Origin of the sequence: Rhodococcus globerulus (assembly GCF_019334125.1) — a bacterium.
GTDB lineage: Bacteria > Actinomycetota > Actinomycetes > Mycobacteriales > Mycobacteriaceae > Rhodococcus_F > Rhodococcus_F globerula.
Genome location: NZ_CP079698.1, coordinates 5,804,122 through 5,861,792 on the forward strand (window position 1 = coordinate 5,804,122; position 57,671 = coordinate 5,861,792).

General features: G+C 62.5%; 45 protein-coding genes, 1 tRNA gene and 3 rRNA genes (2 of these 49 only partly in view). 14 read left to right on the top strand and 35 right to left on the bottom strand.

The features are described 5' to 3' along the window. Nucleotides 1-8,598: the 5' portion of a type I polyketide synthase gene (locus tag KYT97_RS26540; protein ID WP_219111094.1), read on the bottom strand. 708 nt of this gene lie to the left of the window's left edge; the window shows 8,598 of its 9,306 coding nt (coding positions 1-8,598); its start codon is at nucleotides 8,596-8,598; its stop codon lies beyond the left edge, outside the window. Nucleotides 8,599-9,016: 418 nt separating this feature from the next. Here KYT97_RS26540 and KYT97_RS26545 point away from each other — a divergent pair, with 418 nt between their 5' ends. The 4 genes from KYT97_RS26545 (at nucleotide 9,017) to KYT97_RS26560 (ending at nucleotide 10,795) form a co-directional block, all read left to right on the top strand. After that, entirely contained in the window at nucleotides 9,017-9,706 is a 690-nt protein-coding gene (locus KYT97_RS26545) for a hypothetical protein (protein WP_045066895.1), read from the top strand. A gap of 71 nt (nucleotides 9,707-9,777) precedes the next feature. Then, nucleotides 9,778-9,859, top strand: a tRNA-Leu gene (locus KYT97_RS26550). A 136-nt stretch (nucleotides 9,860-9,995) separates the two neighbouring features. After that, the gene (locus KYT97_RS26555) at nucleotides 9,996-10,403 is read left to right on the top strand and encodes a glucitol operon activator (protein WP_033233158.1); all 408 of its coding nucleotides are present in this window, start codon (nucleotides 9,996-9,998) and stop codon (nucleotides 10,401-10,403) included. Beyond that, nucleotides 10,400-10,795 carry a DUF3817 domain-containing protein gene (locus tag KYT97_RS26560; RefSeq protein ID WP_033232737.1) on the top strand — a complete coding sequence of 132 codons (396 nt, stop codon included), beginning with the start codon at nucleotides 10,400-10,402 and terminating at the stop codon, nucleotides 10,793-10,795. The genes KYT97_RS26555 and KYT97_RS26560 overlap by 4 nt, the downstream gene beginning before the upstream one ends. A 62-nt stretch (nucleotides 10,796-10,857) precedes the next feature. Here the strand turns inward: KYT97_RS26560 and rdgB are convergent, their stop codons facing one another. The 7 genes from rdgB to clpS form a co-directional block, all read right to left on the bottom strand. Further along, nucleotides 10,858-11,475 carry an RdgB/HAM1 family non-canonical purine NTP pyrophosphatase gene (rdgB, locus tag KYT97_RS26565; protein WP_141486167.1) on the bottom strand — a complete coding sequence of 206 codons (618 nt, stop codon included), beginning with the start codon at nucleotides 11,473-11,475 and terminating at the stop codon, nucleotides 10,858-10,860. Between the two features lie 3 nt (nucleotides 11,476-11,478). Beyond that, a complete protein-coding gene (gene rph / locus KYT97_RS26570; RefSeq protein WP_033232735.1) occupies nucleotides 11,479-12,264 on the bottom strand; it encodes a ribonuclease PH in 786 nt (261 codons plus the stop codon). Nucleotides 12,265-12,299: 35 nt separating this feature from the next. Continuing rightward, nucleotides 12,300-13,058 (bottom strand): cyclic nucleotide-degrading phosphodiesterase, encoded by a 759-nt coding sequence (locus KYT97_RS26575; RefSeq protein WP_045066892.1) that lies wholly within the window; start codon nucleotides 13,056-13,058, stop codon nucleotides 12,300-12,302. Nucleotides 13,059-13,154: 96 nt separating this feature from the next. Further along, a complete protein-coding gene (locus KYT97_RS26580) occupies nucleotides 13,155-13,814 on the bottom strand; it encodes a rhomboid family intramembrane serine protease (protein ID WP_033232731.1) in 660 nt (219 codons plus the stop codon). Between the two features lie 55 nt (nucleotides 13,815-13,869). Then, nucleotides 13,870-14,937, bottom strand: coding sequence for a P1 family peptidase (locus tag KYT97_RS26585; RefSeq protein ID WP_219113142.1), 1,068 nt, complete (start codon nucleotides 14,935-14,937; stop codon nucleotides 13,870-13,872). Next, entirely contained in the window at nucleotides 14,934-15,524 is a 591-nt protein-coding gene (aosR, locus tag KYT97_RS26590; RefSeq protein WP_033232729.1) for an oxidative stress transcriptional regulator AosR, read from the bottom strand. The genes KYT97_RS26585 and aosR overlap by 4 nt, the downstream gene beginning before the upstream one ends. Before the next feature lie 53 nt (nucleotides 15,525-15,577). Next, nucleotides 15,578-15,907: an ATP-dependent Clp protease adapter ClpS gene (clpS, locus tag KYT97_RS26595; RefSeq protein WP_033232727.1), complete on the bottom strand. Its 330-nt coding sequence runs from the start codon at nucleotides 15,905-15,907 to the stop codon at nucleotides 15,578-15,580. A 64-nt stretch (nucleotides 15,908-15,971) separates the two neighbouring features. Here clpS and KYT97_RS26600 point away from each other — a divergent pair, with 64 nt between their 5' ends. From KYT97_RS26600 to KYT97_RS26610, 3 genes are read left to right on the top strand one after another with little or no spacing between them, the layout of a single operon-like run. Further along, the gene (locus KYT97_RS26600) at nucleotides 15,972-17,315 is read left to right on the top strand and encodes a nicotinate phosphoribosyltransferase (RefSeq protein WP_219111095.1); all 1,344 of its coding nucleotides are present in this window, start codon (nucleotides 15,972-15,974) and stop codon (nucleotides 17,313-17,315) included. Beyond that, nucleotides 17,315-17,929, top strand: coding sequence for an isochorismatase family protein (locus KYT97_RS26605; protein ID WP_045066890.1), 615 nt, complete (start codon nucleotides 17,315-17,317; stop codon nucleotides 17,927-17,929). The genes KYT97_RS26600 and KYT97_RS26605 overlap by 1 nt, the downstream gene beginning before the upstream one ends. A 9-nt stretch (nucleotides 17,930-17,938) precedes the next feature. Further along, nucleotides 17,939-19,987 (top strand): ATP-dependent DNA helicase, encoded by a 2,049-nt coding sequence (locus tag KYT97_RS26610; protein ID WP_033232721.1) that lies wholly within the window; start codon nucleotides 17,939-17,941, stop codon nucleotides 19,985-19,987. A gap of 50 nt (nucleotides 19,988-20,037) precedes the next feature. Here KYT97_RS26610 and glgP read toward each other — a convergent pair whose 3' ends face one another. Then, on the bottom strand, nucleotides 20,038-22,638 hold the full coding sequence (gene glgP, locus KYT97_RS26615) for an alpha-glucan family phosphorylase (RefSeq protein ID WP_033232719.1): 2,601 nt from the start codon (nucleotides 22,636-22,638) through the stop codon (nucleotides 20,038-20,040). 120 nt (nucleotides 22,639-22,758) lie between these two features. Here glgP and KYT97_RS26620 point away from each other — a divergent pair, with 120 nt between their 5' ends. From KYT97_RS26620 to KYT97_RS26630, 3 genes are read left to right on the top strand one after another with little or no spacing between them, the layout of a single operon-like run. Next, on the top strand, nucleotides 22,759-24,759 hold the full coding sequence (locus KYT97_RS26620; RefSeq protein ID WP_095887764.1) for a maltotransferase domain-containing protein: 2,001 nt from the start codon (nucleotides 22,759-22,761) through the stop codon (nucleotides 24,757-24,759). Next, on the top strand, nucleotides 24,759-26,957 hold the full coding sequence (gene glgB / locus KYT97_RS26625) for a 1,4-alpha-glucan branching protein GlgB (protein WP_415395496.1): 2,199 nt from the start codon (nucleotides 24,759-24,761) through the stop codon (nucleotides 26,955-26,957). Before KYT97_RS26620 ends, glgB begins: the two co-directional genes overlap by 1 nt. Continuing rightward, nucleotides 26,957-28,405 carry a neutral zinc metallopeptidase gene (locus KYT97_RS26630; RefSeq protein ID WP_033232715.1) on the top strand — a complete coding sequence of 483 codons (1,449 nt, stop codon included), beginning with the start codon at nucleotides 26,957-26,959 and terminating at the stop codon, nucleotides 28,403-28,405. Before glgB ends, KYT97_RS26630 begins: the two co-directional genes overlap by 1 nt. Before the next feature lie 14 nt (nucleotides 28,406-28,419). Here the strand turns inward: KYT97_RS26630 and KYT97_RS26635 are convergent, their stop codons facing one another. From KYT97_RS26635 to KYT97_RS26645, 3 genes are all read right to left on the bottom strand, one after another. Next, on the bottom strand, nucleotides 28,420-29,313 hold the full coding sequence (locus KYT97_RS26635) for a tetratricopeptide repeat protein (RefSeq protein WP_033232713.1): 894 nt from the start codon (nucleotides 29,311-29,313) through the stop codon (nucleotides 28,420-28,422). Nucleotides 29,314-29,418: 105 nt separating this feature from the next. Continuing rightward, entirely contained in the window at nucleotides 29,419-29,781 is a 363-nt protein-coding gene (locus KYT97_RS26640) for a DUF3817 domain-containing protein (RefSeq protein ID WP_116103150.1), read from the bottom strand. Nucleotides 29,782-29,882: 101 nt separating this feature from the next. Further along, nucleotides 29,883-31,076 (bottom strand): acetyl-CoA C-acetyltransferase, encoded by a 1,194-nt coding sequence (locus tag KYT97_RS26645; RefSeq protein ID WP_219111101.1) that lies wholly within the window; start codon nucleotides 31,074-31,076, stop codon nucleotides 29,883-29,885. A 108-nt stretch (nucleotides 31,077-31,184) separates the two neighbouring features. Between KYT97_RS26645 and mce the strand changes: the two genes are divergently transcribed. Both mce and KYT97_RS26655 read left to right on the top strand, forming a co-directional pair. Further along, nucleotides 31,185-31,658, top strand: coding sequence for a methylmalonyl-CoA epimerase (mce, locus tag KYT97_RS26650; protein WP_033237402.1), 474 nt, complete (start codon nucleotides 31,185-31,187; stop codon nucleotides 31,656-31,658). A gap of 40 nt (nucleotides 31,659-31,698) precedes the next feature. Then, entirely contained in the window at nucleotides 31,699-32,718 is a 1,020-nt protein-coding gene (locus tag KYT97_RS26655) for a hypothetical protein (protein ID WP_033237401.1), read from the top strand. 4 nt (nucleotides 32,719-32,722) lie between these two features. Here KYT97_RS26655 and KYT97_RS31040 read toward each other — a convergent pair whose 3' ends face one another. Together KYT97_RS31040 and nucS are read right to left on the bottom strand one after the other, a co-directional pair. After that, nucleotides 32,723-33,055: an ATP/GTP-binding protein gene (locus KYT97_RS31040; protein ID WP_084702718.1), complete on the bottom strand. Its 333-nt coding sequence runs from the start codon at nucleotides 33,053-33,055 to the stop codon at nucleotides 32,723-32,725. After that, nucleotides 33,055-33,729: an endonuclease NucS gene (gene nucS, locus KYT97_RS26660; protein ID WP_033237400.1), complete on the bottom strand. Its 675-nt coding sequence runs from the start codon at nucleotides 33,727-33,729 to the stop codon at nucleotides 33,055-33,057. The genes KYT97_RS31040 and nucS overlap by 1 nt, the downstream gene beginning before the upstream one ends. Nucleotides 33,730-33,771: 42 nt before the next feature. On the opposite strand from nucS, the gene KYT97_RS26665 reads away from it, so the two are divergent. After that, entirely contained in the window at nucleotides 33,772-35,358 is a 1,587-nt protein-coding gene (locus KYT97_RS26665; RefSeq protein WP_219111103.1) for an adenylate/guanylate cyclase domain-containing protein, read from the top strand. 85 nt (nucleotides 35,359-35,443) lie between these two features. Here the strand turns inward: KYT97_RS26665 and KYT97_RS26670 are convergent, their stop codons facing one another. From KYT97_RS26670 to murA, 5 genes are all read right to left on the bottom strand, one after another. Continuing rightward, nucleotides 35,444-35,989 (bottom strand): DUF3472 domain-containing protein, encoded by a 546-nt coding sequence (locus tag KYT97_RS26670; RefSeq protein WP_219111106.1) that lies wholly within the window; start codon nucleotides 35,987-35,989, stop codon nucleotides 35,444-35,446. Between the two features lie 214 nt (nucleotides 35,990-36,203). After that, nucleotides 36,204-36,320 (bottom strand): 5S ribosomal RNA (gene rrf / locus KYT97_RS26675). Nucleotides 36,321-36,461: 141 nt separating this feature from the next. Beyond that, nucleotides 36,462-39,595: ribosomal RNA gene (locus KYT97_RS26680) — 23S ribosomal RNA — on the bottom strand. Between the two features lie 330 nt (nucleotides 39,596-39,925). Continuing rightward, nucleotides 39,926-41,443 (bottom strand): 16S ribosomal RNA (locus KYT97_RS26685). Together the 16S, 23S and 5S rRNA genes form the textbook arrangement of a ribosomal RNA operon. Before the next feature lie 633 nt (nucleotides 41,444-42,076). Further along, nucleotides 42,077-43,336 (bottom strand): UDP-N-acetylglucosamine 1-carboxyvinyltransferase, encoded by a 1,260-nt coding sequence (gene murA / locus KYT97_RS26690; protein WP_033236110.1) that lies wholly within the window; start codon nucleotides 43,334-43,336, stop codon nucleotides 42,077-42,079. 54 nt (nucleotides 43,337-43,390) lie between these two features. Between murA and KYT97_RS26695 the strand changes: the two genes are divergently transcribed. Continuing rightward, nucleotides 43,391-43,963: a cob(I)yrinic acid a,c-diamide adenosyltransferase gene (locus KYT97_RS26695; protein WP_045071314.1), complete on the top strand. Its 573-nt coding sequence runs from the start codon at nucleotides 43,391-43,393 to the stop codon at nucleotides 43,961-43,963. A 14-nt stretch (nucleotides 43,964-43,977) separates the two neighbouring features. Here KYT97_RS26695 and KYT97_RS26700 read toward each other — a convergent pair whose 3' ends face one another. The 16 genes from KYT97_RS26700 to rho form a co-directional block, all read right to left on the bottom strand. Next, nucleotides 43,978-44,400, bottom strand: a complete 423-nt coding sequence (locus KYT97_RS26700; RefSeq protein WP_033236108.1) for a DUF2550 domain-containing protein — start codon at nucleotides 44,398-44,400, stop codon at nucleotides 43,978-43,980. Nucleotides 44,401-44,449: 49 nt separating this feature from the next. Beyond that, the gene (locus tag KYT97_RS26705; protein WP_033236107.1) at nucleotides 44,450-44,818 is read right to left on the bottom strand and encodes a F0F1 ATP synthase subunit epsilon; all 369 of its coding nucleotides are present in this window, start codon (nucleotides 44,816-44,818) and stop codon (nucleotides 44,450-44,452) included. 6 nt (nucleotides 44,819-44,824) lie between these two features. Beyond that, nucleotides 44,825-46,276 (bottom strand): F0F1 ATP synthase subunit beta, encoded by a 1,452-nt coding sequence (gene atpD, locus KYT97_RS26710; protein WP_003941349.1) that lies wholly within the window; start codon nucleotides 46,274-46,276, stop codon nucleotides 44,825-44,827. 3 nt (nucleotides 46,277-46,279) lie between these two features. Further along, nucleotides 46,280-47,263 carry a F0F1 ATP synthase subunit gamma gene (locus tag KYT97_RS26715; protein ID WP_033236106.1) on the bottom strand — a complete coding sequence of 328 codons (984 nt, stop codon included), beginning with the start codon at nucleotides 47,261-47,263 and terminating at the stop codon, nucleotides 46,280-46,282. Between the two features lie 48 nt (nucleotides 47,264-47,311). After that, nucleotides 47,312-48,955 (bottom strand): F0F1 ATP synthase subunit alpha, encoded by a 1,644-nt coding sequence (gene atpA / locus KYT97_RS26720; protein ID WP_033236105.1) that lies wholly within the window; start codon nucleotides 48,953-48,955, stop codon nucleotides 47,312-47,314. Nucleotides 48,956-49,017: 62 nt separating this feature from the next. After that, the gene (locus tag KYT97_RS26725; protein WP_033236104.1) at nucleotides 49,018-49,842 is read right to left on the bottom strand and encodes a F0F1 ATP synthase subunit delta; all 825 of its coding nucleotides are present in this window, start codon (nucleotides 49,840-49,842) and stop codon (nucleotides 49,018-49,020) included. Nucleotides 49,843-49,847: 5 nt separating this feature from the next. Then, complete coding sequence (locus tag KYT97_RS26730) at nucleotides 49,848-50,408, bottom strand: F0F1 ATP synthase subunit B (RefSeq protein WP_033236103.1); 561 nt, start codon at nucleotides 50,406-50,408, stop codon at nucleotides 49,848-49,850. 9 nt (nucleotides 50,409-50,417) lie between these two features. Continuing rightward, nucleotides 50,418-50,666, bottom strand: a complete 249-nt coding sequence (locus tag KYT97_RS26735; protein ID WP_033236102.1) for an ATP synthase F0 subunit C — start codon at nucleotides 50,664-50,666, stop codon at nucleotides 50,418-50,420. Between the two features lie 80 nt (nucleotides 50,667-50,746). Continuing rightward, a complete protein-coding gene (atpB, locus tag KYT97_RS26740; protein WP_045071318.1) occupies nucleotides 50,747-51,571 on the bottom strand; it encodes a F0F1 ATP synthase subunit A in 825 nt (274 codons plus the stop codon). A 282-nt stretch (nucleotides 51,572-51,853) separates the two neighbouring features. Then, on the bottom strand, nucleotides 51,854-52,333 hold the full coding sequence (locus KYT97_RS26745) for a Cg1360 family ATP-synthase-associated protein (protein WP_033236101.1): 480 nt from the start codon (nucleotides 52,331-52,333) through the stop codon (nucleotides 51,854-51,856). Nucleotides 52,334-52,356: 23 nt separating this feature from the next. Beyond that, nucleotides 52,357-53,541, bottom strand: a complete 1,185-nt coding sequence (locus KYT97_RS26750; RefSeq protein ID WP_033236100.1) for a glycosyltransferase family 4 protein — start codon at nucleotides 53,539-53,541, stop codon at nucleotides 52,357-52,359. Nucleotides 53,542-53,581: 40 nt separating this feature from the next. Then, complete coding sequence (locus tag KYT97_RS26755) at nucleotides 53,582-54,244, bottom strand: L-threonylcarbamoyladenylate synthase (protein ID WP_033236099.1); 663 nt, start codon at nucleotides 54,242-54,244, stop codon at nucleotides 53,582-53,584. Then, complete coding sequence (prmC, locus tag KYT97_RS26760) at nucleotides 54,241-55,173, bottom strand: peptide chain release factor N(5)-glutamine methyltransferase (protein ID WP_033236098.1); 933 nt, start codon at nucleotides 55,171-55,173, stop codon at nucleotides 54,241-54,243. The genes KYT97_RS26755 and prmC overlap by 4 nt, the downstream gene beginning before the upstream one ends. Before the next feature lie 50 nt (nucleotides 55,174-55,223). Then, a complete protein-coding gene (gene prfA, locus KYT97_RS26765) occupies nucleotides 55,224-56,303 on the bottom strand; it encodes a peptide chain release factor 1 (protein WP_033236097.1) in 1,080 nt (359 codons plus the stop codon). 147 nt (nucleotides 56,304-56,450) lie between these two features. Next, nucleotides 56,451-56,684: a 50S ribosomal protein L31 gene (gene rpmE / locus KYT97_RS26770; RefSeq protein ID WP_033236138.1), complete on the bottom strand. Its 234-nt coding sequence runs from the start codon at nucleotides 56,682-56,684 to the stop codon at nucleotides 56,451-56,453. Between the two features lie 235 nt (nucleotides 56,685-56,919). Further along, on the bottom strand, nucleotides 56,920-57,671 hold the 3' portion of the coding sequence (rho, locus tag KYT97_RS26775) for a transcription termination factor Rho (protein WP_219111109.1). The gene runs 1,363 nt beyond the window's last position; the window shows 752 of its 2,115 coding nt (coding positions 1,364-2,115); its start codon lies beyond the right edge, outside the window — the gene reads right to left on this strand; its stop codon occupies nucleotides 56,920-56,922.

Below are 57,671 nucleotides of genomic sequence, written 5' to 3' on the forward strand. Positions count from 1 at the left end.
TCCGGCACCCAGTGCGCCGATTCCCGGAGCCGGGATCGACGTGTGGACACCGTCTGCGAACGATCCGGCCCAGGCGACAACGCCGAGAACGGGCAAGCCCATTTCCAGTGCCAGGTCACCGCGAGCGAGCAGGATCGTGCCACCACCGGCGGACTCGACGAAGCCGCCGCGCCGGCGATCGTTTGCCCGCGAGAAGCGGCGATCCTCGATGCCCTTGGCGTGCATGTCCGACGTCTTGGCCGTGGCCGACATGTCACCGAAGCCGATGATGCCTTCCGCGCTCAGGTCGTCGAATCCACCGGCAACAACCAACTGGGCCTTGCCCAAGCGGATCTTGTCGACGCCCTCTTCGACGGACACGGCTGCCGTTGCGCAGGCCGCGACGGGGTGAACCATCGCGCCGTAGCCACCGACGTACGACTGAACGACGTGCGCCGCAATAACATTCGGCAGAGCTTCCTGCAGGATGTCGTTGGGACGGTTCTCGCCGAGCAGCGTGTCGATGTACAAGCTCCTCATGGACGTCATGCCGCCCATGCCGGTGCCCTGCGTGTTCGCTACCAGGCTCGGGTGAACCCAACGCAGCAGTTCGCTCGGAGTGAAGCCGCCCGTGAGGAATGCGTCCACGGTCGCAACGATGTTCCACAGTCCGACGCGGTCGACCGAATCGGCCATGTCGGCGGGGATGCCCCACTTCGTGACGTCGAAGTTGGTCGGAATCTGGCCGCCGACACTGCGGGTCAGCTTCATCTTGCGCGGAACACGGATCTCGGTGCCGGCGCGGCGCGTGACCGTCCAGTCACCGGACTCGGCCGAAACCGACGCCACTGTGTTCTCGGGATCGGATTCGACGAAGGCCTGAGCCTCTGCCTCGCTGCCGACCACGAAGCTCAGATCCTTGTCCAGGAACACGGAGGTGAGCAGCGGTGCGGTGTTGTCGATCATCTGGCCTTCGTCGACGTAGCGACGGATGCCGCACCGCTCGACAACTGCGTCGTGGTACTTGTCGGCGATTTCCGCCTCTGGCACCAGATCGCCTGATTCGACGTCGTACCAACCCGGCTTGGGGTCGTTCTCCCAGACGATCAGTCCGGTGTTCCACGCCAATTCGAGAACGCCTGCGGCAGAGAGCTGCTCGTCGACCTCCATCTCGAAGCGGGTACGCGAGGAACCGTAGGGGCCGAGCTCTCCGGCGCCCACGATGACCACGAGGTCCGCGGGAGTGACATCGAGTTCGGGCCAGCTCGGAGCCTTGATCGAGGCATCGATGCGTGCCGGTGCGGACAGCGCGAGGATGGTGTTCTCGTCGACTGCTTCGTCGACTGCCTCGGCGATCTCTGCGGTCGCGGCGGCTTCCTTGGCGAGGGCGCCCAGGTCGAGGTTCGCCTCCGCAAGTCCACCGGTCAGGTCGACCTCGAGCGGAGCCTTGGCTGCGCTACGACGCGACTGCGCGGTAGCCGTCTTCAGCAGTTCGGTTGCCATTTCCTGGGTGGACCAGGTACGGACACCGGCAGCTTCGACAGCGTCGACGATCGGATCGTTGTGACCCATCAGGCCGGTTCCGCGGACCCAGCCGATGACGGCGTGTGCCAACGTGACTCGCTCGGCCCAGTTGCGCTCGGCCTTCCAGCGGTTGACCACGGCGATCAGCGAAGCCTTGGCCTCACCGTATGCACCGTCACCACCGAACGTTCCGCGGTTCGGCGAACCGGGCAGGACCACGTGCAGATGCGTGTCGACGTCGCTGTCGTAACCGATCTTCGACAGACCACCGATCAGGCGCTCCACCGACCACAGCAGCACGCGCATTTCCATTTCGGCGCGAGCGCCGGCGTCGGAGAGTTCTCCACCGACGCGAGGAGCCGCGAACGGGAAGAGCATCGTCGGCGTCATAGCCGGCTTGATCAGCTTCTTTGCGCCACCGGCATTTTCGGTGGCCTCGTTGCCGATCCAGTCGATCAGTGCGTCGACGTCGGTGTACGACGCCATGTTGGCAGGAACCACCCAGAGAGCGGCACCGGCACGAGCGTTCTCGCGGTACAGGTCACGGTAGAAGCCGAGACGCGAGCCGTCGAGACGCGACGTGGTGACGAATACCGTTGCGCCACCGGCCAGGAGTTTGCCCGTGACCGCTGCTGCGATCGAACCCTTGCTGGCTCCGGTCACGACTGCGACCTCGCCGGCCCACTCAGGTGCGTCGGATTCTGCAGTCACGGCCGCATCAGCGATGCGGGTGTAGACCTCGGCCAGCGTCGTGCGACCTTCGTCGGTGGCGCGGGTGGCCCACCACTTTGCCTGTGCGGCAACGGTGGAACCGGCACCGATGAAGTTCTCGACCGACAGAGTCTCACTGCCGAGCCAGATGCGAGCGAGATCCTCACGCGCACTTGCCCAACGGTCGTCGAGCAGGACCGCCTTCTGAGCGTCGAATGCCGGAGCAACCAGACGCGGCCAGTCGGAACCGAGTTCAGCCGAGACCAGGTCGACCAGTTCGGTGTCCTCGACCGTTGCGGCCGGAGCCTCTTCGCTGAGTCCGAGCTGCTCGAGCACGAGGCGGGCGGCCGAAGCCAGAACGCCGTTGCGGCCCGTGATGTTCTCGGTGAACTCACCAAGGGCGGCTGCGTCGACGGTTCCACCGCCGCCACCACCGGTTGCCGGCAGCGAAACGCTGGTGCCGCGAGCGGAGGCAACCGAAGCAACGGCGCTGTCGATGACTGCGTCGACTGCTGCTGCGTCGGCCAGAGCGCCGGAGGTCAGGCCGCCGAGGTCGCCGCCGCGGATGCTGGCACCGTCACGGGTACCGAGCGCTACCGCTGCGGTGACGTGGTGCGCCCAACCGTCGCCGAGTTCCCAGACCTTCTTGACACGATCGGCGATGTAGCCGGGACGCTTGCCCGAGGGGCCGAAGACCTTACGCAGGTGATCGTTGATCGAATCGGAAAGTACCGGTCCGAACGGCTTGTACGTACGGGCCAGCTTGTCGACAGTGGCTGCGAGCGAGCCCATGTCGGCATCCGCCGCGCCGTCGATGGCGCCGAGGGACAACTCGGAACCGAGGTCGACCAGAAGCTGGTTACGACGTGAGGACACACCGTCGCACAGTGCCTCGATCGTGTCGGCGGGGCCGACCTGATCGGGACGCAGCTTGGTCCACAGGCTGATCAGAACCTTGGTGGCGTCTGGCGCCTTGAAGGTGATGTCGTCCGGACGCGGTCCGCTGGACGTCGCGACGGGTGCAGCGGCGACCGGTGCGGCAGCGGCAGCCGCCGGAGTGGCAGCGGGTGCTTCCACCTCGTCGTCATCGTCGGCAGCAGCCGGATCGACATCCGTGCCGTAGACGATCGCAGCTTCACGCTCGATGTTCAGAACCTCGACCGGGTAGCCGAAGCGGCCCGGCAGCTTGAGGGTCTGCGATGCGAGGTTCGCGACGGTCGGGGCAGCGCCGAGGCCGACCTCGACAAAGCGCTCGACACCGAGTCCACCTTCGGACTCGTCACTGAACAGCAGATCCTGGGTCTCGATCCAGCGGACCGGGCTGGCGAACTGCCACGCCAACAGCTCGATCAGGATGATCCGGGACAGTTCGTGGCTGCGCGTTGCGTAGCTGTCGAAGTCAGCAAGGACTTCCTGCAGCTGCTCCGACGGCACCAGGTCGGCGATTTCCTGAACGAAGTCGCGGCTCAGCGAGAAGAGCCTCGGAACGAGGTTCGGGATGTAGCGGCCGATAAGGATGTCCGGATCGATGTCGTGCGGGAGCAAGTCCTGCAGGCATACGCGGAAGTCCGCCACGCCGCCACGAAGGACGGTGGAGTGGAACGGCACGTCGATGCCGGGAACCTGGATGTAGGCGCGCTTGCCACCGAATTCCGCACGGAGACGATCGATCTCGACCTCGAGTGCGTCGAGGCCGGCAACGGATCCGGCGATGGCGTACTGGCTGCCGCGCAGGTTCAGGTTGACGATTTCGAGGAACTCACCGGACGCCTCGGCAACACCGGCGACAAAGTCCTGCACGTCGTCGTCGGACACACCGATCTGCGACGGGCGAATGGCAGCCATGCGGTAGTCGGAACGGCCCGCTGCGTCACGGGGAACCAGCTGGTGCATCGCGGATCCGCGCTGGAAGACAACTTCGAGAAGTGCTTCGAGCGGGAAGACCTCGGCAACAGCGGCGAGTGCGTTGTACTCACCCACCGAGTGACCGGCGAGGAACGAGCCTTCGATGAAGGTGCCGGACTCGCGCAGTTCGGCAACCTGGGCTACACCGAGAACAGCCATCGCGACCTGGGTGAACTGCGTCAGGTGCAGAACACCGTCCGGGTGCTTGTGCTCGACGCCGCGGGCCTTGACGGTGACCGGGTTGTCGCGCACCACAGCAAGAATCGAGAATCCGAGCGCCTTGCGGGTGTGCTTGTCCGCACGCTCCCAGACGTCGCGCGCAGCCTTCGAGCGAGCGCGGGCGTCGAGGCCCATGCCCGGACGCTGGATGCCCTGGCCGGGGAAGGCGTAGATCGTCTTCGGTGCAGCAGTGCGTCCCGTCGCGACCATGACCAGGTCACCGTCGATGCGGCAACCGACCTCGACGATCTCGGCACCCTGATCGATACCGATGCGATCGACGCGGACGTCGATCTCGGCGCCGGGGCGGACCATTCCGAGGAAACGAGCGGTCCACGCCGTCAAGCGACGCGGCGGCGTGCGGGTCTCGCTGGGGTCGACTGCGGTGACTACCTGCTGCGCAGCGGCGGAGAGCCACATGCCGTGCACGATCGGGGTTCCGAGGCCGGCCAGCAGAGCGGCGTTGTCGGAGGTGTGAATCGGGTTGTGGTCACCGGAAACCTGAGCGAACGCACCCATGCTGACCGGCGCGAGGATCTTCGCGTCACGGCGACGACGACGCGAGGTGTCGACAGCCGCATCGCTGATCGATCCACCGGCGCGAGCCGGGTCGGCGAGTTCGCCAGCGCCGGTGCGTCCGCGGATCGCGAAACGCTCACTCATGGTGACGACTGCGGGGGCGTCGAGGCCCTCGCCGAGCATGGCACCGACCTCGACCTTGACCTCGACGACGCGACCGAGGTCGGTGTCGAGAACCGAGGCGACCTCGGCATTGACCACGAGAATGCTTGTCTCGGAGGGCAGCTCACCGACAAAGTCGACGGTGTGGTCGAGGTGGACCAGGTCGAGCATGCCTTCGATAACGGAAAGACTATCGAGCTTGGCTGCGCCGAGGACTGCGAACACTGCAGGCCAGCATGCTCCGACGACGACGTCCGGAACAGCCTTGCCGCTGACACTGAGCGTGGCGGGCAGACCCGAACCGGTGACACCGGCGTGATCGGCGATGCGATCGGGAACCCACGCGACGTTGAGGCGGGCCTTGCCGTTCTTGACTGTCGGCAGTTCCTGTCCTGCAGCAACTGCCAACAGTGCGGACATCGCGGCTTCAGCGTCGGCCTCGGTGACGACCGGGGCGCCGCCGTCGACAACGGAGCTGGGAATGGTGATCGTGATGTCGACCGACTTGTCTGCCACCAGCGGAACCGAGAGCAGGACGTGAGTCTCGTCGACAACCGTCAGGCTCGATCCGGTCGAGGCGTGAACAGCCTTGTCAACGGACTCGGCACTCCACTCTTCGAGGTCGCCGAGACGACGGACCGGGTTCTGGGTCAGGCGGCCGGCCCACTGGAGATCCGGTGCCGACAGAACGGCGTCGAGCAGACCGGGAGCGGAATCCTGGTGGCGACGGCTCGCGAGGACAACCGGAGTGGTTCCGGCAGCAACCAATTCGTCGTACGTGGCCTTCTCGAAACGATCGAGCAGGTCACCGACGGGCTCGTCGACACGCGTGATGCCGGCAACGGCAACGGTGCCGGGGATGACGCACACCTGATCTGCGGTGTACCGCGGATCGTGTGCCTGCCACAGGGAGTCACTGCGCCACCAGCGGCGCACGTCACCGTCGACGACGGGAACGAAGTTGACCGGCTTGCCCGGCGTCTTGCACAGCGAGATGAAGAACGAGACGTCTGCGGGATGCAGAACCGTGCTCGTGTAGTCCGGGTACGACGCCTGCAGTGCGCAAATCGCAGCTTCGGGACGCTCGAGGGTCTCGGCATCGCCGAACAGGGTCGGAATGGGGCCGCGGTCGACGGGGTGCAGACGAGCCTCGGTGCGCTGGAGCATCTCGCCGAAGCGAGCACGCCAGGTGATGTCGAGCCACGGGCTCGTCGTTGCCTCGGCAATAGCGTCCTGAAGGTCTGCGCCACAGTCGAATTCCTTGGCCGCGTCGATACCGACGGTCAGCTCGAGGTAACGACGCAGCCACTGCGCGTACGTCATGGTCTCGATGTCACCGAAGTACGGCTTGGCGGTGACGTCGAGTGCTGCGATGATCTCGTCGCGGCGCTCGGCAACGGCGTCGGCATCGCCGGCGACCTCGTCGAGGAGGCGTCCGGTGCGCGATGCGGCGTTGTCGATCTCGTGGATGTCGGCACCGAGCTGGCTACGGCCCGAAGCCATTCCACCTTCGGCGGTGCCGGCGCCTACCCAGTCCGGAGTACCCGGTGTGTCGACGAGGAGCTGCTTGACCTCGGGAGACGTGGTGGCCTCCAGCGTCGCCATCGCTGCCGTGCCGACGAGGATGCCGTCGACGGGCATTGCCGGGAAGCCGGCTCCGACAGACCAGCGGCCGGTCAGGTAATCGGCTGCGCGCTCGGGTGTTCCGATGCCGCCGCCGACGCAGATGATCAGGTTCGAACGCGTACGCAGCTCGGCGTACGTGTCGAGGAGCAGGTCGTCGAGGTCTTCCCACGAGTGGTGTCCGCCGGCGCGGCCACCTTCGATGTGAACGATGACGGGGAAGTTCGGAACCTCGTTGGCAATGCGGATCACGGAACGGATCTGCGCCACGGTGCCCGGCTTGAATGCGATGTTGGTGATGCCGATCTCGGACAGCTCTTCGATAAGCGCAACGGCCTCTTCGAGTTCCGGGATACCGGCGGTGACGATGACGCCGTCGATGGGTGCACCGGCAGTACGAGCGCGCTGCACGAGGCGCTTGCCACCGAGCTGCAGCTTCCACAGGTACGGATCGAGGAACAGCGAGTTGAACTGGACCGCGCGGCCCGGCTCGAGGAGCATCTTCAGTTCTGCGACACGGTCTTCGAAGATCTCTTCGGTGACCTGTCCGCCACCGGCAAGCTCGGCCCAGTGACCGGCATTGGCTGCGGCGGCAACGATCTTGGCGTCGACGGTGGTCGGAGTCATGCCGGCCAACAGGATCGGTGAGCGACCCGTGAGCTTCGTGAAGGCCGTCTCGACGCCGATGCGGCCGCCGGGAAGCGCTACAGGCTTGGGCGCGAATTCGGTCCACGAACGTGAGACCTCAGGCGCAGCACCGGGGGTGAGCAAGTTGCGATGTCCACCGCGGGTGGACGCGGCGATGATGCCAACACCCTGCCCACGCAGCGAGGACGACGTCATACGGGTCAGCTGGTCGCTGGGTCCGAGATCGAGAATCCACTGCGCGCCGGCGTCGATGGCACCATTCACGGCCTGCACCCAGTTGACCGGGTCGACCAGGATGGCCTGCGCAAGTGCGCTGGCGCGATCTGCGTCGAGGCCGCAGCGCGCTGCCCAGCTGCCGACCAGGTCGACTGCGTCGGCGAGCGCCGGGTGGTGGAAACCGATTTCGGTGTCGAGGGCGTCGAAGGTGGGAGCGAAGACCGAACCGCCACGCTTCTTTCCATCGCGCTCGCGGGCTTCGTTCGCCTCGATCTGCTCGCAATGTTCCTGCACGCGGGCCAGCTGAGCGGGCGGTCCGGCGAGGACAACACGGCGGCGTCCGTTGCGAATAGCGAGGACTGCTGCACGATTGTCCGTCGTGGTCTCGGCAAGTTCGGCGACAATCGCGGCGAGGCGCTCGGGATCGACGTTGGACACGGCGACCATCGGCTTGCCCGACGCGCTCGCGATGATGCCGCGACGACGGCCGACCAGGCTGGCTGCGGCGCCGACGAGCTGAGCAACAGCAAGAAGCTCGCCGTCGTCGTTGCCACCAGCTGCAACTGCAGCAGTCGCGAGCACGCCCTGCGAATGTCCGATGACGGACACGGGCGGATGCGCTGCAATATCGAGACCCTGCGCAGTCAGCGCACGCAACGCCGCAAGTTGCGTGAGGAAGACGCCGGGGAGCGAAACGGGTGCTGCGGTGAGTGCTGCAGCAGAGGGACCTGCCGGCTTCTCACCTTCTTCTTCGTCAACGATCTCGGCTTCGAGAATCCACGCGACCGGATCGAATCCGATCGGGCGCACCACCACAAGATCCTGCGCGAGCGGAGCGAGGCGCGCTGCTGCGTCGTTGACCAAGTCGGTGAGAATCGGCTCGAGGCCGTTGTCGCGGCTGAGTTCTTCGAGCGTGCTGAGCCACGGGGCGCCCTGTCCACCGAAGGCAAGGGCGTACGGCAATCCGTTGTTCAGTGAATCGACGAGGGCACCTTTACTGTTCGTGCGGGAGGCTCCCCCGTCGACGCCGACGCGGCGTCCATCCTTCGAGTCGCGTCCGTTTCCTGTAGGTGTCGTGTCATCGATCGTCACGCGTACGTCCTCTCCTGGTCACCTCTGCGGCGAGGTGGGAATTGTGGGTCTGCCCGGGGCGCACATCTTGCAAATCGACCGAAAGAATCGGCATGTCTGCGCCTGCCGTGCACGTTAAGGCTGACACAGGATCATGAGGATTTCCTCACGTTTGCTGACGGCCCGAAATACGGGACTTTCCACGCGGTGATCTTCCTCACGGGATGTCGAGAAAGTGACTCGCGAGTAGGTCGCAAACGCGCTGCCAGGGACTGTTACTCGGATTTCCACAAACCTGAGGAACTCCTCATATTTATCGTTACCAAATCGTTACCCTCTTGACGGTTGGCCCATCGCGTGCCTTTCACCCCAAAACCTGTCGGACTCCCGCGCTAGGTTCAGCGCGTCCGATCGGACAACTTTCTCGGGGGGAGAAATCATGGGTACCGACACCACAAAAATCGTCATCGACTTCATCGCACGCGAGCTGCCACAGTCCGCGTGGCCGCACTGGACCGACGGGTGGGCACACGAGGCCGAAGCAGCCATCCTCGACGCGGCCTTCTCGGCCCGCGCCGCGTACGGAACACCCACGACGGGCGTGCGGGCCGTCATCACGCGGTGGCGTCACCACCGCCAGTCAGACGCACCACTGGACAACCTCTCCGCTCTGGCGGCCTTTGCGGAGCGCGGCGACGAACTGGCCGTCATTCTCGGCAACCGTCAGCGGGTGCCGGGCAACTACTCCACCAAAGCGGAGGCTGCCGCACTGGGCGCCGCATCACTGGTTGCCGTCGGATGCACCGGAAGTGCAGATATCGGCAACACCGACGCGCATCGAGCGGCAATCATGTCGGTTCCAGGGTTCGGAGCGCGCACATTCGACATGCTGCTGTTCCTGTCCGGCACACTCACACCCGATTCGGTGGAACTACTGACTCGTTTTGCCACCGAGGCAGCCGGTAGCGCCGAACCGCTGGGCGGCGTGGAGGCAACGTCACTGCTCGCTGCAGTGGCTGCAGAATTGGATGTCCCCGCAACAACTCTCACGCACGCAGCGTGGCGGTACCAACGCACCGCCGAACAACCACGGCGACCGGCAAAATCGGACCCGGTTCCAGCCATGTGAGGGCCGTGTCCGCTGCATGTGAGGGCCGTGTCCGCCGTCGGGTCGGCAATCGCGTATCCTGTGAATTCCGCGCGCGAGTGGCGGAATTGGCAGACGCGCTGGATTTAGGTTCCAGTGTCTCAGGACGTGGGGGTTCAAGTCCCCCCTCGCGCACAACGCAGAGCCCCATCGAGATCGTTTCGGTGGGGCTCTGTTTTTTGGCATCTACGACACGCCGTGGCACGGCATCTACGACACCGTGTCGGAGATCGCAGGGCGCGGCACTATAGCTCTGCGGTACCGTCGTAGTGTGTCGAAGAAGCCTACAAAAAGCCGACCTGCGCTGATCCTGCTGGTTCTTGTGTCAGCAGCGGTCTGCTTGTCGCTCGGCTGGTGGCAGTGGGAGCGCTTCGAAGCTGTGGGCGGCAGCGGGCAGAACCTCGGCTATGCGTTGCAGTGGCCACTGTTCGCCGCGTTTGTGGTGTACGCATATCGCAAGTTCGTTCAGCTCGAGGATGCCGATCCGGACGAGGTCGAAGCCGAGGAAGCCGCAGCGGAGCCGCGTGAGATTCCGGCCGATCTGCTGCCGCAACGCCCCCGGGCACAGTTCGGCGACGCGGAACTCGATGCCGATGACCCCGAAGCACGCCAAATGCTCGAATACAACGACTACCTTGCGCAGCTCGCCGCTCGCGAGCCCGATAGGAGCACTACGTGAGTACCGGCCCGGAAGCGAGCACCGCTACCCCCTCAGACAAGGCCACCAAGGCGCAGGCCGAGAAGCAGAAGAAGGTTGCTTCTGCGCTTGTTCGCTACCGCGTTCTGGCGTGGATCACCGGCCTGTGGCTGCTGTTCCTGACCGGTGAGATGGTCTACAAGTACCTCATCCTGGAAAACTCCGCGGATGCTCCGTCGTGGCTGTTCTACATCGGCCAGATTCACGGGCTGTTCTACATGCTGTACCTGGTGTTCACAGTCGACCTGGCTATCAAGGCCCGCTGGAAGGCAGGCACGACGGTTGCCACGGCACTGGCCGGCACCATTCCGTTCCTGTCGTTTGTGTTCGAACACAAGCGGACCATCCAGGTCAAGAGCGACTACAACCTCTGATTCTCCGTAAAGCAAAGGCCCTGAACGTCATTCACGTTCAGGGCCTTTTCTCGTGTGTGCGATCAGTCGGCCAGTGCCGCCAGTGCCGCCAGTGCGGGCACCAGCTGCACCAGCGCTCTCCCGCGATGCGAGGCCGCGTCCTTCTCGGCCGGAGTCAGTTCCGCCGCCGAGCGGGTGTCACCGTCTGGGCGGAAGATCGGGTCGTAACCGAATCCGCCGTCGCCTGCCGGTTCCCGGCCGATGACGCCGCGCCATTCACCGCGGACCACGGTCTCGTCGCCGCCGGGGATCACCAGCGCGCAGGCCGAGACAAAGGCCGCGCCGCGCCGTTCGTCGGGCACGTCACCCAACTGAGCGAGCACCAGCGCAGTGTTGGCGCCGTCGTTTCCGTGGGTACCGGACCAGCGGGCAGACAACACGCCGGGCATCCCGTTCAGCGCATCGATCTCGACACCGGAATCGTCTGCGATACAAGGCATTCCGGTAGCAGCGGCTCCGTCACGAGCCTTCGCGAGCGCATTTTCTTCGAATGTCGCACCGGTCTCGGGCGCTTCCGGAAACGGCGGCACCTCATCGAGCCCGACCAGTTCGATTCCGCTCACACCGGCCGCGTCGAGAACGCGATGGAGTTCCTTCAGCTTCTTGGCATTTCTACTTGCTACCAGTACTCGTACGCTCACAGCTCAGGCACCGAACTTCTTCTTGGGTTCCGGGTTCTTGGGTTCGGGCAACACACCCGGATACGGCTCCGCCAATGCCTGACGCTGGATCTCGAACAGCTGCTCACAGCCCGCCAGCGCGGAGTCGAGAAGCTTGTCCAGGGTCGAGCGCGGGAACGTGGCACCTTCGCCGGTGCCCTGGATTTCCACCAAGGTGCCGGTATCGGTGGCGACGACGTTCATGTCGACCTCGGCACGCGAATCCTCTTCGTACGGCAGATCGAGGCGCACTCGTCCGTCGACGACGCCGACGCTGACGGCCGCGATGCCACACGAGATGGGCTGAGGGTCGCTCAGCAGATTGGCAGCGCGAAGATACGTCACCGCGTCGACGAGAGCTACGTACGCCCCCGTCACGGCGGCGGTACGGGTGCCACCATCTGCCTGCAGGACATCGCAGTCCAGAGCAATGGTGTTCTCGCCGATGGCCGCGAGGTCGATGCAGGCCCGAAGGGATCGACCGATGAGCCGGCTGATCTCCTGGGTGCGGCCACCGACCTTGCCCTTGACGGATTCACGTCCACTGCGGGTATGCGTAGCTGCGGGCAGCATCGCATATTCGGCGGTGAGCCAACCGAGCCCGGAACCCTTGCGCCACCGCGGAACACCCTCTTCGACGCTGGCCGTGCACATCACTCGGGTGTTTCCGAACTCGACCAGAACCGAGCCGGCCGGATGGCTGGTGAACCCGCGGGTGATCTTGATCGGGCGAAGTTCGTCGTCCGCCCTGCCGTCTTCTCGTGTAGTCACCTTCGTGAGCCTAGCGTCCCACCCCAGGCAACACGTCAGATGTCGTAGACGCTTCCCGCGGACACAGCGTGAACCGGCCCTGCGAACTCGGATTTCGCTTCGGCGATGACGTCCTCCCTGGACGTCCACGGCGGGATGTGGGTGAGGAGTAGTTCCTTCACTCCGGCCAACGTCGCGATCCGGCCGGCTTCCTTGCCGGACAAGTGAATACCTTCCGGCCGATCAGGACTGTCCGTCCACGACGCCTCGGAAAGGAGGATGTCGGCTCCACGAGCAAGCTCGACGACGTTGTCACACATTCCGGTATCGCCGGTGTACACCAGAATCCGTCCGTCGGCGTCCGTGATCCGGAATCCGTACGCCTCGGGCGGATGATTCATGCGGCTTGCCACGACGGTCAGTTCACCGAAGGTGACGGGTTCGTTCTCCGCCCACAACTTCAGATCGATGGTGTCGGAAATATCGTCCATCTCCCCCGCGCACTCGGCGGACGACGTTCCGATCCTGCACGCCGTGTCTGTCGGGCCGTACACCAACGCTCGCCCCTCGGGGCGGTTCGGATGATAGCGACGCCACACGAGCAGGCTCGGCATGTCGAGGCAGTGATCGGCGTGCAGATGCGAGAGCAGAATCGTCGCGTCCCCTGGGTCCGCGTACCGCTGCAGAGCCCCGAGCACTCCGGGACCGAAATCTATGACGAGCGGCGGGGTACCCGGCGCTGTGAGCAGGTAACCCGAAGCCGGTGAATCCGGCCCCGAGACGCTGCCGGAACACCCCAGGACGGTCATGCGCATAAGGTCATGCTGCCACGTCGACCCATTAACAAAAAAGCTCCCGGTCGTTTTGGCGAGTCGAAGTCACACCGCCGGTGGGGTGTGACCCACGTCCGATCAGAAAGTTGCTGGTCGGGCTGGTGTTGTAGCGCCGGCGCGGTTCGCTCGATCGCCGGAGGAGAGTGCCCACGCCGCTACGACGCCGCCGACCGCACCGAACAAATGCCCCTGCCACGAGACACCCGGCGTGCTGGGCACCACGCCCCACAGGACTCCGCCGTAGATCACGAAGACAACAACGCCGATCAGAATCTGGCCGAAACTCCGGGTGAAAAATCCACGCGTCAACAGGTAGGTCACCCACCCGAAGATCAGCACCGACGCCCCGACGTGATTGGTATTCGCTCCGGCAACGAGCCACGTTCCGACCCCGCCGATCACCCAGATGATTCCGGTCGCAGCCAACCCTCTCGATATGCCAGACACCAGAACGAGATAGCCGAGTATCAGTACGGGGATGGTGTTCGCGATCAAGTGTGCCCAGTCGTCGTGCAACACGGGCGCAAACAGGATGCCCCACAAACCGTCGAGCGTTCGCGGTGAGACTCCGGCGTTCTGGACGTTCTGACCGGAAATGACGTCGATGATCTCGATGACGTACAGCGCTAGTACAAATCCGCCGACCAGCACCGCGGACTGCTTCCACACCGACGGCGGTTTCGGCGCGGGAACCGGTGCCCGTGAACCGAAATCAGGACTGTTGAAATCCATCGTCATCGCGTGCGTCCTCACAGTAGATGTGTCTACTTCGAGGTTACCGGCGCTCGCCGGGCTAGACGAAAGCCGACGGGAACAGGTCTCGGTAACTCGGGATCCCCGCCACCGATGTCGCGTCGAGAATCGCCTTGACGATCGCGCGTTCCACGACCTGGGCGGCGGCCGCACAGACTGCGTCGAGGATCGGCAGATCCGCCGGGAACGCCGCCGGTACGTCGATCGCCGTCTCCGGCGTGTGCGTTCCGGTAGCGAGCGCAAAGATCGTGTCGCCGTCCAACGGCGAATGGGCCGGACGGATTGCCCGGGCCAAACCGTCGTGACCGGCAACTGCAACGCGTCGGCACCCGGCTTTGGTCAGGGCCGCGTCGGTAGCGACGACGCCGATGGTGGTGTTGAGCACTGTCCCTTTGGCGCCGATTGCGTTGGCTGCGTCGAGCTCGCACGGGATCGGCATGCCGATCCCGAAGGACGCCTCCCCCTCGGACCCGACGCCCCACGGCAGACCGGTACGCGGATCGAAGACCGAGCCGACCGGGTTTGCCACGATCAGGGCCGACACAGTTGTCCCCTTGGCCGGTCCGTCTGTGATCACGACGCTGGCAGTTCCGACGCCGCCTTTGATCCCACCGGCGCGGGCACCGACACCGGCGCCCACTGTTCCGGTCGCACATTCACGCGACGCGGATTCTGCTGCCAGATATCCGAAATCGGCGTCAGGTCGAATCTTCCAGTCCCCGACCGGAAGATCGAAGATGACGGCGCCCGGCACGATCGGCACCACCTGGCCAGGCAGGCCCATCGCGATTCCGTGGCCGTGTTCCTCGAGCCAGCGCATGACACCGTCGGCGGCAGCGAGGCCGTACGCACTTCCACCGGTCAGGAGCACGGCATTGACCTGCTGAACCGAATGGCTCGGGTCGAGGAGATCGGTTTCGCGAGTACCCGGCCCGCCGCCCCGAACATCAACTCCCGCAACCACTCCCGCCGGGGCCAGCACAACGGTGCATCCCGTCGCGGCCCCCGCCCCCAGAGCAGCGTCGTCGTCGAGCCGATGATGATGACCGACAGTCAAACCGGCGATGTCGGTCAACGAATCCGTGGGGCCGGGCGCCGTGGTGATCACGGCATGAGCGCCTGAACGAGCGAATCCTGCATCCACGTCAACCAGTGATAGACATCAAGATGCGGTGCTCGCGGATCATCCGGATCCAAACTTTCCGGAGTGTCTGCGTCGATACCGAGATTGGTGCCGAGAGCCAGACGAACGTCGTTGAGCGCGGACAGCCACGCGTCGGCCTGCTCCTGGGTCAGGAGGATCTTGCCGCCGTCCGCGGGAAGCGAGGCCAGCAAAACCCTGCCGGCAGCCTTCTTCGCGTCGATGATCTCGGGTTCGTGCAAACTCCGCAGCGCTCCGTTGACATTGGCGCCGGCGTCGTCGAGATCATCGGAATCCGGGGACGCTTTACTGGGGTCGGTTCGCTGAAAATCTGGGAGCAACCGCGCCAGAACCGGATTGTCGGGCGATTCCGAATTACCGGTTCGAAGACCGGTGAGCGCCGCCAACTCGTCCTGCGGTGCGCCGGACTCACGATCTTCCAGCAGTCCGATCACCGACTCTACGAGCGAACTCAGGACGGTCACCTCATGAGCGTCCATCTCGGATTTGAACTTCACTCCGGAAAGCGAGTTCTTCTTGATCCACGTCCGCACGCGTCGGACTCCCCTCTTGTGATCGGATCGAACTTGTCGAAGGTGAGCGAGCCCTAGGTGTCGTCGCGCTGCATCGTGGCCCACAGTCCCGCCGCGTGCAGACGCCGAACATCGGCTTCCATCTTGTCGCGCGAACCACTGGACACGACGGCCTTGCCCTCCGAATGCACCTTCATCATCAAATCGGTGGCCTTGGCCTTGCTGTACCCGAACAGTTTCTGGAACACGTAGGTCACGTAGTGCATCAGATTGACCGGATCGTCCCAGACGATCGTCACCCAAGGCCTGTCAACAGCTTCGATGATTGCAACAGCCTCCGACTGCTCCGGGACCGCGCGCGGCGCAGAGGCAGTTGTGGAAACAGTCGCAGAGCCGAAAACCATGTCTCCAGGGTACGGCGCGATCCGAGGTGACAACACCCACCCTCGTGGTCTCCCGCCTAGAGTTATGTGCGTGCCTACGCAAATCTCCGACACCCGTGACGCCGCCGCGAGTACCGCTCTGCTCACCGACCAGTACGAGCTCACCATGCTCTCTGCCGCGCTTGCCGACGGATCTGCTTTCCGTACCTGCAGTTTCGAAGTATTCGCGCGCAGACTTCCCGAGGGGAGGCGTTACGGAATCGTCGCCGGCACGGAGCGATTGCTCGACGCTCTCGAGCACTTCCGTTTCGGGGAACCCGAACTGGCGATCGTCTCGAAGTTCCTGGACGACACCACCGTCGAGTGGCTGCGCAATTACCGGTTCTCCGGCGACATCGACGGTTACCGCGAAGGCGACTTCTACTTTCCCGGCTCGCCGATCCTCTCCGTCCGCGGATCGTTTGCCGAATGCGTGTTGCTCGAGACACTGGCCCTCTCGATCCTCAACCACGACAGCGCGATTGCGTCGGCTGCGGCCCGCATGGTCAGTGCCGCAGACGGTCGAAGGCTCATCGAAATGGGCTCACGCCGGACCCATGAGCAAGCCGCAGTCGCGTCGTCCCGCGCCGCGTACCTCGCCGGATTCGACGCCACGTCCAATCTCGAAGCTGTCCGCCGCCACGACGTTCCCGGCGCGGGTACCAGCGCCCACGCCTTCACCCTCCTGCACACCACCGACAACGGAACCGACGAGGCCGCGGCCTTCCGCGCGCAGGTCGACGTACTCGGTGTCTCGACCACATTGCTGGTCGACACCTACGACATCACCGAAGGCGTGAAAACCGCTATCGCCGTAGCCGGAACCGAGCTTGGCGGGGTGCGTATCGACTCCGGAGACCTCGGGGTGGTCACCCGCCAGGTGCGTCGACAACTCGACGACCTCGGCGCCACCAAGACCCGCATCGTGGTCTCCGGCGACCTCGACGAATATGCCATCGCAGCGCTGCGCGCCGAACCCGTCGACACCTACGGCGTCGGCACGTCCCTCGTCATCGGCTCCGGCGCTCCGACGGCCGGCATGGTCTACAAACTTGTCGAGGTGGACGGAATTCCCGTCGAGAAGCGCAGTACCAACAAAGCGTCGCGCGGCGGAGCGAAGAAAGCACTGCGCATCGCTCGCCAGACCGGAACACTGGTCGAGGAAGTGATCTATCCCGCCGACGCGCCCTCGCCGATCGCCGCCGCGGACGGCGCGACCGAGCTGATGATTCCGTTGGTACGCGGCGGCAAGACCGTCGACGGCGTCCCCACATTGGAAGAGAGCCGAGCAGTCGTGAAAGCCGGGCTGCTCAGCCTCCCGTGGGAGGGCCTCAAGCTCTCACGCGGAGATTCCGCGGTACCGGTCCGATTTGTCGGTGGAGGTCACTGATGACTGCACGTGCATTGATCGTGGTGGACGTCCAGAACGACTTCTGTGAGGGCGGCGCCCTAGCCGTCGACGGCGGCGCTGCCGTAGCTGCGGCGATCAACACCTTCGTCGACTCTCACGAGTACGACGCCGTCGCAGCGACCCGCGATTTCCACATCGATCCCGGTGCTCACTTCTCGGAAAACCCCGATTACGTCGACACGTGGCCGGTGCACTGTGTGGTCGGAACTTCAGGCGCCGACTTCCACCCGGCTTTCGATGCATCGATCGCCGGATCTGCCGTGTTCTCCAAGGGTGCGTACAGCGCCGCGTACTCCGGGTTCGAAGGGTTTTCCGAGGACGGCACGACCCTCGAGGAGTGGTTGCGGGCACACGACATCACCGACGTCGACGTCATCGGCATTGCCACCGATCACTGCGTGAGGGCCACGGCACTCGACGCGGTCCGCGCCGGCTTTGCCACCACAGTCCTCCTGCCACTCACTGCAGGTGTGGCAACCGCCACGATCGAAGCGGCTTTGACGCAGATGCGCGAGCACGGAGTGCAGCTCAGCGGCCGTGACGAACATGCGCCTTCGAGTGGCGTCGATATTTCTGACGTAGGTATCCACTAACCTGCTTCAGTGGCCGATGAACTTCCGAATGTCCCCGAACTGCTTCGCACGGCGGTGCAGGCGCTGGGCGGTGCCGAGCGGACCAGCCAGCTCACGATGGCGTCGGCGGTAGCGCATTCGATCGATACCGGTGAGCATCTTGCCGTCCAGGCCGGCACCGGTACGGGTAAGTCGCTGGCCTATCTGGTGCCGAGCCTGCGTCATGCCGTCGAGTCCGGTCGCACCGTCGTCGTGTCGACGGCCACCATCGCCCTGCAGCGGCAGCTGGTCGATCGTGATCTCCCCCGCCTGGCCGATGCACTGAAGAAGCCTCTCGGGCGTCGCGCGGAATTCGCAATCCTCAAGGGCCGCAACAACTACCTGTGCATGAACAAGATCCACACCGGCGCCTCCGAGCAGCCACCGGAGGACGAACTGTTCGATCCGTTCACAGTCTCCCGGCTGGGCCGTGAAGTGGTGCGCTTGACCGAGTGGTCCTCGGACACCGACACGGGCGACCGCGACGAACTGGTGCCAGGCGTGTCCGATCAGGCGTGGCGGCAGGTCAGCGTGACGTCCCGCGAGTGCATCGGAAAGAACCAGTGCCCGGTCGGCGAGGACTGCTTTGCCGAACGCGCCCGCGTCGAGGCGTCGAAAGCGGACGTCGTCGTGACCAACCACGCCCTACTCGCGATCGACGCCATTACAGGCATCCAGATTCTGCCCGAGCACGACGTCGTTGTCATCGACGAAGCCCACGAATTGGTCGACCGCGTGACCGGGGTCGCGACGGACGAGCTCACCGCGGCCGCCATCAGCGCAGCCGCTCGTCGCTGCGGCAAGATCGTCGAAGAACAGGACGCCGATCGTCTCGAGGCCGCCGGCGAAGGCTGGGCCGGACTCCTCGAAGAACTTCGCCCCGGACGCTGGGACGGGCTTCCCGACGGCGCTGCTCCCGCGCTCGCAGCCATCCGCGATGCCGCGTGGGCCCTGCGCACAGCCATCGGCCCGGCCAAGCCCGGCATGATGGCAGCCGATCCCGAAGCCGCGGCCGCCCGCAATGCGGCACTCTCCTCGGTGGAAGACATTCACGACAGCGCCGTACGAGTCCTCACTGCTTTCGACGAACCAGATCCCGCCCAGCGCAAAGATGTGGTCTGGCTCTCGTCCGACGAGTTCCGCGGATCGGTCCGCCGCTCCGTCCGGATGGCCCCACTGTCCGTCGGCGGTTTGCTGCGCTCACGCCTGTTCGCGGAATCCACTGTGGTGTTGACGTCCGCAACACTCACCGTCGGAGGTTCCTTCGACGGTCTTGCGATCAACTGGGGACTACCCGCGCAGTCGTCGGTTCGCCCCGATTCCGGAACTGCGATCGGAAGCGAAGCTCCTTCCGATGCCAACGCATTTCGTTGGAACTCGGTCGACGTCGGATCGCCGTTCGACCATGCGAAAGCCGGAATCATCTACATTGCCCGCCACCTGCCCACACCCGGCCGGGACGGCTTGTCCCCGGTCTACCTCGACGAAATCGCCGAACTCGTCGAGGCTGCGGGTGGGCGCACCCTCGGACTGTTCTCGTCGATGCGCGCCGCCAAAGCCGCATCCGAAGCCATGCGTGATCGCCTCGACACACCGATCCTGTGCCAGGGCGACGACGCCACCGGCACCCTCGTCAAGGCCTTCGCCAAAGATGAACCCACATCACTGTTCGGGACACTGTCCCTATGGCAAGGCGTCGACGTTCCCGGCCCGTCGCTGTCCCTGGTGATCTTGGACCGCATTCCATTTCCGCGGCCGGACGATCCGCTGCTGATGGCTCGTCAACAGGCCATCGAGGCACACGGCGGAAACGGCTTCCTCAGCGTCTCGGCCAACCATGCAGCGCTGCTCCTCGCCCAGGGAGTGGGCAGACTGTTGCGTAGCGTCGACGACAAAGGTGTTGTGGCCGTACTGGATCCGCGTCTTGCAACGGCCCGGTATGCCGGATACCTGCGGGCGTCATTGCCACCGTTCTGGGAGACGACCAAGCCCGAGGTCGTCCGCAAAGCGCTGACCCGGATCCGCGATTCGCGGCCCTGACGCACTTCTGCCCCGGACCTTGTCGACAAGGTCCGGGGCAGAAAGTGGGTTTACACAGCCGGGGTCGTGACCAATCCCAGCTCTGATGCGTTCACCAGCAGACGGTGATGCGGAAGAACCCGAACCGTGTAGCCGACCGATCCCGAAACCGGAAGCGCTACTTCGGCTTCGAAGATCTCGATGCCGTCCTCCGAACCGAAATGTGTCATCGGGAAGGTGACCACATCGGTCAGTTCCTCACCCGGAGTGACGCGTCCGATGACGGCCTGCACCTCGACGTCTGTCACCGACAAATCACCGAGACGAACCTGCGCCTTCAGCGAGAGGGTCGCACCGATTTCCGGGGTATCCGGCAACCCGGAACCGTCAACCTGCACAACGCTCACGGACGGCCACTGCGATTCGATCCGCCGACGGAACTCGGCAACCTCACGCGCTCCGGCGTAGTTGTCCGCCACCACAGCCCGAGCAGATTCTGCCGACGGCGCGTAGTACTGCACTGCGTAGTCACGAACCATGCGTGACGCCAACACCTTCGGGCCCAGATTCTCGAGTGTGTGGCGAACCTTCTCGACCCACCGCGTCGGCAGGTCGGCAGCGTCACGGTCGTAGAACGTGGGCAGCACCGCGTGTTCGAGCAATTCGTAGAGCGCGCTCGCTTCGAGATCGTCACGGCGAACGTCGTCGAGGACGCCGTCGGCGGTCGGGATTGCCCAGCCGTTCTCACCGTCGTACATCTCGTCCCACCATCCGTCACGGATGGAGAGGTTGAGTCCACCGTTCAGTGCAGACTTCATACCGGAAGTTCCACACGCCTCGAGCGGGCGCAGCGGATTGTTCAGCCACACATCGCAACCCCAGTACAGGTAGCGGGCCATCGACATGTCGTAATCCGGCAGGAAGACGATGCGATGACGGACATCCGCCTCGTCGGCGAACCGCACCACCTGCTGAATGAGCGCCTTGCCACCGTCGTCGGCGGGATGCGACTTTCCGGCCACCACCAACTGCACTGGCCGCTTTTCGTCGAGGAGCATCGCGCGCAGTCGATCGGGGTCGCGCAGCATCAGGGTGAGTCGCTTGTACGTCGGCACGCGCCTGGCAAACCCGACAGTCAACACATTCGGGTCGAAAACTCCACTGGTCCAACCCAGTTCGGCTTCGGTGGCGCCGCGCTCGAGCCACGACGCCTTCACACGTCGACGCACTTCGTTGACGAGTTTGCCGCGCAAGTCGTTGCGCGTTTCCCAGAGTTCGGTGGCGGACAGCTCGTGCAAGCGCTCCCAGCCGCGCGATTCCTCGAGCTGCTCCTGTCCGACGATCCGGCGGGCGACGTTCATCCATTCCGGCGCCGCCCAGGTGGGCGCATGGACACCGTTGGTCACCGAGCCGATCGGAACCTCGTCAGCATCGAATCCCGGCCAGAGACCGTTGAACATGTCGCGACTGACGATGCCGTGCAGCTTCGACACACCGTTGGCACGCTGGCCGAGTCGAAGGCCCATGTGCGCCATGTTGAAGATCGACGGATCCGATTCGCGGCCCATCCCGACGATGCGATCGACCGTCAGGCCGGGAAGAAGCGTCGATTCGTTCTCGCCGTTGGAACCGCCGAAGTAGTGGCGAACCAGATCTGCCGGGAAGCGGTCGATTCCGGCGGGCACCGGAGTGTGGGTCGTGAAAACGGTACCGGCGCGTACAGCCGCCAACGCCGAATCGAAATCCAGCCCGCTGGTGGTGACAAGTTCACGAATTCGTTCGATACCGAGGAAACCGGCGTGGCCCTCGTTCATGTGGAACACCTCGGGATCGGGCAATCCGTATGCCGCGGTGTACGCCCGAACTGCACGTACGCCACCGATACCCGCAAGGATTTCCTGCTTGATGCGGTGATCCTGATCGCCGCCGTACAGACGGTCGGTCACGCCCCGGAGATCGGGATCGTTCTCAGCGATGTCCGAATCGAGGAGAAGCAGGGGCACCCGGCCGACCTGCGCGATCCACACCCGCGACCGGAGAACTCGCCCACCGGGCATCGCAACGTGGATCACTACCGGCGATCCGTCGTCGGACGACGGGCCGGCATCCGTCAGCAAACGCAGGGGCAACCCCTGCGGATCGTGGGGTGGGTAGTGCTCGGCCTGCCACCCGTCGGCTGTCAGGGACTGGCGGAAGTAGCCGGATCGATAGAGCAGTCCGACACCGATCAGCGGAAGTCCCAGATCCGATGCGGCCTTGAGATGATCGCCGGCCAGAATTCCCAGGCCACCCGAGTAGTTCGGCAGGACTTCGCTGACGCCGAATTCCATGGAGAAGTACGCAATTCCCCCAGCCAGCGACACCCCCTTTGCCTGCTGCGACTGGTACCAGCGCGGAGTGCTCAGGTAGCTGTCGAGATCGGCGGCTGCGGTGTCGAGGTCAGCGAGGAAGTCGTCGTCGCTGCTGAGCTCGTCGAGTCGGGCGGGATCGACCTCTCCGAGCATTCGAACCGGATCGAACTGAACTGCTTGCCAGAGTTCAGGGTCCAGGCGCGAGAACAGATCCTGAGTCTCGGGATGCCAGGACCAACGCAAGTTGGTGGACAAGGGGCCGAGCGCTGCAAGGCGCTCCGGAAGGTGGGCTCGGACAGTGAACCGACGCAAGGCTTTCACCCCGCGAACCCTAGTCGAGTTGAACCACCGTGTCCGCTGGAGCGACGACAAGGCGCTGTACCCACTACGGTTGAACTCGGCCACACCAGTAACACTCCACCATCAGAAATGGAGCTTCCCGTGACAGGACGCCTCGGTATCGACGACGTGGTACCCGCGATCTCGGGTAACTATCCAGCCAAGGCCGTAGTGGGTGAAGTGTTTCCCGTACACGCCACGGTATGGCGAGAGGGCCACGACGCAGTTGCGGCCACCCTCACCGTGCGCGGACCCCGCGGAACCAAACCGATACGCATCCAGATGGACCCGGGCAGCGAACCGGACACCGTCGACGCTGTATTCGTTCCGTCCACCGAGGGACTCTGGACGTTCCGGATCGAAGCGTGGAGTGATCCCGTCGCAACCTGGAAGCACGCCGTCGAAGCCAAACTGTCCGTCGGGCAAGGCCCGGCAGAGCTAGCCAACGACCTCGAGATCGGCGCGCGACTCTTCGAGCGCGCCGCCCAGGAACAGCCCCGCGCCAACCGCTCGAAGTTGGAGGCGGTGACGGCGTCGCTGCGCAGCACCGCGCCGGTGACAGCCCGGGTCGCCCCGGCATTTGCGTCGGACGTCGCCGAGTTGCTCCGCGCGCATCCCCTGCGCGAGTTGGTCACCAAGGGCGAACCGCACAACGTGCTGGTCGACCGCAACCGAGCACTGTTCGGTTCGTGGTACGAGTTCTTCCCCCGCTCCACCGGTGGCTGGGACGAGAACGGGGTGCCGAAGCACGGCACGTTCAAGACCGCGTCCGAGGATCTACCACGCATTGCCGCAATGGGTTTCGATGTTGTCTACCTGCCGCCGATTCACCCGATCGGTGAGATCAATCGCAAGGGCCGCAACAACACGCTCACTCCCGAACCCGGGGATGTCGGATCGCCATGGGCCATCGGCTCCGCCGAAGGTGGGCACGACGCAGTCCATCCGGAACTCGGAACGCTCAAGGATTTCAAGGCGTTCGTGTCGCGGGCACGCAAACTCGACCTCGAAGTGGCACTCGACCTCGCACTGCAATGTGCACCCGATCATCCTTGGGCAGCAAAGCATCCCGAGTGGTTCACTGTTCTGCCCGACGGCACCATCGCCTACGCGGAGAACCCGCCGAAGAAGTACCAGGACATCTATCCGATCAACTTCGACATCGACCCGGACGGGTTGGACAAGGAAATCCTGCGCGTCGTTCGCCACTGGATCAACGCGGGGGTCAAGATCTTTCGCGTCGACAACCCCCACACCAAGCCGCCCAACTTCTGGGAAAAGCTGATCTCCGAAGTCAAGAAATCCGATCCGGACGTTCTCTTCCTGGCCGAGGCGTTCACCCGGCCTGCCCGCATGTACGGCCTGGCCCGACGCGGCTTCACACAGTCGTACACGTACTTCACGTGGCGCGTCGCAAAGTGGGAACTGACGGAATTCGGCAACGAACTCGCAGCCAAAGCCGACGAGGCGCGCCCCAATCTCTTCGTGAACACCCCGGACATCCTGCACGAGTCGCTACAGCACGGCGGACCCGGAATGTTCGCGCTGCGGGCAGCTCTCGCCGCAACACTCGCACCGACGTGGGGCGTCTACTCGGGGTACGAACTCTACGAGCACCAGGCGGTGCGTCCCGGTAGCGAAGAGTATCTGGACTCGGAGAAGTACGAACTACGTCCGCGCCGGTTCGCGGAAGCCGCTGCGCGCGGCGAATCCCTCGAACCCTGGATCACCACGCTGAACCGCATCCGCCGCGCGCACCCCGCTCTGCAACAACTCCGCAACCTGCATTTCCACCACATCGACAATGACGCGATCATCGCCTACTCGAAGTTCGATCCGATCACCGGCGACGCCGTACTCACCGTCATCAACCTCAATCCGTTTGCCGCGGAAGAGGGAACGATCTGGCTGGACATGCCGGCACTCGGGCGCGAATGGCACGACCACATGAGCGTGCTCGACGAAGTGAGCGGCGAGCAATATCAGTGGGGCCAAGCAAATTTCGTTCGCCTAGAGCCATGGCGGTCCGTCGCCCACATTCTTGCGCTACCGCCAGTTCCCTACCCCGCCAGAACTTCCCTGGCATACCGCGGAGGTAAATGATGGTCGCCGAACTGCCTGCCGGGGTTGCTCCGGCACCCCACGATCTGGAATTGCTTGCCCGCGGCGAACACCACGATCCGCACAGCGTCCTCGGCGCGCACGCACACCCCGACGGAACAGTGCTGCGTACCCTTCGGCCACACGCCGAGTCGGTCGACGCCGTCATCGGCGGAAAGGCCTTTCCCCTCCACCACATTTCGGGTGGGGTCTTCGCCGCACTGGTCCCCTACCCGGAACTCATGGACTACCGGTACTCGGTCACCTACCCGGGTGGGCATACCGTCGTCGTCGCCGATCCGTACCGATTCCTCCCCACACTCGGCGAACTTGATCTCCATCTCTTCGGTGAGGGTCGGCACGAACGCCTGTGGGATATTCTCGGCGCCCACCCGCGCAGCTACGAAACGCCGGACGGAGTAGTCGAGGGAACCTCGTTTGCGGTGTGGGCGCCCGCCGCCCGGGGAGTCACCGTCATCGGCGACTTCGACGGCTGGGGTGGGCAATTCGCGCCCATGCGCGTCCTCGGTTCGACAGGAGTCTGGGAACTGTTCCTGCCCGGAATCACAGCAGGTGAACTGTACAAGTTCCGCGTCCACGGGCGAGACGGTTCGGTAGCGGACAAGGCCGACCCGATGGCCTTCGCCACCGAGGTACCGCCGGCGACGGCGTCACGCGTGAGTACCAGTTCCCACATCTGGCACGACGCCGACTGGCTCGAGGCCCGCGCGCACGTCGACCCAGCGCAGTCACCGATGAGTGTGTACGAAGTGCATCTCGGATCCTGGCGCCCTGGCCTCGACTACCGGCAGATGGCCGAGCAACTCGCGCAGTACGTCACCGAAACCGGGTTCACACACGTCGAATTGCTCCCAGTCGCCGAGCACCCGTTCGGCGGATCCTGGGGATATCAGGTCACGTCGTACTACGCTCCGACGGCACGATTCGGGACACCCGACGATTTCCGCTGGTTTGTCGATCACCTCCATGCCGCCGGCATCGGTGTCCTCGTCGACTGGGTTCCCGCTCACTTCCCCAAGGACGAGTGGGCACTGGCCCGCTTCGACGGCACACCGCTCTACGAACATGCCGATCCGCAGCGCGGCGAGCAGTTGGACTGGGGTACATACGTATTCGACTTCGGTCGACGCGAGGTCCGCAACTTCCTCGTCGCCAACGCGCTGTTCTGGCTCGACGAATTCCACATCGACGGCCTACGCGTCGATGCTGTCGCATCGATGCTCTACCTGGATTACTCCCGCCCGGAAGGTGGCTGGACCCCCAACATTCACGGCGGCCGCGAGAACCTGGAAGCAGTTGCGTTCCTTCAGGAGATGAATGCCACCGTCCACAAGAAACACCGCGGCGTTGTCACCATTGCCGAGGAATCAACCGCGTGGCCTGGAGTCACCCGCGCGACCAATGTGGGCGGCCTCGGATTCAACATGAAATGGAACATGGGGTGGATGCACGACACCCTGGGATTCCTGGGCCGCGACCCCGTCCACCGCACGTACCACCATCACGAGATCACCTTCTCGCTGATGTACGCGTGGAGCGAGAACTACCTACTGCCCATCAGCCACGACGAGGTCGTCCACGGCAAGGGAACCTTGTGGACACGTATGCCCGGCAACGATTTCGCGAAAGCCGCGGGCCTTCGCGCTCTCCTCGCCTACATGTGGGCGCACCCGGGTAAGCAGCTTCTGTTCATGGGCCAGGAGTTCGGCCAGACGGCCGAGTGGTCCGAAGAACGAGGCCTCGACTGGTGGCAACTCGACGACCCGAACACCGGCAATCTCCACCGCGGCGCGATGCAGCTGGTCAGCGATCTCAACTCTGCATACCGCCGGCATCCGGCAATGTGGACCCTGGACACCTCGCCTGGCGGGTACTCGTGGATCGACGCCAACGACACCGAGAACAACGTCCTGAGTTTTCTGCGTTACGGTACTGACGGCTCGATTGTCGCCTGCCTCTTCAACTTCTCGGGCAGCGAACACTCGAGCTACCGCGTCGGGCTACCGGAGCCCGGCCGATGGGTGGAAATCCTCAACACCGATGCGCAGACGTACGGCGGCTCGGGGGTGGGCAACCTCGGTGCGGTCACAGCGACGTCGCAGTCGTGGCACGGTCGGCCGGCGTCAGCTCAGGTCGCACTTCCCGCCAACGGTGCGATATGGATCAGTCTGGAGCGTTGATGGTGGGCCGGCGAGCAGCACTAGTCACTTCGTCGTTGTTGGCAACTGCTGCCGTGTTGTCCGGCTGTTCGCAGACCTCCAGTGGCCAGGCCGTCTCGATCTACCACGACCCCTTCCGCGTTGCCGGCCTCGACGCGTCGTCCGGTCCTAGTGGCCTGCGACCCGGTGCGCCCGACGCCGAACGCGACATCGTCGGCACCGACGGCGGTTCCATCGACGCACTCGCCGCCAACGCGATCACCGACATCGAAACCTTTTGGAACACGCAGTATCCGACACTGTTCAACGAACCGTTCCAACCCGTCGACACGCTGATCTCGTGGGATCCCACCGAATCGAACGGTCCGGACTTCTGCGAGGAGACCACAGAAGACCTCATCAACGCCGGCTACTGCAGCCTCGACCACACCATCGGGTGGGATCGCGAACTTCTCCTTCCCGAGGTGCAGGAAAAGTTCGGGGACGTCGCCGTCGCGTTCATCTTCGCGCACGAGTACGGCCATGCAGTCCAGCGCAAAGCCGGAATCGTCAAAGGTGGGTCCGAATCGGCCCTGGTGCGTGAACAACAGGCCGACTGCTTCGGTGGTGCGTTCCTGCGGCACGTTGCCGAGGACAAGGCAGCACACTTCACGATGAATACGTCCGACGGCCTGAACAAGGTGCTCGCCTCTGCGGTCGCTATCCGTGACGACGATCCCAACGATCCCGACTCACACCACGGTTCCGCGTTCGAACGCGTCACCGCAACACAGATCGGGTTCACCGACGGCGCGTCTGCCTGCACGCGGATCGACCAGGAAGAAATCGAATCACGGCGGGCTGAACTGCCCCAGCAATTCGACTCCGAAGACGATTCAGGAGAACTTCCCGTCACCGAGGAAACGCTGCAGGAGTTCCTCACGACGTTCCAGTCGGTCTTCGAATTGGAGAATCCGCCGACAGTCACATTCACCGGCGCGGACACCGGATGCGCCGACGCCGTCGCTACCGAACCGGTCTCGTTCTGCCCCTCGACCAACACCATCGGCATCAATGTCGACGAGTTGGCGGAACGCGGAACACCGGGACGGGTCGGTCGACGCGAATTGATGCAGACCGACATCACCGGCGACTACAACGCATACGTACTGCTCGCGTCGCGGTACACCCTCGCGATGCAGCAGCAACGTGGTCAGGCACTCGACACACCACAGACCGCGCTGCGGGCGGCGTGCTTGGCCGGAGTGATCACAGCCGCACTGAGCCCCTCCAATGCAGCCGAGTCCGGAGCACAGGTCACCCTGTCGCCCGGCGACCTCGACGAGGCCGTCTCCGGCTTGTTGACGGACGGGTTGGCTGCCAGTGACGTCAACGGCGACACCGTCCCGAGCGGCTTCGCCCGGGTCGACGCCTTCCGTACCGGTGTGTTGGGTGGGCAGGTGTCCTGCGACAGCCGCTATACGGAGTAGCGGCCGTAGTAGGCCTAGTAGAGCGCTGCCGCCAGTTTGCGGCGGGCTGCCATCACCATGGGCTCGGCGGGATCGAACAATTCGAAGAGTTCGAGCAGACGCGTCCGCGCCGCGGCCTTGTCGTCACCTGCACTGCGTGACACGACGCCGATGAGGCGAGCAAAAGCTGCTTCCGGTTGCTGTCCGGCCATCTCCAGGTCCGCTGCCGCGAACTGCAGTTCGGCATTCGACGGATCTGCGTCGGCCGCCGCCACGGCGTCGGGTTCGGTGTTCTGGGCACGCGCCATGAACTTGACCTGGCGAACAGCGTTGAGGGCCTCGGCGTTGGTCGGCTCGGCATCGAGAATCACTTGGTATGCCGCAATGGCACCGTCGAGATCACCGGCGTCGAGGGCGGTTTCGGCAGCAACGAATCGTGGATCTTCCACTTCTGGTTCGTCGCGCTCAGCAGTCGGAACGGGACCGCTGAGCTTTCCGGCGGTAGCTTGCAGAACGGCGGCAAACCACTGAGTCAACTGCTCTTCGGGCTGTGCACCCTGGAAATCTGCCAACGGCTGGCCGGCGGCAACGGCAACAACCGTCGGCACCGACTGGATTCCGAAGGCCTGCGCGATCTGGGGGCTGACATCGACGTCGACGTTCGCAAGAATCCACTGACCACCTGCCTGCGCGGCCAAGCGCTCCAGCACCTCGGTGAAGACGACAGACGGCTCGTACGCGCGCCCACCGAGGTTGACGATCACGGGCACCTGGCTCGACTTGACCAGAACTTCGGCCTCGAAGTTCGCTTCCGTCACCTCGATGACAAACCCATTGGCAGCAGAAACGGCCCCATCGCCGCTGGGATTACGCGGAGGTGGGGCCGTGGCCCGCTCTTTGAGAGCGGACAAGTCGACTGCGCCGCTCATAGCGGCTGCAACTGCTGACGAACGCGCTGGGGGCCTGGATCCTGGTCGAGTCACAAGTCCCAGTTTGTCACGAGTTGCCGGAACCTTCGAAGAGGCCTACTTCACTTAAGCGAGCGCGGGGTCCGCAGCGGCTGTGTTCACCTTGGACAGTTCCGCCAACCTGCCTGTGCGCGCGGCCCACGCCTCGAAAACAATCGTGCCGAACGGCGGGATGCTGGCAAACAGTGCCCAGAACGTGGTGACCAGGTTCCACTTCAACTGCTTTGCAGTCCAGAGCGCAACCAGGATGTAGATGACGAACACAGCACCGTGGAAGGGACCGAAGATCTTGACGCCTGCCACCATTCCCTCTTCGGGGATGTACTTGAAGGCCATTCCGACCAACAGTCCGAGCCATGTGAAGGCCTCGAGGACGGCAATGAAACGGAACCGCTTTGCGGTGGTACTGAGATCGAAGACGTTCGCCATGAACCCCATTGTGCCCGAACAACTACGACGCCCCGTAGTGGTGTGAGGAATACCACGAGGCGTCGTAGAGCGAACTGAGGTGTTCAGGTGTATTTAGACTCTCAGGCCTTGGGTACGCGGACGATCAGGGCGTCGCCCTGCCCGCCGCCGCCGCACAGTGCGGCCGCGCCGATGCCGCCGCCGCGGCGCGCCAACTCGAGTGCCAGGTGCAGCGCGATCCGGGCACCGGACATACCGAGCGGATGCCCGACGGCGATGGCGCCGCCGTTGACGTTCACCTTCGCCGGATCGAGGCCGAGCTCACGCGTGGAGGCGATACCGACGGCCGCGAACGCCTCGTTGATCTCGACGAGATCGAGATCGGCGGGGTTGATACCTTCCTTCGCGCAGGCCTTCGCGATGGCCCGCGCCGGCTGGGACTGCAGGGTCGAATCGGGTCCGGCGACCACACCGTGGGCACCGATCTCCGCGATCCACGCCACACCGAGTTCTTCGGCCTTGGCCTTGCTCATCACGACCACGGCGGCGGCGCCGTCGGAGATCGGGGAGGCGGAGCCGGCGGTGATGGTGCCGTCCTTGCTGAACGCGGGACGCAGTTTGCCGAGGGATTCGACGGTGGTGTCGGCGCGGATGCCCTCGTCCTGCGTGAAGACGATCGGATCGCCCTTGCGCTGCGGGATCGAGACGGGGACGACCTCGTTGTCGAACAGGCCGTCTTTCCAGGCGCGGGCGGCGTTCTGGTGTGAGGCCGCGGCAAACGCGTCCTGCTCCGCGCGGGTGATGTGGGTGTCGTCCTGCTGGTTGACCTGTTCGGTGAGCAGGCCCATCGCCTGGTCGGTGAAGATGTCGTGCAGACCGTCGTACGCCATGTGGTCGCGCATCGTGACGTCGCCGTACTTGAACCCTTCACGGCTCTTTTCGAGCATGTGCGGTGCGCGGGACATCGATTCCTGCCCGCCGGCGACGACGACGTCGAATTCGCCGGCGCGGATCAGCTGATCGGCCAGGGCGATGGCGTCGACACCGGAGAGGCACACCTTGTTGATGCTCAGGGCGGGAACGCTCATCGGGATGCCCGCGGCGACGGCGGCCTGACGGGCCGGCATCTGACCCGCGCCGGCGGTGAGAACCTGACCCATGATGACGTACTCGACCTGCTCCGGGGCGACACCGGCCTTCTCGAGGGCGCCCTTGATGGCGATGCCACCGAGATCGGACCCGGACAGGTCCTTCAACGAACCCATGAGTCGACCCATCGGGGTACGGGCTCCGGCAACAATCACAGAACTGGTCACGATTTCCTCCGGCTGCAAAAAGAGACATAGTCTTCGGGCGCACGTGGTATACGAGCCAAGTCACATCCCGACGTGTACTACTTAAACGGTAGCGCTACCGTGAACGGTATGACACAGACCTCCCCCAGTCCCGCTCTCGCAGCGTTGTCCTCCGACCTCGTCGTCGCCATCGACCACGTCGGAATTGCCGTTCCCGACCTCGATGTCGCCATCGCGTGGTACACCCAGCACCTGGGCATGGTCTCGACTCACGAAGAGGTCAACGAAGCACAGGGCGTGCGCGAAGCCATGCTCTCCGTCGTCGGTGCGCCCGCCGGCTCCACGGCCGTTCAGTTGCTCGCACCCCTCGACGAGAACTCGACTATCGCCAAGTTCATCGACCGCAGCGGCCCCGGACTGCAGCAGCTCGCGTACCGCGTCACCGACATCGAAGCTATTTCCGACGAGCTCCGTGCACGCGGCGTCCGGTTGCTCTACGACGCACCGAGGCGCGGCACCGCGAACTCACGCATCAACTTCATCCACCCGAAGGACGCCGGCGGTGTACTCGTCGAACTGGTCGAACCGGCCGCGTCGCACTAGTAGGCCCGACTCCTGCAGATATGCCAGGTAGATTGTCGCCATGGCATACGAGCAGGACCGCGGTTCCATTCAACTTCCGTTTCAGATCGCACGGAAGGGATACGACCGCGACGAGGTACGCAACTACTTCGAGCGATTCGACGTAGAACTGCGTGTGACGGCTGCGGATCGCGATGCCGCAGCCGCGCAAGCCCGTGACCTTGCCAAGCAGTTGGACGATGCCCGCGACGACATCGACGACCTCCGTAAGGACGTCGACCGCCTGTCCGTTCCGCCCACCACTGCGGAGGGCATGAGCGATCGCATCAGCCGCATGCTCCGACTGGCGTCCGACGAAGCATCCGAGGTTCGCGCGAAGGCCGAGGCCGACGCAGCAGAGATGACCTCCATCGCCGAACAGGACGGCGCCCGCCTACGCGGGCACTACGAGTCGTTGATCGCGGAGCTCGACGACCGCCGCAACGCCATGGAAACCATGCACGAGCAGACCATGTTGCAGGCCAAGACCGAAGCGGCGCGCATCGTCGAAGCCGCGCAGGCCGAGCGCGACCGTCTGGCCGCCGAATCCGAGGCGAAGCGAACTCAAATTCGCGAAGATTTCGACATCTCGATGGCGGAACGACGCGCCAAGGTTGTTGCCGCAGTCGACGAACTCGAAGCATCAAGCAAGGCAGAAGCCGAACGACGATTGACCGACGCCACGCGCGAAGCGCAGCGTCGTCTACAGGCTGCGACAGATCAGTCCGAGCGAAAGATCGCTCACGCCAAGGAACTTGCCGAAGAACTGCGCGTTCTACGTGGACGCATCCTTGCGCAACTCCTGGGAATCCGAGGTCAGCTCGATTCGGTGCCCGCGATGCTCGCCTCCGTCAACCGTGAGAGCGAATTGCTCGACGCTCCGACCACTCCGCCGTCCTCGGAATTCACCGACGACGAGTACGAGGAAACGAGCTACACAGAATCCGAACCGGAAACTGACGACTCGGATGACATCGAAGACACCAACACAGCCGAAATCGACACCCGCGAGGTCGAACAGCGGGCGCAGTCCCGAAACTGATCCGTCACGACCACCTTCTGGTCAGGCCGCGGGTGCCGCGGCCTGACCAGCATCCGGTATGCCAATGCCGACGCTCCGCGGCCCCACCGGGCTCCGACGGCCACGTCACCACATGCGCAACTCCCGGCCTGATGTCGTGGTCACAGCCGGGGCATCGATAGAACTTCGTGGCATTGGCTCCCGGAATCGGCCGAACCATGTACAGCTCGCCGCCCGGACCGGGCTCCTCCCGGACCACTGCCCCGCCAAAAAGCACACCACGCGGTTCATCCGAAGCCGGACCTCGTCGACTGTCAGTACGACGAGATTGTTTCGGCATCGGTTTCCGGCGAGGCATTAGAAAAGCCGGAACTCGGTGCTCTCGGTCCCGCGTAACGCCTCGTAGTCGAGGACAAGGCAGCGAATCCCGCGGTCGGTTGCCAAAGTCTTGGCCTGCGGCTTGATCTGTTGCGCCGCAAACACTCCCGTTACCGGAGCGAGCAGCGGATCACGGTTGAGCAATTCGAGATAGCGCGTCAGCTGCTCGACACCGTCGATCTCCCCGCGACGCTTGATCTCGACGGCAACCGAAGCACCATCGGCATCACGAACCAGAAGATCGACCGGCCCGATAGCCGTCATGTATTCGCGTCGTACCAAGGTGTAGCCCTTACCCAGCGTTTCGACATGCTCTGCGAGAAGCTCTTGCAGGTGCGCCTCGACGCCGTCCTTGATCAAACCAGGATCGATACCGAGTTCGTACGACGAATCATGTTCGACCTCTTCGAGGGTGATCCGCAGCTCTTCGCCGGCCTTGTTGGTCACGACCCACAGAATGTCGTCGCTGTCACCGGTGGTCTCGACCAACCAGCACGGCGGACTCATCCAGTTGAGCGGCTTATACGCCCGGTCATCGGCATGGATGCTGACGGAACCGTCCGCTTTGACCAACAGAAGGCGTCTGGCGGTAGGGAGATGGGAAGTCAATCGACCTACGTAGTCGACACGGCAACGAGCAATAACTAAGCGCACTGCACCACCCTAAGGGATCGGTGCGACTAGTCTCGACACACTATGCAGCCCAGCAATGTCCCGAGCGCGCCCCTAGGGTCGTGGCTGCTCGGATCCACAGACGAGAGTCCCCGCCGACGACGCATTCGCGTCCAGGCCCTCCTCACTGCTCCGCTCCTGGTCACCAATCTGATCGGGTCCGCACTGGCCGTCGTTCTCATCGGAGTTGTTGTTCCAGGCCCGAGCATCATGCGATCGGAGTTCGCGTGGATCAACTTCATCGCAGTGCCGATATTCACTGGGTGTGTCTTCATCGTGGGGTTGCTCTGGGGAACTACACGCCTCATCCATGATCTTCGGTGGGCAACGGACAACGTCCCGCCGACACCTGAGAATCAGCGCGCCGCGCTGCGTGGACCTTGGCGATTGACCCGCGTTCAAGCCATCCTGTGGACGGTGGCATTGGCCACGTTCACCACGATGTACGGGATCGTCGACGCCAACACCATCCCGAAAGTGTTGTTCACCATAGCTTTCAGCGGAATCACGACCTGCGCGTTCTGTTATCTCCTCAGCGAGTTCGCACTTCGTCCCATCGCAGCCCGCGCCCTCGAATCCGGGACACCCCGCAAATCCGCGGTGCTCGGCATCACGGGGCGCACCATCCTGGTCTGGATGCTCGGCAGCGGAGTCCCTGTCGCCGGTCTGATGTTGATCGCGATCTTCAGCTTCATCCGTCCAGCCTCCGGGCAGGCTCTCGCAATCGTCATCCTCGTAATCGGCGGAATCACCCTGTGCGTCGGACTCGGGCTGACCTATATCAACATTCGATCGGCTGCGGCGCCGATCCGATCCGTTCGGCGAGGTATGGAGCAAGTCACCCGCGGCGATCTGAGTGCTCACGTCGTTGTCTACGACGGTACCGAATTGGGCTTGCTCCAAACCGGTTTCAATCGTATGGCGGAAGGACTTCGGGAGCGTGAACGCATTCGCGACCTGTTCGGACGACACGTCGGGCATGAGGTTGCAGCCAACGCGATGCGTCAGAATCCCGAACTCGGCGGCGAGGAACGTGATGTATCGGTTCTCTTCGTCGACGTGATCGGTTCCACCACGATCGCCTCGACAAACACCCCCACCGCCGTTGTCGCACTCCTCAACAGGTTCTTCGACGTCATCGTCGACGAGGTCGACGGGCACGGCGGATTTGTCAACAAGTTCGAGGGCGACGCAGCACTTGCCATCTTCGGTGCGCCGAACCGGATCGACGACCACGCGGGCAGCGCACTCGCAGCGGCCAGACAGATCCAGATCCGTCTGTGCGCCGAAGTGCCTGAAATCAATGCCGGCATCGGCGTCGCGTCAGGTATCGCAGTTGCCGGAAATGTCGGTGCGCGTGAAAGATTCGAGTACACCGTGATCGGTGATCCTGTGAACGAAGCAGCCCGTCTCTCCGAGGTGGCCAAGACCGTACCGGGAAATCTGGCAGCGTCAGGCCGCGCTGTTGCGGCGGCCCACAACAGCGAAGCCGACCAGTGGCGGATCACCGACAGCATCACACTGCGCGGTCGCCTCGAAGAGACAGAACTTGCGATTCCTCGTGAGCCGGCGGAAGGCCTCGTATCAACCCCTGTTCCGCCGACGGACTGAATCCGGTTACGAGCCGAAAATGTCCCCCCGTTGATTCAGTATCGACGTTGACGGATCGGGTTCTGGGGATACCGGGCTGACCGTACTAGCTCGGCCAGATCTTGGCTCCCGACGACGGGTTGTCGTTGCCGAACGACACCTTCGAGTACTTCACGCTCACATCCGGAATGCCGCCACACGTCTTGGTCCCGGAGAACTTCTCGATGAAACCGATAGTCGTGCTCTTCAGTCCACCGAATGCGGCTGGAGTGGACCATGACCCCATCTTTGTGACCACTCCGGTGGAATCATTGGTAATCGTTCCCGACCATGTTGTTGCCGTCGCCGACGAACCCGACTTCATGACGTCGAAGGAATATGCCGTTCCACGCGAATAGGGAACATCAATCGCACACGTGACACCATTGCCCCCGTCAGCGCCCGACCGCCATTCCGAAGACAGCGGCACACCACCGGCACCGAACAGCGAGAAACGGACACCGGCGGTGCCGTTCGGGGTCTCCACAGCAACCGTGTAGTGGAAACTGTCGATCGTTTCAACCGGCGTGCGGGGAGTCACGTCGTAGGAGATGAAATGCTGCGGGTTGCCAGCGGGTATCGACGACGCCCCAGGCGCGGCAGCACTCGCCACCCCGACGATTTGAGAAACAATTTCAGAATTCTCGAATATTTCCAGCGGATTCAGACATAGAAGTACATTCAACTGTTCTATTTGCAATTAATGAATAGATATATCCGAATTCTTACATTCGATTACAAAACTACAATTGTCTTTATGTGAGCTTTATGTTTTGGGTGAAACGAGAAAAGCCCCCCAACAATGTTGGGGGGCTTTCTCAAGTTGTGTTCGGCGGTGTCCTACTCTCCCACACCCTGTCGAGTGCAGTACCATCGGCGCTGAAGGGCTTAGCTTCCGGGTTCGGAATGGGACCGGGCGTTTCCCCTTCGCTATGACCGCCGTAACTCTATGAAACTGTCACAGTAACTAACCGTGAACCAGATCCTCCACACATCCACCGACAAGTGTCGGTGAATGATGGGGAATCGAATTCAAGGTATCTGTGTGTTGTTTCAGATACCGCACAGTGGACGCGTAGCTTCTTTGTGGTAAGTCCTCGGCCTATTAGTACCAGTCACCTGCATACATTACTGTACTTCCAGTTCTGGCCTATCAACCCGGTGGTCTGCCGGGGGCCTTACCCCCTCGAGGGGGTGAGAAACCTCATCTTGGAACAGGCTTCCCGCTTAGATGCTTTCAGCGGTTATCCCTTCCGAACGTAGCTAACCAGCGGTGCTCCTGGCGGAACAACTGGCACACCAGAGGTTCGTCCGTCCCGGTCCTCTCGTACTAGGGACAGCCTTCCTCAAGTTTCTTACGCGCGCGGCGGATAGAGACCGAACTGTCTCACGACGTTCTAAACCCAGCTCGCGTGCCGCTTTAATGGGCGAACAGCCCAACCCTTGGGACCTACTCCAGCCCCAGGATGCGACGAGCCGACATCGAGGTGCCAAACCATCCCGTCGATATGGACTCTTGGGGAAGATCAGCCTGTTATCCCCGGGGTACCTTTTATCCGTTGAGCGACACCGCTTCCACTTGCCGGTGCCGGATCACTAGTCCCGACTTTCGTCCCTGCTCGACCTGTCAGTCTCACAGTCAAGCTCCCTTGTGCACTTGCACTCGACACCTGATTGCCAACCAGGCTGAGGGAACCTTTGGGCGCCTCCGTTACATTTTGGGAGGCAACCGCCCCAGTTAAACTACCCACCAGGCACTGTCCCTGAACCAGATCATGGTCCGAGGTTAGAGGTCCAATTCGATCAGAGTGGTATTTCAACAACGACTCCACGATAACTGGCGTCACCGTTTCACAGTCTCCCACCTATCCTACACAAACCGAACCGAACACCAATACCAAGCTGTAGTGAAGGTCCCGGGGTCTTTTCGTCCTGCCGCGCGTAACGAGCATCTTTACTCGTAATGCAATTTCGCCGAGTCTACGGTTGAGACAGCTGAGAAGTCGTTACGCCATTCGTGCAGGTCGGAACTTACCCGACAAGGAATTTCGCTACCTTAGGATGGTTATAGTTACCACCGCCGTTTACTGGGGCTTAAATTCTCAGCTTCGCTCCGAAGAACTAACCGGTCCTCTTAACCTTCCAGCACCGGGCAGGCGTCAGTCCGTATACATCGTCTTACGACTTCGCACGGACCTGTGTTTTTAGTAAACAGTCGCTTCTCACTGGTCTCTGCGGCCCCACCCAGCTCAGACAGTAAATGTCGTCACCAGACAGGGCCCCCCTTCTCCCGAAGTTACGGGGGCATTTTGCCGAGTTCCTTAACCATAGTTATCTCGATCGCCTTAGTATTCTCTACCTGACCACCTGTGTCGGTTTGGGGTACGGGCCGTGTGAAAGCTCGCTAGAGGCTTTTCTCGGCAGCATAGGATCACTGAATTCGCCTCAATCGGCTACGCATCACGTCTCAGGCTTATATGCGACCCGGATTTGCCTAGGTCACGCCCTACACGCTTACACCGGTATTACCACTGACCGGCCCAGCTACCTTCCTGCGTCACCCCATCGCTTGGCTACTACCAGATCAGGTCCCGTGCATCCACCAACTCGAGACCCGAAGGTCTTCTCGTGGCTTCAGGACGGTTAGTATCACTGATTCACCATGGGCGCGTTCACACGGGTACGGGAATATCAACCCGTTGTCCATCGGCTACGCCTGTCGGCCTCGTCTTAGGTCCCGACTCACCCTGGGCGGATTAACCTGGCCCAGGAACCCTTGGTCATTCGGCGGACGAGTTTCTCACTCGTCTTTCGCTACTCATGCCTGCATTCTCACTCGTGTGGCCTCCACGGCTAGGTCACCCTGCCGCTTCCATGGCCACACGACGCTCCCCTACCCATCCACACACCTGCCAGAAAATCCTTGGATCAACTGGGGGCTATTGCGTGAATGCCGCAGCTTCGGTGGTGTACTTGAGCCCCGCTACATTGTCGGCGCAGGATCACTTGACCAGTGAGCTATTACGCACTCTTTCAAGGGTGGCTGCTTCTAAGCCAACCTCCTGGTTGTCTTCGCGACCCCACATCCTTTTCCACTTAGTACACGCTTAGGGACCTTAGCTGGCGATCTGGGCTGTTTCCCTCTCGACTACGAACCTTATCGCCCGCAGTCTCACTGCCGCGCTCTCACTCACCGGCATTCGGAGTTTGGCTGATTTCGGTAAGCTTGTGGGCCCCCTAGACCATCCAGTAGCTCTACCTCCGGTGAGAAACACGCGACGCTGCACCTAAATGCATTTCGGGGAGAACCAGCTATCACGGAGTTTGATTGGCCTTTCACCCCTACCCACAACTCATCCCCTCAGTTTTCAACCTAAGTGGGTTCGGTCCTCCACGACGTCTTACCGTCGCTTCAACCTGGCCATGGGTAGATCACTCCGCTTCGGGTCTAGAGCATGCCACTATGATCGCCCTATTCGGACTCGCTTTCGCTACGGCTACCCCACACGGGTTAACCTCGCGACATGCCACTAACTCGCAGGCTCATTCTTCAAAAGGCACGCCATCACCCCCCACACCGAAGTGTGCAAAGGCTCTGACGGATTGTAAGCGCACGGTTTCAGGTACTATTTCACTCCCCTCCCGGGGTACTTTTCACCTTTCCCTCACGGTACTAGTCCGCTATCGGTCACCAGGGAGTATTCAGGCTTATCGGGTGGTCCCGACAGATTCACACCAGATTTCACGGGCCCGGTGCTACTTGGGTTTCCATTACAACAGTCACAAAGTTTTCGTGTACGGGATTCTCACCCTCTACGACAGGCCGTTCCAGACCACTTCCACTAACCTCATGATTTCTTACTGTTGGCCAACACGGCAGTATTGACAAAATGAACCCCACAACCCCACGAATGCAACACCTGCCGGCTATCACACACCCATGGTTTAGCCTCTTCCGCTTTCGCTCGCCACTACTCACGGAATCACGGTTGTTTTCTCTTCCTGTGGGTACTGAGATGTTTCACTTCCCCACGTTCCCTCCACACGCCCTATATATTCAGGCGCGGGTAACACGACATCACTCGTGCTGGGTTTCCCCATTCGGACATCCTCGGATCACAGCTCGGTTGACAGCTCCCCGAGGCTTATCGCAGCCTCCTACGTCCTTCATCGGCTCCTGGTGCCAAGGCATCCACCGTACGCTCTTCATTACTTACAACAAAGATGCTCGCGTCCACTGTGCAGTTCTCAAACAACACACAAACAACCACATTCACGTTGACACCAACACCCACCACAGTGGACCGGTATGACAACTTGCAGTTATTTGTCGTTACTTCCTAGAGAGGAAACACTCACGTGTTCTCTCAGGACCCAACAGTATGTCGATATAATTTGTTCTCCCACCAGCACTGAGGCCGGCAGTAATGAAAACGAATGCTTGTCAGCGTCCACCCATGAGCAACCACCGTTCCACATACGGGAACGAAATGGCCTCTGCTTTCCTCAACCACACCTGTGTGCGGCGAGCGAAAGAGATGCTCCTTAGAAAGGAGGTGATCCAGCCGCACCTTCCGGTACGGCTACCTTGTTACGACTTCGTCCCAATCGCCGATCCCACCTTCGACGGCTCCCTCCCACAAGGGGTTAAGCCACCGGCTTCGGGTGTTACCGACTTTCATGACGTGACGGGCGGTGTGTACAAGGCCCGGGAACGTATTCACCGCAGCGTTGCTGATCTGCGATTACTAGCGACTCCGACTTCACGGGGTCGAGTTGCAGACCCCGATCCGAACTGAGACCAGCTTTAAGGGATTCGCTCCACCTCACGGTCTCGCAGCCCTCTGTACTGGCCATTGTAGCATGTGTGAAGCCCTGGACATAAGGGGCATGATGACTTGACGTCGTCCCCACCTTCCTCCGAGTTGACCCCGGCAGTCTCTTACGAGTCCCCACCATAACGTGCTGGCAACATAAGATAGGGGTTGCGCTCGTTGCGGGACTTAACCCAACATCTCACGACACGAGCTGACGACAGCCATGCACCACCTGTATACCGACCACAAGGGGGGCCGTATCTCTACGGCTTTCCGGTATATGTCAAACCCAGGTAAGGTTCTTCGCGTTGCATCGAATTAATCCACATGCTCCGCCGCTTGTGCGGGCCCCCGTCAATTCCTTTGAGTTTTAGCCTTGCGGCCGTACTCCCCAGGCGGGGCGCTTAATGCGTTAGCTACGGCACGGATTCCGTGGAAGGAACCCACACCTAGCGCCCACCGTTTACGGCGTGGACTACCAGGGTATCTAATCCTGTTCGCTACCCACGCTTTCGTTCCTCAGCGTCAGTTACTGCCCAGAGACCCGCCTTCGCCACCGGTGTTCCTCCTGATATCTGCGCATTTCACCGCTACACCAGGAATTCCAGTCTCCCCTGCAGTACTCAAGTCTGCCCGTATCGCCTGCAGGCTCACAGTTGAGCTGTGAGTTTTCACAAACGACGTGACAAACCGCCTACGAACTCTTTACGCCCAGTAATTCCGGACAACGCTTGCACCCTACGTATTACCGCGGCTGCTGGCACGTAGTTAGCCGGTGCTTCTTCTGCAGGTACCGTCACTTGCGCTTCGTCCCTGCTGAAAGAGGTTTACAACCCGAAGGCCGTCGTCCCTCACGCGGCGTCGCTGCATCAGGCTTTCGCCCATTGTGCAATATTCCCCACTGCTGCCTCCCGTAGGAGTCTGGGCCGTGTCTCAGTCCCAGTGTGGCCGGTCACCCTCTCAGGTCGGCTACCCGTCGTCGCCTTGGTAGGCCATTACCCCACCAACAAGCTGATAGGCCGCGGGCCCATCCTGCACCGATAAATCTTTCCACCACCCACCATGCGATAGGAGGTCATATCCGGTATTAGACCCAGTTTCCCAGGCTTATCCCGAAGTGCAGGGCAGATCACCCACGTGTTACTCACCCGTTCGCCGCTCGTGTACCCCGAAAGGCCTTACCGCTCGACTTGCATGTGTTAAGCACGCCGCCAGCGTTCGTCCTGAGCCAGGATCAAACTCTCCGTTGAAGACTCTAGATATCGCTCACCCGAAAGCAAGCTAAATCAGTCATAGACAAAAAGAGTCAAATCACTAGCAAAAAAACTCAACTAGCAAAAAATGTGTCGGCAACCATTCAGACGGAAGAATGAACAATCACCGACGAAAAATACTCACACCCCGAACATCAGAACCGAAACCCGAAGGCCCGGAACATCATTCGACATGTGAAGTACCAAAATAATTTGGCACTGACATTCATCGACACACTGTTGAGTTCTCAAAGAACACGCGCACACCATCACCGCGACCTTCAGGCCACTCGCTCCGGGGCAACTTTTCCAGCCTATCCCATCGAAGTCACCGGCGCAAACCGGAACATCGTGAAGAAGAACTGGGGTTGAAGCACAACCATACATGATGGAAACTACTTCGGATTTTGGCCAGGCACTTCGTACAACCTCGTGTCACTCACCCTCGCAGGTGGGAGTCGGTGTCCGTGTCGCTCTGACTTGGAATAAGTTACGCGAACCTTCAACGAATTAACAAATCGCCTGGTCGCCCTACTGGACTGAACAAGATTTGCAAGGTCACAGCGATTTCCGTGCCGGCTGAATCCAACTAAGCCGCACAACTGCCCGATGTGACCCCGAGCACCCCGGCTATTCGGTGCTGACCCTCTCGATAATCCCGCCCAGTCCACGCAGGTTCTCGACAAAGCGCGGATAGCCGCGGTCGATGTGGAAGATGTCGTGCACTTCGGTCACGCCATCTGCCACCAAGCCGGCAAGAACAAGTCCAGCTCCGGCGCGAATGTCCGAAGACCACACCGGCGCGCTGGACAGAACCGGCACTCCCCTGATTACGGCATGGTGACCGTCGGTCCGGGCGTCTGCGCCTAAACGGATCATTTCCTCCACGAACCGGAAACGGGATTCGAAGACGTTCTCTGTGATCATCGACGTTCCCTCTGCCACTGCTGCCAGTCCGATGGCCATGGGCTGGAGGTCCGTCGGGAATCCCGGGTACGGGAGCGTCGCAAAGTTGACGGCTTTGGGCCGCTCACGTTGGACAACTCGAAAACCGTCGACTTCCGGTGTCACTTCGGCGCCTGCAGTTCGCAGCTTGTCGAGGACCAACCCGAGATGCTTGTGGTTGACCCCACGAACGCGTACATCTCCCCTGGTCATCGACGCGGCGACGCCCCAGGTTGCTGCAACGATGCGATCACCGATGACTCTGTGTGTGGTCGGTTCCAGTTTGCGCACACCTTGAATGGTGAGCGTCGTGGAACCCCCGCCACTGACCTTTGCCCCCATCTGGTTCAGCATGTTGCACAGATCGACGATCTCCGGTTCACGTGCCGCATTGTCGATGACCGTTTCACCACGCGCGAGAACGGCAGCCATGAGGATGTTCTCAGTAGCACCGACCGACGGAAATACGAGGCGGATGTTTGCACCGTGCAGGTCATCGGCCTGCGCCACAACACATCCGTGCTCGATTTCACTGTGGGCACCGAGAAGGCGGAGTCCCGACTGATGCATGTCGAGCGGCCGGGATCCGATCGCATCGCCACCGGGAAGGGCAACCACGGCCCGGCGACAGCGCGCTACGAGTGGTCCCAAGACACAGACCGATGCGCGGAACTGCTTCACGGCGTCGAAGTCGGCGTGGTATTTCGGTTCGGCCGGCGTCGTGATCCGAACTTCTGAATCTTCAAGTTCGACTTCGCACCCCAGGCCTCGCAGCACGTCCGCCATCAACGGAACGTCGAGGATGTCTGGGCAGTTGGTCACGACGGTAGTGCCCTCGGCCAACAATGCTGCAGCCATCAGCTTCAGCACACTGTTCTTGGCGCCCCCGACTGAAACTTCACCTTCGAGGCGCTGACCCCCGGTTACAAGAAAGTGCTCACTCACGGTTCACAGCCTAGAGCCACAACCGTCGAAACTCCGCGCCGGTACCGTTGGCGTATGAGTGTTCACCTAACGAAGATCTACACCCGGACCGGCGACGACGGCACCACAGGACTGAGCGACTTTTCGCGCGTGTCCAAGAACGACCCGCGCCTGACCGCATATGCGGATTGCGACGAAACCAATGCCGCGATCGGTGTTGCGTTGGCACTCGGCAATCCATCGGAGAGTCTGACGGCGATACTTCGACAGATTCAGAACGACCTCTTCGACGCGGGAGCCGACCTGTCCACCCCGGTCGTCGAGAATCCCAAATACCCGCCACTGCGCGTTACCCAGGCATACATCGATCGCCTCGAAGGCTGGTGCGACGAGCTCAATGATGAACTGGCACCGCTGAATTCGTTCATTCTGCCCGGCGGAACGCCGTTGGGAGCTCTACTGCACGTTGCTCGGACCGTATCTCGCCGAGCCGAACGAGCGGCGTGGTCGGCTATCGATGCGCACCCTGACGACACGAGCGTTCTGCCCGCCAAATACCTCAACAGATTGTCGGATCTGCTCTTCATCATGGGAAGAGTTGCCAATCCGAACGGTGATGTTCTCTGGAAGCCAGGCGCCGGCGCCTGACGCCGCACCTCCGGTCAGGCGGTACGTCGCCTGCGGGCACGCCCGTCTGGCCGAGATTCCACCCAGGACAGGAACGCGGTCAACGCTCCACTGTCCAAAGCGATTTCGTAGTTCGACGACCCATCACGCAGACGCAGGACAACGATGTCGTCACTCATGATGTCGAATTCGGTACCGGAGGGAGAGCGACGGCTCTCGACCTCGATGCCTTGACGGTCGACACGTGAATCCGGACCGGGCCGGAGAGAAGAAAGTTTGAAGAATACGAAGGAGCTTTCGCCGTAGCGAATGATTCCGTGTCGCCACCCGCTGTCCCCCGGAGAGGGCAGAACACGAAGAAGTGCTGCCGTACCACCGCGGCGCAGGATCACCAGACGGTACAGAAAAGCCGCGACGAGAACCGCGAGCAGCACAACCAGAATGATCAACACAGTCATTCCGAATGTCACTGTTCGTCGGCTCCCGTCGCGGCTTTGCTCTGATTAACTACGCGCGCTCGACTGCCCGAAGCTGACCCTTGGCGACCGCAATCGCCTCGTCGTCGGCTTGGGTGTCAGCGAGTACTGCCTTGGCAGCGCTCACGTCGATGTCCTCGGCCATGTCCGCGGACTCGGCCAGAATCGTGACGGTGGTAGCCGTCACCGACAGGAAACCGCCGTGAACTGCTGCGACGATGCGCTCACCGTCGACAGACGTGATCGACACGGTGCCGCCCTCGATGAGCTGGCCGAGAACCGGCTCATGCCCAGGCATGATGCCGATCTCGCCCTCAGTCGTCTGAGCGCTGACCAGCGTCGCCGTACCCGACCACAAGCGCTCCTCGACGGCAACGAGTTCTACGGTCATCTCAGCCATCGTGGACTACTTCCCGGCCATCTTCTTGGCTGCAGCCTCGACGTCGTCGAGTCCACCACAGCTGTTGAATGCCTGCTCGGGAAGGTGATCGAACTCGCCCTTGCAGACGCGGTCGAAGGCTTCGATGGTGTCGCGAAGCGGCACGACGGAGCCGGGCTCACCGGTGAACTTCTCGGCAACGATGAAGTTCTGGCCGAGGAACTTCTGGATACGACGGGCGCGGCCCACGAGGACCTTGTCCTCTTCCTGAAGCTCGTCCATACCGAGGATGGCGATGATGTCCTGCAGTTCCTTGTACTTCTGCAGGATGCGCTTGACCTCGTTGGCAACGCGGAAGTGCTCGGCACCGACGATGCCGGGCTCCAGGATGCGGGAGGTCGAGCTCAGCGGATCCACAGCGGGGTAAATACCCATCTGCGAAATCGGGCGCGAGAGCTCGGTGGTGGCATCGAGGTGCGCGAACGTCGTAGCCGGCGCGGGGTCGGTGTAGTCGTCGGCGGGCACGTAAATAGCCTGCAGCGACGTGATCGAACGACCACGGGTCGAGGTGATGCGCTCCTGGAGCTCACCCATCTCGTCCGCAAGCGTGGGCTGGTAGCCCACTGCCGAAGGCATACGGCCGAGGAGGGTGGAAACCTCGGAACCTGCCTGCGTGAAGCGGAAGATGTTGTCGATGAACAGCAGGACGTCCTGGCCCTGAACGTCGCGGAAGTACTCCGCCATCGTCAGTGCGGACAGGGCGACGCGCATACGCGTTCCGGGCGGCTCGTCCATCTGGCCGAAGACAAGGGCGGTGTCCTGGAGGACGCCCATCTCTTCCATTTCCAGGTGGAGGTCGGTGCCCTCACGGGTACGCTCACCGACGCCTGCGAACACCGAGGTGCCCGAGAACTCGCGAGCGATACGCGTGATCATTTCCTGGATCAGAACGGTCTTGCCGACGCCGGCACCACCGAACAGACCGATCTTTCCACCCTTGACGTACGGGGTGAGAAGGTCGATGACCTTGATGCCGGTCTCGAGGATCTCGGTCTTACCTTCGAGCTGATCGAAGGCTGGTGGCTTGCGGTGGATGCCCCACTGCTCGCCGTCACGGCCGAGGCCGGGTGTGTCGAGGCAATCGCCCAGTGCGTTGAACACGTGGCCCTTGACGACGTCACCGACGGGAACCGAGATCGGCTTGCCCGAGTCGGTCACTGCAGTGCCGCGGACCAGGCCGTCGGTGGGCTGCATGGAGACGGTGCGGACCAGGTTGTCACCGAGGTGCTGAGCAACCTCGAGCGTCAGCGTCTTGGCGACCGAGGGAAGCGTGATCTCGGCGTTCAGGGCGTTGAACAGTTCAGGAACAGCGCCACGCGGGAATTCAACGTCCACGACGGGACCGATGACCCGCACGACGCGGCCGGCTACGGCCGAAGCCGAACCTGCCCCGTTGTTTTCGGTTACTGCTGCGGTCATGTGCTAGTCACTTCCTGCGCTCGAGGCGAGCGCGTTGGCGCCGCCGACGATCTCGCTGATTTCCTGGGTGATCTGGGCCTGGCGAGCCTGGTTGGCCTGACGGCTCAACGTGTTCACCAGTTCGTTTGCGTTGTCCGTCGCGGCCTTCATAGCGGTACGACGGGCTGCCGACTCCGATGCCGCAGCATCGAGAAGCGACGAGAAGATACGCGTGCTGACGTACTTCGGCAGAAGTGCGCCGAGCAGTTTCTCCGGCTCGGGCTCGAAGCTGAAGTCAGCGACGGGACCGGTGGAGTGGTCGTCGTCGTGACCGTTGGTCAGCATGTCGTCGCCGAGTTCGATGCGCTCTTCGGACACGGACACCTCGAGGGGAGCCATACGGCGAACCTCGGGGGTCTGGGTCAGCATCGACACAAAGCGGGTGTAGACGATATGGAGTTCGTCGACGCCCTCGATGGTGCCTTCGCCGTTCGGAGCGTCGACCTGGTTGCCCGAACCTGCCATGAAGAGCTCCACCAGGTGGCGGCTGGCCTTCGCGGCATCCGAGTAACCCGGATCCTGCGAGAAGCCCGTCCACGCAGCACCGATGTCGCGGCCACGGAAGGTGTAGTAACCGAGTCCCTTGGAACCGAGCACGTAGACAACCGGCTCCTTGCCCTCGGTGCGGAGCAGAGCCATGAGCTCTTCTGCCTGCTTGAGGACGTTGGAGTTGTAGCCACCACACATGCCGCGGTCACTGGTGACAACGAGCACCGCAGCCCGCTTGGGCTCCGGACGCTCGTTGAGCAGCGGGTGATCGAGCGAAGCAGACGCACTCGCCAATTCGGTGAGTACCTTCGTGATCTCCTCGGCATACGGCTTGGATGCGGCGACGCGAATCTGAGCCTTCGTGATACGCGAAGTCGCGATCAGTTCCTGTGCTTTGGTGATCTTCTTGGTCGAGTTGACCGACTTGATACGGGACCGCAATTCGAGAATGCTTGCCATCGATCAATCACTCTCCCTTCGGAATTCGCAGTGTCATGGGCGCGTGCGTCACTTGCTGACGGTCTTGCGCTTGACGTTGATCTGCTCGTTCGCGACCTCGTCTGCGCCCAGAGCGTCGGCCTCGGCTTCGTTCACGACCCGGCTTCCGTCGGATGCGATGAAGCCTTCCTTGAACTTGTCGGTTGCAGCGATCAGCGCAGCAGCGTTGTCGGCATCGAGTGCCTTACCGCCGTTGATGCTGGAGTAAACGCCTGCAGCCGAGTGCTTGAGGTCTTCGAGCAGTTCCTTCTCGAAGCGACGGACGTCGCCGATCGGGACGCTGTCGAAGGTGCCTTCGCCGGCGAGGTAGATCGAGATGATCTGGTCTTCGACGGGGATCGGGCTGTACTGATCCTGCTTGAGCAGCTCGACCAGACGGGCACCGCGCTCGAGCTGAGCCTTGGAGGCAGCGTCGAGATCGGATGCGAAGGCGGAGAACGCTTCGAGCTCACGGAACTGAGCCAGTTCCAGACGCAGCGAACCGGAAACCTTCTTCATGCCCTTGGTCTGTGCAGCGCCACCGACGCGGGAGACCGAGATACCGACGTTGATCGCGGGGCGAACGCCCTTGTTGAACAGGTCGGACTCGAGGAAGACCTGGCCGTCGGTGATGGAAATGACGTTGGTCGGGATGTATGCCGAGACGTCGTTTGCCTTGGTCTCGATGATCGGCAGAGCCGTCAGCGAGCCGCCACCGAGTGCGTCGGACAGCTTCGCCGAACGCTCCAGCAGACGGGAGTGCAAGTAGAAGACGTCACCGGGGTATGCCTCACGTCCCGGCGGGCGACGCAGCAGCAGCGAGATGGCGCGGTACGCCTCTGCCTGCTTGGTCAGGTCGTCGAACACGACCAGAACGTGCTTGCCCTGGTACATCCAGTGCTGGCCGATGGCCGAGCCGGTGTACGGTGCGAGCCACTTGAAGCCTGCGGAATCAGAAGCCGGAGCAGCAACGATGGTGGTGTACTCCATCGCGCCCTTCTCCTCGAGGGCAGCCTTGACGCCCGCGATGGTGGAGCCCTTCTGACCGATGGCAACGTAGATGCAGCGAACCTGCTTGTTGACATCGCCGGAATCCCAGTTGGCCTTCTGGTTCAGGATCGCGTCGATGCAGACCGCGGTCTTGCCGGTCTTGCGGTCGCCGATGATGAGCTGGCGCTGGCCGCGGCCGATCGGGGTCATGGCGTCGATAGCCTTGATACCGGTCTGGAGCGGCTCTTCGACCGGCTGGCGCTCGAGCACCGAAGCGGCCTGCAGTTCGAGTGCACGGTTTTCGGTGCTCTCGATCTCGCCGAGGCCGTCGATGGGAGCACCCAACGGGTCGATGACGCGGCCGAGGAAAGCGTCGCCGACGGGAACCGACAGAACGTCGCCCGTGCGCTTTACTTCCTGGCCTTCTTGAATGTTCTGGTAGTCACCCAGGATGACTGCACCGATTTCGGTGGCATCCAGGTTGAGCGCGACGCCGACGATTCCACCGGGGAACTCCAACAGCTCGTTGGACATAGCCGAAGGCAGGCCAGAGACGTGCGCAATGCCGTCACTGGTGTCGGTCACTGTGCCGACCTCCTCACGGGAGGCCTCCGGGGAGTAGCTCGCGGTGTAGTTGTCGATCGCGCTACGGATCTCGTCGGAGGAGATCGTCAGCTCCGCCATGTTTTTCCTGCTCTCGGTATCTGGTCTTCGAAAAGATCTGGAGTGTGTGTTCGGCTGAAGGACTATTTGAGGTTCTTCCGCAGTGCTGCGAGTCGTCCCGCTGCACTACCGTCGATGACCTCGTCGCCCACCCGGACGACCAAGCCGCTGAGAAGTGCGGGATCGATCTCGACGTGCACGGTTACCGGCTTCCCGTAGGTGCGGGTAAGTGTGCTCGTCAAACGATCAGTCTGCTCCGCACTCAACGCCGAAGCGCTGCGCACGTGGGCAACAGCGGTATCACGCTGCGCGGCGGCAAGATTCGACAGCTGGTCGAAAGTGTCTGCGGGTGCAGACTTCAACCGGCCGACGGCCTGTCCGGCAAGTGCCTCGGTGACCGCGGTGACCTTGCCGTAGAGCAGGCGCGAAAGGAACTCACGCTTGCGGGCTGCGGGAACCGACAGATCCGAGAGCGTCTGCTCCAGGCTGGGATCCCCTGCCACGATGCGGCCGAGACGGAACAGCTCGTCCTCGACGGTGTCCAACTGGCCCTGATCGGCTGCGGCGCGAAGCAGAGCTTCGCGGCCGAGCAGTTCGAGCGAGTTGACCAAGTCGCGGCCCGCTGACCAATCCTGGCCTGCAGCTGCTTTCACGGTTGCCAGCGCTTCCGCGCCGACCTTTCCGGAGAACAACTGCTCAGCCAAGCCCTGGCGACCAGCGACCGGTGCCGAAGCGTCAGCCAGCGCGCTGCGAAGAGCGCGCTGGCCGTCAAGTACCTCGACCACCGAGAAGAGCTCGGACCCAGCCTGCGCAGCGGCCGCGGTAGCGGCACCTGCAGAGACTGCGCCCAGGGCGCTGCTCAGCGCAGAACGCGTCTGCGCCAAGGATTCACGGCTCGCTGCGTACATGTTGCTCACTTCCTGGCTGAATCAGCGCTGACGGCGTCGAGCTCGTTGAGGAATCGATCAACCGTTCCGGCACGCTTCACGTCGTCGGCGAGGGACTCTCCGATGACCTTCTCGGCCAGGTCTACAGCGGTCTTGCCGAGATCCGAGCGGAGCTCAGCGACGATCTGCTGACGCTGGGCGACGAGCTGGCTGTGGCCTGCGGCCACGATGCGATCGCTCTCCTCCTGCGCCTGAACCTTCATGTCAGCAATGATCTGCTGACCCTGGGTGCGCGCTTCCTCACGGATCTGCGCGGCCTCGGTGCGAGCTTCGGCAAGCTGCGCGCGGTACTGCTCTAGCGCGTCCTTTGCCTCGGCCTGTGCCTCTTCGGCCTTCTTGATCCCGCCCTCGATCTGCTCGGTGCGATCGGCAAGGACCTTCTGGAACATCGGAAGTACGAACTTCCAGAAGACAAAACCGACAACGACGAGGCAGACGATGGACCATACGATGTCGTACGTCGCGGGCACGAGAGGGTTGTGAGTCTCACCCTCAGCGGCCGCGAGCAGAGTAATGGTGGCTGCCATGTCGGTCTCTTAGAAAATGAAGCCGGCGACGAGGCCGATCAGCGCGAGGGCCTCGGTGAATGCAATACCGAGGAACATGGTGGTACGAACCTGTCCGGCCATCTCGGGCTGGCGAACCATGCCCTCGATTGCCTTACCGACAACGATGCCGATACCGATGCCGGGGCCGATTGCCGCGAGGCCGTAGCCGATGGCGCCATAACCCTTGTTGGTGATGGTCTGCTCGGCAACTTCCTGTGCCAGGTAAGCGACGCTCATGGTGTTCCATTCCCTTTCAGTTGACCTTCGCCGGTGTCGACGAAAGGCTCAGTTCTTGGTGTAGCTGAAATGTGGTGTGGTCAGTGATCTTCGGCGTGCAAGGCGAGGTCGATGTAGACCGCGGCCAGCAGAGAGAAAACGTAGGCCTGCAGCACGATCACCAGGATTTCGAAGAAGGTGAAGGCGATAGCCGCGGCCAGGGAGGCAACACCGAAGAGTGCCTGGAAGCCGCCGTTGAGGACAAAGAAGTTCGTTGCTCCGAGGAACAGCACCAGCAGGATGTGGCCGGCCAACATGTTGGCCATAAGACGAACCATCAACGTGAAGGGGCGCAGGACGAACGTCGAGATGAACTCGATCGGGATCAGCAGGAAGTGCAGGGCAGTCGGAACGCCGGGCACAACGATGCTGCTCTTCACGTACTTGAAGAAGCCGTACTTCTTGATGCCCACGTAGTTGAAGACGATGTATGCGAGTGCCGCGAGAACCAACGGCATACCGATACGCGCGTTCGGTGAGATGTTCAAGAAGGGGATGATCGCGGAGACGTTGTTGGCGATGACGACGAAGAAGATCGTGGCAATGACGGGCAGGAATCGCTTGCCCTGTTCCTTACCGAGAACGTCTTCAGCGATCTGCACGCGAACGAAGTCCAACGCGATCTCGGCTACGTTCTGCACACCACGCGGAATCAACCGCGGGCTGCGCATCGCAATTGCGAAGAACGCTGCTACCAACACCGACATCAGAATGCGGATGAGCATCAGTCGGTCGAGCTCGAACGGACCCGCGTGAATCAGTACTGATTCGGGGAAAAAATCGTCTAGTGACGGCGCGTGGAACTCCACGGCGGCCAGGGTGGTGACGCTCAGCGTTCTCTCCCGTAGTCGGTCCGCAGCCATCATTGACTGCGGTTCGATCGGACATTGACGATCTACAAGTCGACAAGTTCGACTCGCGCATTCGTCAGTTGCTGGAGAACCCTCGCGGGGGTCTGGCTTCTGTCGGTGTCGGCGACTCTCGTCGACTCAGTGGCCCAGAATATCGGCCACCTGCGAGCACATGGCATCGTCGGCTGAGGGTTACCTAGCCTGCCTTTGCTCTCGCTTGACGCTGACCCTACCAAGTCATCTACGACATTGTGTAGATGGGGTACCTGAAGGGGCGGTTCGTTACGATTTGTAGTACTACTCTTCGTCGTTGACCGGGGCGCTCGGGGTGGGGTCCACGTACGGCGTCTTGGTTCCGAGAACACCGTATGTTTCCGCCCCGAGGACGATAACCAACGCAAATACCATGACCAGTACCAACGACGTCTTGTCATAGAAGTCGAGCGGTTTCAGAATCGCGAGCACCACAATTGCCAGGATCATCTTGAGCAACCAGGTCCCGAGAAGAACTGCACCAGCGGTCAGGGCCGGCAGTTTCGACGTGAGAAGAACACCCAGTGCGGTGAAGAGAATGAACCCACCGCCGACGGCGGCGCCGAGAAGCGCGCCGTACAGGCCTTCCTTACCGCCGATCAGCCACCCGAGCAGGGAACCGACAATGGTCAGCACAACCAGTCCGATCACGCCCCACTTCACTGCGGAGCGCATTGCTGCGGTCGAATCGGGAATGGGCTGCGATGCCGGCACTGATTGCGGGGTGTTCGTCACGATGCTCAAGGGTAATGGATCGGAAAAGTTCCCTACCCTCGCTCCTGCCGGCGATCGCGCAGTGACGGGATCGCCGTGAACAGGAATGCCGCAAGTAACCCGGCCGCCACGAGGACAACAACCAACTGTCGATCCAGCAGCGAAGATCCCACAGCGCCGAAGGCAAGAACCCCCACCCACGAGTAGATGACCAGCACAACTCGGCGATGGGTGTGACCGATCTGCAGCAACCGGTGATGCAGATGCATCTTGTCCGGACTGAACGGACTCACACCTGCCCTCGTGCGGCGGATGACCGCAAGCAGCATGTCCAGCATGGGGATGAACATCACAGCACTGACCAGCAGCAACGGCGCGAGGAGACCGACAAGATCGCGCGTGCCGTAGGCCGTCAGCGGAATCCGGCCGGACGCGGACGTCGAAATCGCGGCAAGCATGAGTCCGATCAGCATGGATCCGGAATCACCCATGAATATCCGTGCCGGATTGAAATTGTGCGGCAGAAATCCGAGGCACGCTCCGGCGAGAGCAGCGGCGATCATCGCCGGCGGGTACACGCTGACATCACCGCCCTGATCGTGCAGGAGTCCGATCGAGAAGAGGAGGATCGCGACCGCGGCAATAAGGCCGAGTCCCGCCGCCAGACCGTCGAGACCGTCGACGAAATTCATGGCGTTGATAGTTGCGACGGCAACGGCAACCGTGAACAGGCCCGATTGGATCTGGTCGAGAATGATGGTCGATCCGCCGTCACCGAACGGGTTGTAGATGATGAACCAACTGACGCCCATCACCACCATGATTCCTGCAGCAGTCACCTGACCGACGAACTTCGTGAGGGCGTCGAGTCCCCACTTGTCGTCGATGATCCCCACCAGGACTATGACACCGCCGGACACCAGCGCCGCTTGAACGTCATGACTGTCGAACTCGAATCCTCGTGTCAGAGCAGGCAATTGCTGCGCGAAGAGTAGCCCGGCAGCCAAACCCACATACATTCCGACACCACCGAGACGAGGCGTCGGCTGAACGTGGACGTCACGGTCGCGCGGTATCGCCACCGCTCCGAAGCGAATGGCCAGGATCCGCACTGCGCCGGTAGCCAGATAGGTGACCACAGCAGCGGTGCACAGAACCAGCAGGAGTTCTCGGATCGGTACGCCCGTTCCCCCGCTGGACTGCGCAAGGATTTCGGTGGCCTGGTGCGTCGTGATCACTGGGGAGAATCACCCGTGTTCTGGCGGGCACCGACCATCGTTACGAAACTCCCTCTACAAGGCTTTCCGGCGTGGTGCCCAACACGTCTGCGATATCTTCCGCCGACACGGCGCCGACTCGCAGAATACGGGGCGAGTCGCCGGTCAGATCCACGATCGTCGACGCCACCGCGTGTGCTGCCGGTCCGCCGTCGAGGTAGACGCTGGCCGAGCCGCCTAGCTGATCGCGAGCCTCGTCGACCGTGGTGGCCGGTGGACGTCCGGAGATGTTGGCGCTCGAGACGGCAAGCGGTCCGACGTCGCGCAGCAATTCCAATGCGACGGGGTGCAACGGCATGCGAAGCATGACCGTTCCCCGCGTATCGCCGAGATCCCAGGCCAGTGAGGGTGCTTGTTCGACAACCAGACTCAGCCCGCCCGGCCAGAATGCGCGAACGAGATCGCGTGCCTGCGGACGGACGCTGTAGACGAGTCCGTCGATGGTGTTCCAGGATCCGACCAGAACGGGAACCGGCATGTCCCGGCCGCGCCCCTTGGCACGGAGGAGGCTCGTGACGGCCTCGCTGTCGAACGCATCAGCAGCCAATCCGTACAACGTGTCTGTCGGAAGGACAACCAAGCGGCCGGCTTTGAGTGCATTCTTAGCGGCAGCTAGACCTGCCGTACGGGTATCAATTTCACTACAGTCGTAAACGGTGCTCACTGGACCATCCTGTCACTCGGCATTCCGTGGTCTCGCTCACGCTGGGCTTCCACGTCGGTGGCGACGCGTCTCGCGACAACAAAACGGGGGCGACCGGCCAGGTCCGGATGCTGCTCCACTTCGCCGAACACCCGTCGACCGGAGAACAGTGCCGCGACGCCGTCGCCGTTGGTGTCGTCGTGCTCGATCCCGGCGGCGCCGCCGATCCGCAGCCAGCGTGCGATGTTGCTGATCATGGGTTTGATGACGGACAAACCGTCCGGACCACCGAAGAGAGCCGTGTGCGGGTCGTAATCCATGACCTCGGGCTGCAGCTGCGCCCCTTCGGGAATGTACGGCGGGTTGGAGACGACGAGGTCGACTTTGCCTTCGAGAGCCTGCAGCAGATTGCGATCGGTGACATCACCTTGATGAAGATGAATCGGGGTATCCCCCGCTGTTTCACGGTCCGCGGCGTTGCGACGCGCCCACGCCAGCGCGGCGGGCTCTTTCTCCACGGCATGTACCACAGCGTCCGGCCTTGCCTCGGCGATGGACAGCGCAAGCACGCCCGAGCCGGTGCACAGGTCCAGGACAACCGGAGGCCTACTGCCGCATCCTTCGAGGAACGAGAGTGCCCAGCCCATCAGCAACTCGGTTTCGGGCCGCGGGATGAACACACCCGGACCGACGGCAACGTCGATATTGCCCATCGACGCGCTGCCGATGATGTGCTGCAACGGGATTCGCTTCGCGCGCTGCGCCACCATGCCGTTGAACGCCTCGATCACCTCGGGGTCGACCAACGGAATCAGGCCTAGGCGGGTGCGCTCTACCCCGAGCAGATGCGACGCCAGCAGTTCGACATCATTACGTGGGCTGGGTACGCCGGCCGCGTCGAGCTCTTTGGCTGCCTCGATCAGCGCCAAACGGAGTGGGAGTCTGCTCACGCGTACAGCCTGCCACGCCTGAGAAATTCACGAGTTGTCATGTCGCCCGCCTATTCGGCTGCGAGGCGGGCCTCGCGGTCCGCCTTGCCCAGTGCGTCGAGGAGCGGATCAAGCTCTCCGTCGAGAACGGCGTCGAGGTTGTGCGACTTGAATCCGATGCGGTGATCGGTGATGCGGTTCTCGGGAAAGTTGTAGGTGCGGATACGTTCCGAGCGGTCGACGGTCCTGACCTGGCTCTGGCGTCCGGCGGAAGCTTCCGCGTCTGCGGCTTCCTCCGCGACAACCTGCAGACGAGCGGCCAGCACCTGCATGGCGCGGGCCTTGTTCTGAAGCTGCGAGCGTTCGTTCTGGCACGTGACCACAATTCCGGTGGGCAGGTGAGTAATTCGCACCGCGGAGTCGGTGGTGTTGACGCCTTGGCCACCCTTGCCGGACGAGCGGTAGACGTCAATGCGCAGGTCACCCTCGTCGATCTGAACCTGTTCGACCTCTTCGGGTTCCGGGTACACCAGGACACCGGCGGCGGAAGTATGCACACGTCCCTGCGATTCGGTGACGGGCACGCGCTGGACGCGGTGAACGCCGCCCTCGAACTTGAGTCGTGCCCATACGCCGTCTGGGGTATCGGACTTACTCTTGATCGAAATGGTTGCTTCTTTGTATCCACCGAGATCGGAGACCGTCGCATCCAGGATTTCGACGCGCCAGCCGTGACGTTCCGCGTAGCGGACGTACATGCGGGCCAGGTCGGAAGCAAAGAGTGCCGACTCCTCGCCGCCTTCACCCGACTTCACTTCGAGGACGATGTCGTCACCGTCGTGGGGATCACGCGGGGCAAGTTGATCGGTCAGCGTCTGCTCGAGCTGTGCGACCTCGGCCTCGAGGTCCGGAATCTCCGCGGCAAAGCTGGAATCGTCGGCAGCGAGTTCACGCGCGGCTTCCAGATCGTCCTGCGCAGCAGTGAGCTTGTTGTACGTCGACATGATGGGCGAGAGCTCGGCGAACCGCTTTCCGACACGGCGGGCGGCCGTCGGGTCGTTGTGCAGCGCCGGGTCGGACATCTGCGCTTCGAGACCGGCATGTTCTGCCAGGATGTCGTCGATGGCCGAGGGCTTGGTTGCGCCTGCCATGGTTCGCTCCGCTCTGAGTTTTCGTTTCCTACGGTGCGCGCTTAAAGATAATTCGACGCTACTACCCGGGAAACGCGCAAAACCGAGTGCAGGCACAAAAAAGCCGACGCCCGATCCGCAATTGCAGATCGGGCGTCGGCGGAACAGCTAGTCTTCGGTCTGAACCTTGCTGTCTGCGCGCTTGCCGTAGCGAGCCTCGAAGCGAGCAACGCGTCCACCGGTGTCGAGAATCTTCTGCTTGCCCGTGTAGAAGGGATGGCACTGCGAGCAAACCTCGACGTTGATGCGTCCGGACTCTTTGGTGCTGTGAGTCTCGAACGTGTTACCGCAACCGCAAACGACGGTGGTCGCTACGTAGGTTGGGTGGATTCCTGCCTTCATGGTGTCCCTTTCAATGGTCGCCGGGTCGACGTCGCCAATCGACATCGTGAACCGGAACCGGACTCGGCCGTTCAGTATGCCAGACGTGGTGGTAGAGCCGGTAATCCGCGTCTGAACTTTCTGAAGGAAGTGGGCTGTACGAATTCCATAACGCACTCCCCCGTCAGTTTGTTCCACAGACGCGAAAAACCCCACAGCCAAATCGGCTGTGGGGTTCTTCTTTCGTGACCGAAGATCAGTCGTCGATTGCGCCCGGTGCGGTCTTGGAGACCTGCATCAGGAACTCGAGGTTGTTCTTGCTCTTCTTCAGACGGTCGATCAGCAGATCGATGGCCTGATGCGAGTCCAGCCCGGACAGCACACGACGCAGCTTGTGCAGCACAGCGGCTTCGTCGGGGCTCAGGAGCAGCTCGTCCTTACGCGTACCGGACGGGTTGACGTCCACAGCCGGGAACACACGACGTTCGGCGATCTTGCGATCGAGCTTGAGCTCGGCGTTGCCGGTGCCCTTGAACTCTTCGAAGATCACGGTGTCGCCGGTGGATCCGGTCTCGACCATCGCGGTAGCGATGATGGTGAGCGAGCCACCGTGCTCGATGTTGCGGGCAGCACCGAGGAAACGCTTCGGCGGGTACAGAGCCGTGGAGTCGACACCACCGGAGAGGATGCGTCCCGACGCGGGCGACGAGTTGTTGTACGCACGACCCAATCGAGTGATCGAGTCGAGCAGAACCACGACGTCCTTACCCATTTCCACGAGACGCTTTGCGCGCTCGATGGCGAGCTCGGCGACCGAGGTGTGGTCTCCCGGCGGGCGGTCGAAGGTCGAGGAGATAACCTCGCCCTTCACGCTGCGCTGCATGTCGGTCACTTCCTCGGGACGCTCGTCCACGAGGACGACCATGAGGTAGCACTCCGGGTTGTTGGTCGCGATGGCGTTGGCGATCGCCTGCAACACGCTGGTCTTACCGGCCTTGGGCGGGCTCA

Excerpts from the sequence above, each read along its gene's own strand:
- KYT97_RS26705 (WP_033236107.1), bottom strand. The coding sequence starts at position 44,818 with ATGGCTGAGATGACCGTAGAACTCGTTGCCGTCGAGGAGCGCTTGTGG.
- atpD (WP_003941349.1), bottom strand. The coding sequence starts at position 46,276 with ATGACCGCAGCAGTAACCGAAAACAACGGGGCAGGTTCGGCTTCGGCC.
- KYT97_RS26640 (WP_116103150.1), bottom strand. The coding sequence starts at position 29,781 with ATGGCGAACGTCTTCGATCTCAGTACCACCGCAAAGCGGTTCCGTTTC.
- KYT97_RS26575 (WP_045066892.1), bottom strand. The coding sequence starts at position 13,058 with ATGCGCATGACCGTCCTGGGGTGTTCCGGCAGCGTCTCGGGGCCGGAT.
- KYT97_RS26655 (WP_033237401.1), top strand. The coding sequence starts at position 31,699 with ATGGCATACGAGCAGGACCGCGGTTCCATTCAACTTCCGTTTCAGATC.
- glgB (WP_415395496.1), top strand. The coding sequence starts at position 24,759 with ATGGTCGCCGAACTGCCTGCCGGGGTTGCTCCGGCACCCCACGATCTG.
- KYT97_RS26725 (WP_033236104.1), bottom strand. The coding sequence starts at position 49,842 with ATGTACGCAGCGAGCCGTGAATCCTTGGCGCAGACGCGTTCTGCGCTG.
- atpA (WP_033236105.1), bottom strand. The coding sequence starts at position 48,955 with ATGGCGGAGCTGACGATCTCCTCCGACGAGATCCGTAGCGCGATCGAC.
- KYT97_RS26635 (WP_033232713.1), bottom strand. The coding sequence starts at position 29,313 with ATGAGCGGCGCAGTCGACTTGTCCGCTCTCAAAGAGCGGGCCACGGCC.
- KYT97_RS31040 (WP_084702718.1), bottom strand. The coding sequence starts at position 33,055 with ATGCCTCGCCGGAAACCGATGCCGAAACAATCTCGTCGTACTGACAGT.
- KYT97_RS26665 (WP_219111103.1), top strand. The coding sequence starts at position 33,772 with ATGCAGCCCAGCAATGTCCCGAGCGCGCCCCTAGGGTCGTGGCTGCTC.
- clpS (WP_033232727.1), bottom strand. The coding sequence starts at position 15,907 with ATGGTTTTCGGCTCTGCGACTGTTTCCACAACTGCCTCTGCGCCGCGC.
- KYT97_RS26630 (WP_033232715.1), top strand. The coding sequence starts at position 26,957 with ATGGTGGGCCGGCGAGCAGCACTAGTCACTTCGTCGTTGTTGGCAACT.
- KYT97_RS26605 (WP_045066890.1), top strand. The coding sequence starts at position 17,315 with ATGACTGCACGTGCATTGATCGTGGTGGACGTCCAGAACGACTTCTGT.
- atpB (WP_045071318.1), bottom strand. The coding sequence starts at position 51,571 with ATGATGGCTGCGGACCGACTACGGGAGAGAACGCTGAGCGTCACCACC.
- KYT97_RS26735 (WP_033236102.1), bottom strand. The coding sequence starts at position 50,666 with ATGAGCGTCGCTTACCTGGCACAGGAAGTTGCCGAGCAGACCATCACC.
- KYT97_RS26715 (WP_033236106.1), bottom strand. The coding sequence starts at position 47,263 with ATGGCAAGCATTCTCGAATTGCGGTCCCGTATCAAGTCGGTCAACTCG.
- mce (WP_033237402.1), top strand. The coding sequence starts at position 31,185 with ATGACACAGACCTCCCCCAGTCCCGCTCTCGCAGCGTTGTCCTCCGAC.
- KYT97_RS26695 (WP_045071314.1), top strand. The coding sequence starts at position 43,391 with ATGAGTGTTCACCTAACGAAGATCTACACCCGGACCGGCGACGACGGC.
- KYT97_RS26700 (WP_033236108.1), bottom strand. The coding sequence starts at position 44,400 with ATGACTGTGTTGATCATTCTGGTTGTGCTGCTCGCGGTTCTCGTCGCG.
- prfA (WP_033236097.1), bottom strand. The coding sequence starts at position 56,303 with ATGGCAGGCGCAACCAAGCCCTCGGCCATCGACGACATCCTGGCAGAA.
- KYT97_RS26580 (WP_033232731.1), bottom strand. The coding sequence starts at position 13,814 with ATGACGATGGATTTCAACAGTCCTGATTTCGGTTCACGGGCACCGGTT.
- KYT97_RS26730 (WP_033236103.1), bottom strand. The coding sequence starts at position 50,408 with ATGGCAGCCACCATTACTCTGCTCGCGGCCGCTGAGGGTGAGACTCAC.
- KYT97_RS26600 (WP_219111095.1), top strand. The coding sequence starts at position 15,972 with ATGTGCGTGCCTACGCAAATCTCCGACACCCGTGACGCCGCCGCGAGT.
- KYT97_RS26545 (WP_045066895.1), top strand. The coding sequence starts at position 9,017 with ATGGGTACCGACACCACAAAAATCGTCATCGACTTCATCGCACGCGAG.
- rpmE (WP_033236138.1), bottom strand. The coding sequence starts at position 56,684 with ATGAAGGCAGGAATCCACCCAACCTACGTAGCGACCACCGTCGTTTGC.